50 protein-coding genes (1 of these 50 cut by a window edge) are annotated in these 57,671 nt (G+C 31.9%); 31 read left to right on the top strand and 19 right to left on the bottom strand.

All coding sequences use genetic code 11. The features are described 5' to 3' along the window. Positions 1–789, bottom strand: the 5' portion of a protein-coding gene (locus ABD816_RS13410) for a TonB-dependent receptor (RefSeq protein ID WP_344928146.1). It extends 1,830 nt beyond the left edge of the window; the window shows 789 of its 2,619 coding nt (coding positions 1–789); its start codon is at positions 787–789; its stop codon lies off the left edge, out of view. 495 nt (positions 790–1,284) lie between these two features. Between ABD816_RS13410 and ABD816_RS13405 the strand changes: the two genes are divergently transcribed. The 3 genes from ABD816_RS13405 (at position 1,285) to ABD816_RS13395 (ending at position 7,029) form a co-directional block, all read left to right on the top strand. Further along, positions 1,285–2,982: a polysaccharide lyase family 7 protein gene (locus tag ABD816_RS13405; protein WP_344928144.1), complete on the top strand. Its 1,698-nt coding sequence runs from the start codon at positions 1,285–1,287 to the stop codon at positions 2,980–2,982. A 350-nt stretch (positions 2,983–3,332) separates the two neighbouring features. Further along, positions 3,333–5,312: a polysaccharide lyase family 7 protein gene (locus tag ABD816_RS13400; protein WP_344928141.1), complete on the top strand. Its 1,980-nt coding sequence runs from the start codon at positions 3,333–3,335 to the stop codon at positions 5,310–5,312. Between the two features lie 373 nt (positions 5,313–5,685). After that, positions 5,686–7,029, top strand: a complete 1,344-nt coding sequence (locus ABD816_RS13395) for an RICIN domain-containing protein (protein WP_344928138.1) — start codon at positions 5,686–5,688, stop codon at positions 7,027–7,029. A gap of 117 nt (positions 7,030–7,146) precedes the next feature. Here the strand turns inward: ABD816_RS13395 and ABD816_RS13390 are convergent, their stop codons facing one another. Next, positions 7,147–7,680, bottom strand: coding sequence for a hypothetical protein (locus ABD816_RS13390; protein WP_344928136.1), 534 nt, complete (start codon positions 7,678–7,680; stop codon positions 7,147–7,149). Positions 7,681–8,005: 325 nt separating this feature from the next. Here ABD816_RS13390 and ychF point away from each other — a divergent pair, with 325 nt between their 5' ends. The 3 genes from ychF to ABD816_RS13375 all read left to right on the top strand — a co-directional run bounded on the left by ychF (position 8,006) and on the right by ABD816_RS13375 (position 12,402). Further along, positions 8,006–9,100: a redox-regulated ATPase YchF gene (gene ychF / locus ABD816_RS13385; RefSeq protein ID WP_344928134.1), complete on the top strand. Its 1,095-nt coding sequence runs from the start codon at positions 8,006–8,008 to the stop codon at positions 9,098–9,100. A 349-nt stretch (positions 9,101–9,449) separates the two neighbouring features. Then, the gene (locus ABD816_RS13380) at positions 9,450–10,355 is read left to right on the top strand and encodes a DMT family transporter (RefSeq protein ID WP_344928132.1); all 906 of its coding nucleotides are present in this window, start codon (positions 9,450–9,452) and stop codon (positions 10,353–10,355) included. A 169-nt stretch (positions 10,356–10,524) separates the two neighbouring features. After that, positions 10,525–12,402 (top strand): M61 family metallopeptidase, encoded by a 1,878-nt coding sequence (locus tag ABD816_RS13375; RefSeq protein WP_344928130.1) that lies wholly within the window; start codon positions 10,525–10,527, stop codon positions 12,400–12,402. A 90-nt stretch (positions 12,403–12,492) separates the two neighbouring features. Here the strand turns inward: ABD816_RS13375 and ABD816_RS13370 are convergent, their stop codons facing one another. The 3 genes from ABD816_RS13370 to ABD816_RS13360 are packed head-to-tail and all read right to left on the bottom strand — an operon-like array spanning position 12,493 to position 15,892. Beyond that, positions 12,493–13,761 carry a hypothetical protein gene (locus tag ABD816_RS13370; protein WP_344928127.1) on the bottom strand — a complete coding sequence of 423 codons (1,269 nt, stop codon included), beginning with the start codon at positions 13,759–13,761 and terminating at the stop codon, positions 12,493–12,495. Positions 13,762–13,797: 36 nt separating this feature from the next. Continuing rightward, a complete protein-coding gene (locus tag ABD816_RS13365; protein WP_344928125.1) occupies positions 13,798–14,646 on the bottom strand; it encodes a tetratricopeptide repeat protein in 849 nt (282 codons plus the stop codon). After that, complete coding sequence (locus ABD816_RS13360) at positions 14,636–15,892, bottom strand: ammonium transporter (protein WP_344928123.1); 1,257 nt, start codon at positions 15,890–15,892, stop codon at positions 14,636–14,638. Before ABD816_RS13360 ends, ABD816_RS13365 begins: the two co-directional genes overlap by 11 nt. Before the next feature lie 542 nt (positions 15,893–16,434). On the opposite strand from ABD816_RS13360, the gene bshA reads away from it, so the two are divergent. After that, positions 16,435–17,565 (top strand): N-acetyl-alpha-D-glucosaminyl L-malate synthase BshA, encoded by a 1,131-nt coding sequence (bshA, locus tag ABD816_RS13355; protein ID WP_344928121.1) that lies wholly within the window; start codon positions 16,435–16,437, stop codon positions 17,563–17,565. A 243-nt stretch (positions 17,566–17,808) separates the two neighbouring features. Here the strand turns inward: bshA and ABD816_RS13350 are convergent, their stop codons facing one another. Further along, complete coding sequence (locus ABD816_RS13350) at positions 17,809–18,291, bottom strand: hypothetical protein (RefSeq protein WP_344928119.1); 483 nt, start codon at positions 18,289–18,291, stop codon at positions 17,809–17,811. A 439-nt stretch (positions 18,292–18,730) separates the two neighbouring features. On the opposite strand from ABD816_RS13350, the gene ABD816_RS13345 reads away from it, so the two are divergent. Further along, positions 18,731–21,661, top strand: a complete 2,931-nt coding sequence (locus ABD816_RS13345; protein ID WP_344928117.1) for an FAD-binding and (Fe-S)-binding domain-containing protein — start codon at positions 18,731–18,733, stop codon at positions 21,659–21,661. A 2-nt stretch (positions 21,662–21,663) separates the two neighbouring features. Here ABD816_RS13345 and ABD816_RS13340 read toward each other — a convergent pair whose 3' ends face one another. Beyond that, a complete protein-coding gene (locus ABD816_RS13340; protein WP_344928115.1) occupies positions 21,664–21,999 on the bottom strand; it encodes a hypothetical protein in 336 nt (111 codons plus the stop codon). A gap of 574 nt (positions 22,000–22,573) precedes the next feature. On the opposite strand from ABD816_RS13340, the gene bglX reads away from it, so the two are divergent. From bglX to ABD816_RS13325, 3 genes are read left to right on the top strand one after another with little or no spacing between them, the layout of a single operon-like run. Next, complete coding sequence (bglX, locus tag ABD816_RS13335; protein ID WP_344928113.1) at positions 22,574–24,841, top strand: beta-glucosidase BglX; 2,268 nt, start codon at positions 22,574–22,576, stop codon at positions 24,839–24,841. A 7-nt stretch (positions 24,842–24,848) separates the two neighbouring features. Next, positions 24,849–26,807 carry an NADP-dependent phosphogluconate dehydrogenase gene (gndA, locus tag ABD816_RS13330; protein WP_344928111.1) on the top strand — a complete coding sequence of 653 codons (1,959 nt, stop codon included), beginning with the start codon at positions 24,849–24,851 and terminating at the stop codon, positions 26,805–26,807. 5 nt (positions 26,808–26,812) lie between these two features. After that, on the top strand, positions 26,813–28,156 hold the full coding sequence (locus ABD816_RS13325; RefSeq protein WP_344928109.1) for a GntP family permease: 1,344 nt from the start codon (positions 26,813–26,815) through the stop codon (positions 28,154–28,156). A 70-nt stretch (positions 28,157–28,226) separates the two neighbouring features. Here ABD816_RS13325 and ABD816_RS13320 read toward each other — a convergent pair whose 3' ends face one another. Then, positions 28,227–30,536, bottom strand: a complete 2,310-nt coding sequence (locus ABD816_RS13320) for a type IA DNA topoisomerase (RefSeq protein ID WP_344928107.1) — start codon at positions 30,534–30,536, stop codon at positions 28,227–28,229. A gap of 396 nt (positions 30,537–30,932) precedes the next feature. Here ABD816_RS13320 and aroC point away from each other — a divergent pair, with 396 nt between their 5' ends. The 5 genes from aroC (at position 30,933) to ABD816_RS13295 (ending at position 35,059) form a co-directional block, all read left to right on the top strand. Next, positions 30,933–31,997, top strand: a complete 1,065-nt coding sequence (gene aroC, locus ABD816_RS13315; RefSeq protein ID WP_344928104.1) for a chorismate synthase — start codon at positions 30,933–30,935, stop codon at positions 31,995–31,997. A gap of 167 nt (positions 31,998–32,164) precedes the next feature. Beyond that, a complete protein-coding gene (locus tag ABD816_RS13310; protein WP_344928101.1) occupies positions 32,165–33,610 on the top strand; it encodes a dicarboxylate/amino acid:cation symporter in 1,446 nt (481 codons plus the stop codon). Positions 33,611–33,686: 76 nt separating this feature from the next. Next, complete coding sequence (locus ABD816_RS13305) at positions 33,687–34,079, top strand: hypothetical protein (protein WP_344928099.1); 393 nt, start codon at positions 33,687–33,689, stop codon at positions 34,077–34,079. A gap of 379 nt (positions 34,080–34,458) precedes the next feature. Next, positions 34,459–34,617, top strand: a complete 159-nt coding sequence (locus ABD816_RS13300; protein ID WP_344928097.1) for a hypothetical protein — start codon at positions 34,459–34,461, stop codon at positions 34,615–34,617. A gap of 262 nt (positions 34,618–34,879) precedes the next feature. Further along, positions 34,880–35,059, top strand: a complete 180-nt coding sequence (locus ABD816_RS13295) for a hypothetical protein (RefSeq protein ID WP_344928095.1) — start codon at positions 34,880–34,882, stop codon at positions 35,057–35,059. 22 nt (positions 35,060–35,081) lie between these two features. On the opposite strand, the gene ABD816_RS13290 is transcribed toward ABD816_RS13295, so the two are convergent. The 4 genes from ABD816_RS13290 to ABD816_RS13275 form a co-directional block, all read right to left on the bottom strand. Further along, positions 35,082–35,492 (bottom strand): thiol-disulfide oxidoreductase DCC family protein, encoded by a 411-nt coding sequence (locus ABD816_RS13290; RefSeq protein WP_344928094.1) that lies wholly within the window; start codon positions 35,490–35,492, stop codon positions 35,082–35,084. Between the two features lie 46 nt (positions 35,493–35,538). Continuing rightward, positions 35,539–36,354 (bottom strand): sugar nucleotide-binding protein, encoded by an 816-nt coding sequence (locus ABD816_RS13285; protein ID WP_344928092.1) that lies wholly within the window; start codon positions 36,352–36,354, stop codon positions 35,539–35,541. Between the two features lie 142 nt (positions 36,355–36,496). Next, entirely contained in the window at positions 36,497–37,579 is a 1,083-nt protein-coding gene (gene gcvT, locus ABD816_RS13280; protein WP_344928089.1) for a glycine cleavage system aminomethyltransferase GcvT, read from the bottom strand. Positions 37,580–37,785: 206 nt separating this feature from the next. Further along, positions 37,786–38,487, bottom strand: coding sequence for a hypothetical protein (locus tag ABD816_RS13275; RefSeq protein ID WP_344928087.1), 702 nt, complete (start codon positions 38,485–38,487; stop codon positions 37,786–37,788). 510 nt (positions 38,488–38,997) lie between these two features. On the opposite strand from ABD816_RS13275, the gene ABD816_RS13270 reads away from it, so the two are divergent. From ABD816_RS13270 to ABD816_RS13250, 5 genes are all read left to right on the top strand, one after another. Next, positions 38,998–39,516 (top strand): Crp/Fnr family transcriptional regulator, encoded by a 519-nt coding sequence (locus ABD816_RS13270; RefSeq protein WP_344928085.1) that lies wholly within the window; start codon positions 38,998–39,000, stop codon positions 39,514–39,516. 62 nt (positions 39,517–39,578) lie between these two features. Next, positions 39,579–39,872, top strand: coding sequence for a putative quinol monooxygenase (locus ABD816_RS13265; protein ID WP_344928082.1), 294 nt, complete (start codon positions 39,579–39,581; stop codon positions 39,870–39,872). Between the two features lie 210 nt (positions 39,873–40,082). Beyond that, positions 40,083–40,484 carry a GlcG/HbpS family heme-binding protein gene (locus ABD816_RS13260; RefSeq protein WP_344928080.1) on the top strand — a complete coding sequence of 134 codons (402 nt, stop codon included), beginning with the start codon at positions 40,083–40,085 and terminating at the stop codon, positions 40,482–40,484. 43 nt (positions 40,485–40,527) lie between these two features. Then, positions 40,528–41,628 carry an alkene reductase gene (locus tag ABD816_RS13255; protein WP_344928078.1) on the top strand — a complete coding sequence of 367 codons (1,101 nt, stop codon included), beginning with the start codon at positions 40,528–40,530 and terminating at the stop codon, positions 41,626–41,628. 20 nt (positions 41,629–41,648) lie between these two features. Further along, entirely contained in the window at positions 41,649–42,701 is a 1,053-nt protein-coding gene (locus ABD816_RS13250; RefSeq protein ID WP_344928076.1) for an NAD(P)-dependent alcohol dehydrogenase, read from the top strand. 86 nt (positions 42,702–42,787) lie between these two features. On the opposite strand, the gene ABD816_RS13245 is transcribed toward ABD816_RS13250, so the two are convergent. Together ABD816_RS13245 and ABD816_RS13240 are read right to left on the bottom strand one after the other, a co-directional pair. Next, positions 42,788–43,534 (bottom strand): hypothetical protein, encoded by a 747-nt coding sequence (locus ABD816_RS13245; protein ID WP_344928074.1) that lies wholly within the window; start codon positions 43,532–43,534, stop codon positions 42,788–42,790. Between the two features lie 19 nt (positions 43,535–43,553). Beyond that, positions 43,554–45,077 (bottom strand): aminotransferase-like domain-containing protein, encoded by a 1,524-nt coding sequence (locus ABD816_RS13240; protein ID WP_344928072.1) that lies wholly within the window; start codon positions 45,075–45,077, stop codon positions 43,554–43,556. Positions 45,078–45,160: 83 nt separating this feature from the next. On the opposite strand from ABD816_RS13240, the gene ABD816_RS13235 reads away from it, so the two are divergent. Continuing rightward, a complete protein-coding gene (locus tag ABD816_RS13235; RefSeq protein WP_344928070.1) occupies positions 45,161–46,573 on the top strand; it encodes a pyridoxal phosphate-dependent decarboxylase family protein in 1,413 nt (470 codons plus the stop codon). Further along, the gene (locus ABD816_RS13230) at positions 46,573–47,088 is read left to right on the top strand and encodes a GNAT family N-acetyltransferase (protein WP_344928068.1); all 516 of its coding nucleotides are present in this window, start codon (positions 46,573–46,575) and stop codon (positions 47,086–47,088) included. The genes ABD816_RS13235 and ABD816_RS13230 overlap by 1 nt, the downstream gene beginning before the upstream one ends. A 57-nt stretch (positions 47,089–47,145) precedes the next feature. Here ABD816_RS13230 and ABD816_RS13225 read toward each other — a convergent pair whose 3' ends face one another. After that, on the bottom strand, positions 47,146–48,525 hold the full coding sequence (locus ABD816_RS13225; protein WP_344928066.1) for a 2OG-Fe(II) oxygenase: 1,380 nt from the start codon (positions 48,523–48,525) through the stop codon (positions 47,146–47,148). Positions 48,526–48,599: 74 nt separating this feature from the next. Continuing rightward, positions 48,600–49,196: a Crp/Fnr family transcriptional regulator gene (locus tag ABD816_RS13220; protein WP_344928065.1), complete on the bottom strand. Its 597-nt coding sequence runs from the start codon at positions 49,194–49,196 to the stop codon at positions 48,600–48,602. Positions 49,197–49,599: 403 nt separating this feature from the next. Here ABD816_RS13220 and ABD816_RS13215 point away from each other — a divergent pair, with 403 nt between their 5' ends. The 3 genes from ABD816_RS13215 (at position 49,600) to ABD816_RS13205 (ending at position 51,899) form a co-directional block, all read left to right on the top strand. Further along, positions 49,600–50,931, top strand: coding sequence for a D-arabinono-1,4-lactone oxidase (locus ABD816_RS13215; RefSeq protein ID WP_344928064.1), 1,332 nt, complete (start codon positions 49,600–49,602; stop codon positions 50,929–50,931). Continuing rightward, positions 50,900–51,568 (top strand): HAD family hydrolase, encoded by a 669-nt coding sequence (locus tag ABD816_RS13210; protein WP_344928062.1) that lies wholly within the window; start codon positions 50,900–50,902, stop codon positions 51,566–51,568. Before ABD816_RS13215 ends, ABD816_RS13210 begins: the two co-directional genes overlap by 32 nt. A gap of 139 nt (positions 51,569–51,707) precedes the next feature. Next, positions 51,708–51,899, top strand: a complete 192-nt coding sequence (locus tag ABD816_RS13205; protein ID WP_027412874.1) for a cold-shock protein — start codon at positions 51,708–51,710, stop codon at positions 51,897–51,899. Positions 51,900–51,986: 87 nt separating this feature from the next. Here the strand turns inward: ABD816_RS13205 and ABD816_RS13200 are convergent, their stop codons facing one another. Then, on the bottom strand, positions 51,987–52,238 hold the full coding sequence (locus ABD816_RS13200; RefSeq protein ID WP_344928061.1) for a hypothetical protein: 252 nt from the start codon (positions 52,236–52,238) through the stop codon (positions 51,987–51,989). Positions 52,239–52,490: 252 nt separating this feature from the next. On the opposite strand from ABD816_RS13200, the gene ABD816_RS13195 reads away from it, so the two are divergent. The 4 genes from ABD816_RS13195 (at position 52,491) to ABD816_RS13180 (ending at position 54,516) form a co-directional block, all read left to right on the top strand. Then, positions 52,491–53,159, top strand: coding sequence for a DUF2293 domain-containing protein (locus tag ABD816_RS13195; RefSeq protein WP_344928059.1), 669 nt, complete (start codon positions 52,491–52,493; stop codon positions 53,157–53,159). Between the two features lie 38 nt (positions 53,160–53,197). Further along, positions 53,198–53,356, top strand: coding sequence for a hypothetical protein (locus ABD816_RS13190; protein ID WP_344928058.1), 159 nt, complete (start codon positions 53,198–53,200; stop codon positions 53,354–53,356). Continuing rightward, entirely contained in the window at positions 53,356–53,739 is a 384-nt protein-coding gene (locus ABD816_RS13185; protein WP_344928057.1) for a YchJ family protein, read from the top strand. Before ABD816_RS13190 ends, ABD816_RS13185 begins: the two co-directional genes overlap by 1 nt. 198 nt (positions 53,740–53,937) lie before the next feature. Further along, the gene (locus ABD816_RS13180) at positions 53,938–54,516 is read left to right on the top strand and encodes a hypothetical protein (protein ID WP_344928055.1); all 579 of its coding nucleotides are present in this window, start codon (positions 53,938–53,940) and stop codon (positions 54,514–54,516) included. 4 nt (positions 54,517–54,520) lie between these two features. Here the strand turns inward: ABD816_RS13180 and ABD816_RS13175 are convergent, their stop codons facing one another. Together ABD816_RS13175 and ABD816_RS13170 are read right to left on the bottom strand one after the other, a co-directional pair. Beyond that, positions 54,521–55,393: a pirin family protein gene (locus ABD816_RS13175; protein WP_344928053.1), complete on the bottom strand. Its 873-nt coding sequence runs from the start codon at positions 55,391–55,393 to the stop codon at positions 54,521–54,523. A gap of 64 nt (positions 55,394–55,457) precedes the next feature. Further along, a complete protein-coding gene (locus tag ABD816_RS13170; RefSeq protein ID WP_344928052.1) occupies positions 55,458–55,934 on the bottom strand; it encodes a hypothetical protein in 477 nt (158 codons plus the stop codon). A 171-nt stretch (positions 55,935–56,105) separates the two neighbouring features. On the opposite strand from ABD816_RS13170, the gene ABD816_RS13165 reads away from it, so the two are divergent. Next, complete coding sequence (locus ABD816_RS13165; RefSeq protein ID WP_344928050.1) at positions 56,106–57,419, top strand: cation:proton antiporter domain-containing protein; 1,314 nt, start codon at positions 56,106–56,108, stop codon at positions 57,417–57,419. Positions 57,420–57,671 lie beyond the last annotated feature (252 nt).

The following is a 57,671-nucleotide window of genomic DNA, read 5'->3' as shown; positions in this document are numbered from 1 at the left end:
AGGGAAATCTCCTTTAGCATTAGTATTGTATGCTCCATAGCTAACGCTACCACTAAGTTTACCTGTGTTATCCTTTAAAACAATATTAATTACCCCTGAGATAGCATCAGAGCCATATTGTGCAGCTGCACCATCTCTCAATATTTCTATTCTTTTAATAGAAGAAGCTGGTATAGCGTTAAGATCAGTTCCAGAATTTCCTCTACCTCTGGTACCAAAAATATTAATTAAAGAAGAACCATGTCTTCTTTTTCCATTAATCAAAACTAAGGTCTGATCTGGGCCCAGACCTCGCAAAGAAGCTGGGTCGATATGATCCGCTCCATCAGAGCCTGATTGTTTATTAGCATTAAATGAAGGAGCGGTGTATTGTAATAATTCATTAATTTCAATCTTACCACTTTTAGTAATGATTTCCTCCATATCAATAATATCGATAGCAACGGGTGTATCCGTAGCTGTTCTTTTTGGACTTCTGGACCCTACCACCACGATAGTACTTAATTCCTGTCCTTCTGATAATGTAACATTAATAATAGTTTGCGTATTGACATCAACTTCTTGAGAGGTAAAACCAATAAAACTAAAAACAAGAGTTGCGTTTTCAGCTACAGTAATTGTATAATTTCCATCATCATCGGTGGCAGTACCATTATTGGTTCCTTTTTCCGAGATATTAGCAAAGGGTATAGGTGTTCCGGATGTATCGGTAACTACGCCAGTAATCGTTTGTTGAGCAAAGCTTAATGTTGTAAGTAAGCCAAATAAAATGAGTGTGATTTTTTTCATATATGTTAGTTTAATAATGTTAATAAACTAAAGGTATTCATTAAAAATGAAATTGGTTTCCCAGTAAGGCATTTATGAAAAAATTAACTAGTCATCACACACAATTTGACGTTTTTTCCTACGAAAATGGATTTTCAAAAGATAATTTTTATCATTTTTCCCCTATTTAAGGCGTAAAAAATATGTTTTTAACGATTTATTTTATTTGTTATTAACACCTTTTTTTCTGCTAAATCCTTACATATATTTTGAATTATATAATTCAGGAAACTCTGTGTTTGTAGGAATTTTCTATGATTTATCAGTTTAAATTTTCATTATCAATTCTACATTTTCAGGGACTTGTATTTATCGTTATTGCATTTTTTTTATAGATATTTTGATAAAATCCTTTTTTAGACGTTAATAAATTACTAATATTGAAGTATTGGTTGACCAATTTTTTTATTGGTATTCTGATAACACAAAAATTAACTTTTATAAATAACTAATACAATGAAAATGGTTTCTAGGATTAAGGGAAAGTTGTCTTTTTTATTGCTACCTAAACTTACGTTATCTCTAATGTTCTTGGTTGTAATAAGTTGTACTACAGAACAATTTGATGAAGATTTGTCAGGTGTACTAAAGGAAGATGCTACAAATAAAGCTTCTGTAAATATTCAAAACCCAGGTTTTGAGTCAGGAGAAGTGAGCTGGGGTGATGGATCAAACTATGCAATCTCAGGTGATTCTCATAGCGGTAGCAGGTCAGGTAAAATCACGAGTTCTTCTAATAAAATTGAACAAACTGTAAACGTGAGTTCTAATACCAATTATGTTTTGACTGCGTGGGTAGAAGGTAATGGAAAATTATCCATAGGAGGGCAAACTAATGACTTTAATACGAGTAGTTTTGAAGAAGTTTCTGTAACATTTAATAGTGGAAACGCTTCTTCGGTTACAATTTTAGGTACCCGAGATAGTGGCGATGTTCGATTTGATGATTTTGAATTGAATAGTACTGGCGGTGGCGGAGGTACAGCCGAAGGTAATTTGGCACTGGGCAAAGTGGCGGAGCAGTCGTCAACTGCTTATAGCGGTTCTCCTGAGCGTGCAGTAGATGGTAACACTTCTGGTAACTGGGGAGATGCTACGATTACTCATACAAGCAAAACGGCCTCACCCTGGTGGCAAGTTAGACTAGGAGAGGAATATGCGATTGGCGATATTGTTATTTGGAACAGAACTAACTGTTGTTCTGATAGATTAAGTAACTTTGATGTCTTTGTATATAATGATGCAGGTCAACAGGTCTACAAAACTACAGTTACAGATACTCCAAGCCCATACGTAACGATAGATGCTGATGGAGCTGTGGGGTCAAGAGTGAGAATAAAATTAAAAGGAACTAATTTTCTATCACTGGCAGAAGTGCAAGTATTTGGAAATGGGGATACACCTGTAACACCACCACCTCCGCCAACAACTGGAGGAGGAGATTACCCTTATGATTTCTTAGGACTAACCAATTGGAAAATTACTGTACCAAAAGATCAAAGTGGTAACGGAAAAGCAGATGAGATTTATGTAGATGAAGATGACAATAGCTATTCTGGTGACCCTAGCTTTACAGAATATGATGATCCTGACTATTTTTCTATTGAAGGAAACTGGGTTCGATTTACTTGCGAAGCCGGATCTTCTTCGACTATAGGATCAGATAATCCTAGATCTGAACTTAGAGAAATGACTAGTGATGGAAGTGATGAGATTGAGTGGGATATGAGATCTTCTACCTTAAGAAAATTAGAAGTTACTGTCCGAATTACAGAAACACCAAGTTCTGGTAAAGTGTGCTTTGCTCAGATTCACGGTCTTGAGGAGTATGGGTTTGATGATATTATTAGACTTCAGATTAGAAGTTCTGGAGCTCAAACTTCTGGGGCATCCAGTACCTTATATGTAATGGGTGACGTAGTTAATGATAATGCTGATGATATAGGGTCTTATACAATGGGAGATGAGATAACTATGAGAATAGAGGCACAAAATAGTACTGTAAGAGTATATTTGAATAACACCGAAGTTAAAGAATATAACAACATTAATTCTCCGGGTAATTATTTTAAAGCGGGTAATTATTTACAATCTAAACCTACAAGTGGAAAAGGCGTAACAGAATTTAAAGTTATAAAAACGACGCCAAATTAGGAAAATGGTTCAATAAATTAGTAAAAATAAAAGGTTCGAAAATTTATTTTTCGAACCTTTTTATTTAATTACAGTATTTAGAATTAGAAAAGCAAAAATTGCTCAGTACCAGAGTGGTATTCTAACTAATATTGAGTTAGTAAAAAAAAGGAGTGTCTCGTGGCGTTCCTTTTTTTTATCATCATTTTAAAATTGGTCAACCAGATTTAAATCGAATAATAGTTGGTTGTTTACGAATTCTATTTTTAGGGTTTCGAATTCTTGTTCTTTTAATTTTTCACAAATTACGTATACTACCTTTGATCTTCTAAAAATATAAAAAGTTAAACACACACAAACTCAGCGTATTTATGAAACATACTATGTTTTTTTCAAGAACAAAGTTGGCTTCCTTCTTTGTAATTTCATTTCTGTTTTTTTTCTATTCTTGTACCAAAGAAGAGTTTTCTGAAGAAATTTCATCTAAAGAAAATGATACTCTTAAAAGTTTTATTACTATACAAAACCCTGGTTTTGAATTAGGTAAAGTAGGCTGGGGAGATGAAAGTAATTATTCAATTTCAGGTGATGAATATTCGGGTTCCAGAGCTGGTAAGGTTACTAGTTCTACGGGTAAGATAGAACAGACTGTAGTTTTAGAGAGGAATACAGATTTTTCATTAAGTGCTTGGGTAGAAGGACAGGGTACACTATCAATTGGAGGAAAAACTGTTGATTTTGATACAACTGACGGTTATGAAAAGATTGTAATATCTTTTAATAGTAGTGATTCTTCTTCTGCTGTTATAGTTGGAACCAGAAGTAATGGTGACGTCCGTTTTGATGATTTTATTTTAGAAATTATTGATTCCTCTTCTTCAGCAGAGATAGGTGTTATAAAACCTATTAGTGCTTCTTCTAATGGGAATCAAAATGGATATGATCCCGAAAATACTATAGATCAAGATTTAGCTGAAGTATCCAGATGGTCATCTAATGGGGCAGAAGGTAAATACATAACATATGATTTAGGAGCTATAAAAACTTTAACAAGTCTTAAAATTGCTTGGCTTAAGGGTGATGAAAGAAAAGCATATTTTAAAATTAGAGTTAGTAATTTTCCGAATAAAGAGTTTAGGAATGTTTATAATGCAAAGACTACGGGTAGTAGTGGAACTACCGAAGGGTTCGAAACTTATGAATTTGAAGCAACTAAAGCACGATATGTAAGAATCTCTTGTTTTGGGAATTCATTAAATAGCTGGAATAGTATTATTGAAACAGAAATTTATGGACAGGTCGGTGATCCCGGAACAGTAGATACAACTCCGCCATCTCCTGTAAGAGAATTGATTGCTACTGCTGGTGATGCATCAGTTGCATTAAGTTGGAATAACCCTGATAATGAAGACTTTAAAAATGTACAAATCACCTATGATGATAAGCAATTGGAAATAGAAGGTAATAGTACAGTAATCAACGGTTTGACAAATGAAAAGCTTTATACTTTTACGATAGTAGCAATGGACACATCTGGAAATAGTTCTGATGTCAGAATCATAGAAGTAACACCAAAAGGCGATATCCCTCCAGTATCAGGTGGTGGAACACCAGCAAGTATATTATCAGGTTTAGAAAAATGGAAAATTACTTTTCCTTTAGATAAAGATGGTAACGATAGTATGGGAGCGCAAGATTGTGATGATAGAAATAGAAATGCATTTGAGATTAGAGATATTACAGGAAATATTCCAGAGCCATTTTCTAAATATTTCTATGTAGATGCAGATGAAGTAGTTTTTAAAGCTCATGTAGGAGGAGCTACTACTAGTGGATCCAGTTATACCAGATCAGAATTAAGACAAACTCCTGGAGGAGATGATAATTACTGGAGTATGCAGGATTATCAATATTTGGATGTTCGTGTTAGAGCTACTCATTTACCTGTAGAAAAACCAGAAGTTTCTATGGTACAAATCCATGGACCTGATGATGAGCCTTTACGTGTAGAATATAGAGCGGACAGACAAGGACTTCATGTGGTACAGAATGAAAATTCTACTGCTGAGAATGTATTACCTTATATGTTAGGAGAACAGTTAAGAGTAACAGTAACGGTAGATAAAGGGGTCATTACTTGTAGAATAATAAATGAAAGTAGACCAAATCTGGATCCATGGGAGGATGAGTGGATTGCCGATGATACTACAGGGTATTTTAAAGTGGGGTGCTATACACAGTCTTCAATGACACTTTCAACCTGCAAACCTAATGAAGGGTATAGTAATGAAGCTTATGGTGCTTATGGAGAAGTCAGAGTAAAAGATATGTCTCTTCAGGTAACTTATTAAGTATTAAAAATAATTTAACCACCTTAATATATTTTTAAAAAGAGGCTATTTGAAAAGGTAGTCTCTTTTTTTGTGAATAATCGAATAGATTATTAAAAAGGTTTTATGCCATTCAAATTAAATAAATAAAACAGATTATTGCTTTTTTAGGTTGGTTTAATTGATTTTTATTAAAGTTATTAAAAATGTTAAATTGATTATATGTTAATTTTTTAATAAAATAAAAATGTATTTAGCAATTTTTTAATTAAAAATTGCTCAAATATTTATTTTTTAGTTTTTTAAACATTATTTTTGTACTAATTGGTTGTCCAATTTTAAAATTGGTCGATCAATATAAGTCACACATTAATTAACACATAATCTTAATTTTATGAAAAATTATTTAACTAAAAAGCGGGGATTACTGCCATTATCGGTAGGTAAACTATTCTTAGCATCGGCTTTATTGATGTTTGTTTCTTGTGAAACCGAAGAATTCGACACAACAACAGAAAGTATTGAAAAAGAAGAAGCTTTGGAAAAAGCAACACCAGTTGCAGGTAAAACGTATTATCTAAGGAATAGAAAAAGTGGATTACACATGGATGTTACTAATAAAAGTAACTCTAATGGTGCTGTTGTACAACAATGGGGTAATGCAAGTGGAACTCACAGACAATGGCAAGTCATAAGTGTAGGTAATGGCTATTACAGATTAAAAGGAGTAGATAGTGGTAAGTCTCTTGAAATTTCGGGAGGAAATAATGCCAATGGTGGTAAGGTTCAGATATGGGCTTATCAAGGAACAAGTCATCAGGAATGGGAAATTCTAAGTACTGGAAATGGTTACTATAGATTAAAATCCCGTGACAGTGGTAAATCAGTGGGAGTAATTGGTGGCAGTACTGCTAATGGTGCTGATCTAGAATCGCGTTCCTGGGATGGAACTACAAAGTTTCAATGGTTTTTTACAGAAGTAGGTGGAACTACTAATCCGCCAACAGGTGGAGGAGGTACTGCATCAGCAATTATCGGAAATGGTTGGAAATTAAATGGTTACACTGGGTCTCTTAGTGTAGGAAGTAGTGATAACGGTTTGAATTATGCAGACAGTGCTAGTTTAAATGAAAGCCATTTCTTTTTTGAAAAAGATGGTTACGCTGCTTTCAGATGTTACCCGGGAAATCCAACTTCAGGAGGATCTTCAAACCCTAGAACAGAATTAAGAGAATTAATTAATGGAGGTAGTAATTATTGGAATGGTAATACCAGTACTACTCACTCTATGAAATGGCGTTTTAAAATTGAGGATTTACCACCTTCAGGAAAGTTGGCTTTTGGTCAAATTCATGAAAGAGATGACTCTTATGATGATGTAATTAGAGTACAAGTTCAAGGAAATTCTGGTCAAAACTCTGGAAGTATTGATCTTAGGATTTTAGGATATGTAACTGAAGAAATTGAAGGACAGGGAAGAACTATTGATTTCAATATGCAAATGGATACTGAATACTATTTTGAATTAGCCATGACTAATGGTGTAGTATCTTTATATAATTTGAATAGTAGTGGAAACAGAACTCAAACTTTGTTTAGATCTGTGGATATCGGAAATGCTAATGAAAACTACTTTAAGGCTGGTTGTTACTTACAATCAACTAGTAGCAGTCATTCAGGATCAAGTGTTTATGGACAAGTATTAATTAAAGATTTAACAGTAAGTCCGGATAATTAATAGTAGAGACAAAAACGAAAGTATCCAAAATTTGATTTACACAGTTTGTTGAATCACTATCCAAAAAAACCTGAACAATTTTTAAGTTGTTCAGGTTTTTTTAATTATTATAAATGGTTACTTAATTGGTTTGTATTCTTTATTTACAACACTATTTGTTTCTGAATCAAACATTTCAATAATCAATATTTTATTTTCACCAAAATGGCCTAAACAATTATCTTTATCTCCATTATGGATTAAATAATAATCATTGCTTAACAACACTGCTTTTGAAACTCTTTCTCCTTTTTCATCAACAAATTTTATTATATAATTTTTTCCATCTTCTGTTAAAGAATATAACTTCTCATTAGAAAAGGAATCAGAATTTTTTACAGATACTTCTTCTGGAGAATAGGTAGCAGTCTGATTTGTTTTGTCTTGATCATCAGGATTTAATTTTAGTTCACTTTCTTTTGTAATAACTTGCTCCTGAGTAATAATTTTTTCTTCTCCATTAGCTCCTTTTACTTTAATTGTTTTAGTAACAATTTCTTGAGATATATTTTTTTTCGGAATACTATCATTTATTTCTGTCTTTTCTGATTGTCCAAAACCAAGAAAGGAACAGATTAAGGCGGAGGTAACTACTAAATTTAGATTTTTCATTGATTAATTTGTTTGGTTGTATAAAATTACAAAAAATAAATAAATCAATAATGGTACCCATGTGTAATATGCAAACGTAACTTGATCCTTTAAAATCATTTTAAAACTGTTTTTTACAATTTTAACGCATTTATGATTAATAGAATCCTTTTGATTTATATAGAAAATAAGTGCTGTGTCATCAATAAAGACAGGCTAATTTTATAAGTAATTAGGACTCCAAATCTATTTCATTTAGTATTTGCTTACTAAGGTGTAAACGTGCTATCTTTGCACTCTTAAAATTTGGATAATTTTTGTTATTTGTCCTTATATAATATATACTATGAAAGCAGGAATCGTCGGATTACCCAATGTAGGAAAATCTACACTTTTTAATTGTTTGTCTAATGCAAAAGCGCAAAGTGCAAATTTTCCATTTTGTACTATTGAACCTAATATAGGTGTTGTTAATGTTCCTGATCCCAGATTAGAAAAACTGGAATCTTTAGTGAATCCAGAGCGTGTTATACCTGCTACAGTAGAGATTGTTGATATTGCTGGACTTGTAAAAGGAGCTAGTAAAGGAGAAGGTTTAGGGAATCAATTCTTAGGAAATATAAGAGAAACGGATGCTATAATACATGTATTGCGTTGTTTTGATAATGATAATATTGTTCATGTGGATGGATCTATTGATCCTATTAGAGATAAGGAAACGATTGATATAGAATTACAGTTAAAAGATTTAGAAACGCTAGAAAAGAAGTTAGATAAAATCAAAAGAGCTTCCAGAACTGGAAATAAAGAGGCACAGAAAGAAGAAACCATATTAATTAAGTTAAAAGAAGGTTTAGAAGCCGGTCTTTCTATAAGAGCTATTGAAGTTTCTGAGGACGATCGTGAAGTTTTTGTAAAACCGTTACAATTTATTACTGATAAGCCTGTATTGTATGTTTGTAATGTAAATGAAGATGCTGCAGTAGGTGGTAATGAACATGTAGATAGAGTTAAGGAGGCTGTTGCTTCAGAAAATGCTGAAGTAATTATACTTGCAGTAGGTACAGAAGCTGATATCACTGAGCTAGAAGATTACGAGGAAAGACAACTTTTTCTCCAAGATATGGGATTAGAAGAAGCGGGAGCGGCAGTACTTATTCGTGCAGCGTATAAATTGCTTAACCAACAAACTTATTTTACAGCAGGAGTAAAAGAAGTAAGAGCCTGGACGATACCTATAGGTTCTACTGCTCCACAAGCGGCTGGTGTAATTCATACAGATTTTGAAAAAGGTTTTATCAGAGCTGAAGTTATTAAATATGATGACTATATAGCTTATGGTAGTGAAGCAAAAGTTAAAGAAGCAGGAAAATTAGGAGTAGAAGGTAAAACTTATGTTGTTAGTGATGGAGATGTAATGCATTTCTTATTTAATGTTTAACAAATACCATTTTACTCAATAAACCTCATAAAGTTTTAATCTTCTTATGAGGTTTATTTTTTTATCAATATAATTTCTCGAAGCTTAGGCTCGACTGTAGTACATATAATCATGATAAAAGAATCTTGTTTCCTGATTTTTGTAGCGAAACGGTTTTGTCTTGATATATAGTACCCTTAGGTCAGAGGTCATTAAATTTATAAAACATTAATAACAATTTAATTTTCATTGTAATTGAAACCTTTTTTATGTATTTTATTTTTATAAAATTAGATAATAGAAGTGTTAGCCGTCGTAATTTTATACCAATTGCATACGAAGTAGAAACTATTAATTCTAGTTTTACTAAATGCAAAATTATAAGTTTACGTACTACGGAGTATCATTAGCTATTATTGGAATCGTACTATTTTCTGCGAAGGCAGTCATGGTCAAGATGGCATATACGTATAACATAAGTTCTGAGCATCTACTATTATTCAGAATGTCATTTTCTCTTCCTTTTTATGTACTGATTTCTTTTTTTAATAAACCATCAAAGCCAGCATCAATAAAAAAAACAGACTATCTATGGATTATTTTTTTTGGATTCATAGGATATTATTTGGCTAGTTATTTTGATTTTCTGGGATTACAATATATTAAAGCTGGATTAGAACGGATTATTTTATTTGTGTATCCAACCTTGGTTCTTATCATTTCCAGAATTTTTCTAAAAAAAATAATTACTAAAAAACAACTAATCGCAATTCTAATAACGTATATAGGTGTAGTGATTACATTTTGGGGAGAATTGCAAGTTAACGTTCCTAATGTAGAACTTGGAATTTTATTGATTTTTTTAAGTGCGTTGACCTATGCCACTTACCTTGTTGGGAGTGGATGGTTAATTCCAAAGTTTGGTGTGGTTACCTTCACATCTTATGCTATGATTGTCTCTTGTTTGTGTATTATCATTCAATATATTGTTTTTGATAGAGCTTCTCTCATTGGATATCCGATTGAGGTATATATCCTCGGAGCCATTATGGCAATCTTCTCGACAATTATACCTTCTTATCTAGTTTCTGCTGCGATTGCCAGATTAGGGGCCTCTAATTTTTCAATAATTGCAAGCTTGGGACCTATCTCTACAATATTATTAGCATATTTTATTTTAAATGAAAGCTTTTCAACCATTCAGGTCCTAGGAACGATGATTGTTTTGGTTGGAGTTTTCAGTGTAACCATACAGAAAAATAAAAATAAAGGATGAAAAGATCGCTGATATATTTAATGCTACTGTAAGTTTTTTTAGTTTTTTCTCACGATATTCTAAATAAAATCCCAAAACAGGTCAAAATATCCTTAAATTCTATATTTTGCGCCGCAAAAGTTGTAACACTATTTAATTTCTTGCGTTTAGCATAATAAATGTTTAATAAATGAAAAATATTATAAGTTTAGTATCTATTGGTTTATTACTGGTAGGGTGTGGATCAATTAATACTTCAAACGATATTGCCACAGCGGTTCCTATTGATACAAAGGTAGATTTAACAAAGACTAACGATGATAAAGTTCCTGTACTTATCAATCCGGGTCGTTTTGTAAAAGACACTATTACCTACTATCTTCCTAAAGTTGTACAAGGTACGTATGCGGTAAGTGATTTTGGCAAATATGTAGATGATTTTAAGGCGATAGATTATGCAGGGGCAGAATTGACAACAGAAAGAGTAGATGATAATACCTGGAGGATTATAAATGCAAAGCAATTAGATAAAATAACATATCTGGTTAATGATACCTTTGATGTAGAAAACGAAATAGAAGGAGCGCCGTTTTCACCATCGGGAACCAATATAGAAGAAGATAATTATGTATTAAATCTTCACGGATTTATTGGTTATTTTGATGTTCTTAAGAATAATCAATATGCTTTAGAAGTTACTGCACCAACTGCAATGAAAAGAACTTCTGCTTTGCAAAATATTGGTACTACCAAAAGCGAGGATGGAACTACCACAATAGATAAGTATTTTGCTGCAAGATATTTTGATATTACTGATAATCCTATGATGTATGGAGCATTAGATGTAGAAGAATTTGAAGTAGGAGGGATTAAAATTGTATTAAGTGTATATTCTCCTAACAAAGCATATACAGCAGCGGGGATTAAAGAGACCGTTTTTAAAATGATGAAAGCGCAAAAAGAGTATCTCGGAGCTATAAATAGTACACCCAGATATGATATTTATCTATATCTGGCTCCTCAGTCTCAGAATGCTCCTACAGGTTTTGGAGCTTTAGAACATCATACATCTACTGTGGTTGTATTGCCAGAAGCAATGCCAGCAGATGCTTTAGCGACAGCAATGATTGATGTAGTTTCTCACGAGTTTTTTCATATAGTTACTCCATTAAGTGTTCACTCAGAAGATGTTCATTATTTTGATTATAATGATCCTACATTTTCTAAACACTTATGGATGTATGAGGGGGTTACAGAATATTTTGCGAGCGTCTTTCAAATAAATCAAGGATTAGTCACTGAAGAAGAATTTTATACTAAAATGATGGGTAAAATAGAATCGTCTAAGCGATATGATGATACGATGAGTTTTACACTAATGAGTGAGAATATATTAGATGATCCTTATGCAAAAAACTATACCAATGTTTACGAAAAAGGGGCTTTGATCGGTATGTGTATTGACATATTAATGAGAGAGGAAAGTAAAGGTAGTCGCGGAATCTTATCTCTAATGAAGGAATTATCTCTAAAATATGGAAAGAATAAACCCTTCGAGGATGATTCGATTATAGAAGAGATTACTGCAATGACTTATCCTTCAATTGGAGAATTTTTGAAAACACATGTAGAAGGTACTACACCTATTGATTATAATGAGTTTTTTAAGAAAGTAGGGCTTACGGTCAAAAAAGAAAAAATAGAAACTAATTATATCATGAATGCTGGTGCATTGATCTTAGCCGGAGATCAGGAAAAAGGTAATATTTTCTTTACAGATTTAGTAACTGACAATAGTTTCTGGGCTGATAATGGAGTACAACCTAATGATATTATTAAAGAAATTAATGGTACATCACTAACATTAGAAAATGCCAATATGGTTATTGGGAGCGCTATGCAATGGAAAGTCGGAGATGATTTAGATGTAAAATTAGAAAGGGAAGGAGCAGAGGTTATCGTAAAAACTAAGCTGACTCAATCCTATACTCTGGGTGATACATTGAAAGAATTAGATGATATAACAAAAGAACAGTCTGAGCTTAAAGAAGCCTGGCTTAAAGGATAGTAAGTTTTACTAAAATTAAAAAAACCTTCTCTTAAGAAGGTTTTTTTATCCTTAAAAGAGAAATTTTTAAAATAATAGAGAAGTAAGCTTTTAAAAACTAGTATATTTAATAGAGTTGCTTAGCGTTTCGTTAAAACTTTTGTAATCATTTAATATTTTTCTGTTGGTGTATTTTTGAACCGGATATTTTTCTTTTTGATAAATTGAAGAAAACTTTTCAATTTCTTTATGTAAAGAAGTTGCTTCACTAAGATCTTTCTTCCACGCTGTACGTTGTGCCAAAGTCATCGTGCTATTTTTTCTTATTTTATTATGCTTCTTTAGCTTCGCCGTTAATTCCTTACATTTCATAATCATTGATTCATATTTTTTAATTGGATATGTAATCTCTCCGTTATTATCTATTTTGCTAACCTTTGATGAAACCTTATTTTGAGATGGAAGATATTCTTTTGATCTGTTTATAATATTAAAAAAATCGGCTTCAATAAGATACAACTTATCATTTTCTATATTATTAATCAAAGTGTTATGCTTAGATGCTAAAATATGATTCTTAAAGATTTTGGCTTTTATAATATTGTCTTTAGCAACCAATTGATTATTAAGTAAAGTGCCTGAGTTCTGAGACATTATATAATATAAATTACTATTTTTTTTAAAGTTTCCTGACAAGTTTGAAAGATCAGTAGGAATGCCAATAAACAATGCTGATTTTTTTATTTTTTTAGGAGTAGCTACGATTTCAAAAGGAGCTGTTAATGAAATTTGCTTTCTTAGATTCTTAATCTTGTTATCAAGTTTGACAAAATCTAATACAGGTTTTGGGTTCTTTTTTTCTAAAGACCAAATAATTTTTTTTAAATGAATTTTAAGATCCAGGGATTTTTTTTCAAGTATAAAAAATTGAGATTTTTTAGTTGGGTTTATTGCATCATCTGCATAAATCAATGTATTCAAGTGATATTTATCTGCAATTTTTTGAGCCTTGATCAAATGTTTCTTTTTCATTTGATGCGACTCTTTAGAACTCAAAAAATTATTGATATGAGTTGATATTTTTAAAATTTGTTGGTATTTTTTCTCTTGTTTATGATATAAATTGGTGTTACGAATACTATCATTCTCTAGTTTTTTAATTGCTTTTTCTAGTTCTGTATAGGCAGTTGTTTTCTTCTTTAATTCCTCATAAACGGTCGTAGTAATCTTTTTTTGAATTACTTCATAAACAATGGGCACTTCTTCTAATTTCTCTATAATTTCTATTGTATAATCTGAATCTATATGATACTTTTTCTCCTGAGTATACCCTGTAATAAAGTGTAAACAACATAAAAAACAAAGACTTACATTTCTCATCGCATAACTTTTAGATTAATAAAATGGTATAGTGAATCATTCAATTAATGGAGCATCATACAGATCACCTCCATAATACTCATATGCATCAAGTACATTTCTGATAGATAAAATTTGGGTTTTTGACAAGTCACGTTTTTTATAATCAGATGCGCCTACATAGACAGTTATTGCATCTTTACTATTTGCAGTAGCAACTAATATGTCTAATTTTTCTTTAGAATCGATTGGGATATTTAAGACCTCATGAAATAATTTTTTTTTGCCTTTTTTCTCTTCCTTTTTTACTGCTCCGGTAATAGTATAATCAATTTGATCAGCTGTAATGATACAATTCTCAATATCTAACCATTCTGTAGCAACATATCTGATCTTTAAATACAATTTTGGCTTCTGTCCGGCACGAAGAAAATATAGATAAAAACATTCCTTTGAATCAAATTCCGGGCTATCTTTATCCATATAATATGTAACATTATTATTAGTAGTGCTACGCATTTTTTTTGCTGATAAGGGTAGTCTTTTTTTTCTTTCTCTTTTTTCTTCTTCTATTTGCTGTTGTTCTTCTAGTTGTTTAATTTCATTTAATTTGATAGCTAAATCATCTGCAAATTCTCTTGCAGCTAATGCTTCACGGCTATCTGGATGTTTTTCTAATAGAGCTTTTAATTTAGCATTACATTTTTTAAATTCTTCCAGATCATAGTGAGCATACATTTGTTTTAGTAATACATCAGGCGATTTGTTAAGATCAGATGATATAACTACAGGTTCTTCTGTTGTAGTTGTTGTACTGGTAGAGTTTTTAGCTACTTTATCAGTACAACGATAGCTTATCATAAGAGCACTAAAGAAAATAATATATACTATTAATTTATTTTTCATAATTGCTTAATTCTAGATCACCGGATTTTATAATTGTTTCTTCTTGTTTAACTATATAATTCGGGTTATGTTCAGTTTCATCTAATCCTATAGTTTCTTCTTGTTGTGTCACTCTTATTCCTACAGTATATTTTAGTATTAATACTAAAATACTTGTTATTGTCATTGCCCATAATGCAACAGATATTGTCCCAATAGACTGTATTTTAAGTAGTTCAAAACCCCCTCCATATAATAGTCCATTTTCTGTAGCAAATACTCCTACTAAAATAGTACCTATTAATCCGACAATACCGTGAACCGATCCAACTGAAACAGGATCGTCAATTTTTAGTTTTTTATCAATAATATCAATAGAGAAGACGACCACAATCCCAGAAATGAGTCCGATACAGAGCCCGCCCAAGGGGTTTACTGCTGCACATCCAGCGGTAACACCTACAAGACCCGCAAGTGATCCATTGAGTGTCATGGATACATTTGCTTTTCCTTTTCTTATCCATGAAGTAAGGAGAGCGGCAAGACCACCACCAGCTGCTGCTAAATTAGTAGTGACAATAATCATAGCGACCTTATTTGCGCTAGCTCCGGTAATTGCTAATTCTGATCCTGCGTTAAATCCAAACCATCCTAACCATAAAATAAATACCCCGGTAACAGCTTGTAGAAGGTTATGCCCCGGAATATCATTTGATGAACCGTCACTATTATACTTACCAATTCTAGGTCCTAAAATGAATGCGAAAACTAATCCTGCAAATCCGCCCATTACATGAACCGCTGTAGATCCGGCAAAATCAATAAATCCCATATTAGTTAGCCACCCATCACCTTGCCATATCCAGTGCCCGGCAATGGGATAAATGAATGTGGTAAAGGCAAACGTAAATATAAAATAAGTACTAAATTTAGCACGCTCGGCAATGGCACCAGAAATAATGGTTGCTGCTGTGGCGCAAAAAACCGTTTGATAAAATAAGTTATGCATATCTGTAGGTTCCATATAGAAGAAACTAACACTACCGATAAATCCATTGATAGAATCACCGTACATTAAAGTATACCCGATTGCCCAAAAGGAGATAGCTCCAACAAAAAGGTCAACAATATTTTTCATAGCAATATTAGCCACATTTTTTGCTCTGGTAAATCCGGCTTCTAATAAAGTAAAACCTGCTTGCATAAAAAAAACAAGAATTCCGGCAATAATAACCCATAACAAATCAAGAGAAGTGCTTACATCCATAGTATTAAGTTTGATTAGTGATTTAAAAAATCTCAGCGTTATGGTAAAACTCTATTAATAAAAAAATAGAATACACTTCTAACTTAGCACATCGGAATCACCGAGGAAAGGTTGTTTTAAAATATCAAAAATGTAATTCTTTTATTAATAATTTGAGTTTATTATTAATTTTTAACGTACTGAAAACTAATAAACTAAAGTTACATAAAATTTTAACATTTTTTAAGAAATTATTAGTTTTCAATTATGTTTTCGATATAATATTGATTTTTCACGATAAAAAGTTATGCATGCACAATTAATAAATTGATTTAAATAGCTTAATATCATCAGTTTAATGTTATATGGAATGTTAAGTGATAGGTTATTATTTTAGTCATAAGTTACAAGCAGTTTAACTTTGTTTTGAATATTTTAGTTGACTCAATCTCTAAATTTTATTTGTAAGGTAGAGTTACTCACAAATAAATATTTAATTTAAAATTCCTTTAACAATACGCTATACTGATTTTCTTGTACCTTGTGCAAAAACAAATTTTTATATGAACATTGCTATTGTTTGTTATCCAACTTTTGGTGGTAGTGGAGTAGTTGCAACCGAATTAGGAATAGCACTTGCTAAGTTAAACCATAATGTCCATTTTATAACCTATAAACAACCGGTACGGTTGGGTTTGTTAAGTCCTAATATACACTTTCACGAGGTAAATGTCCCTGAATACCCGTTATTTCATTATCAACCTTATGAATTAGCTTTATCTAGTAAGTTGGTAGATACTATAAAAAAATATAAAATTGATATTTTGCACGTACATTATGCAATACCACATGCATATGCAGGATATATGGCAAAGGAAATGCTTGCGGAAGAGGGGATATATATTCCTATGGTAACGACACTTCATGGTACAGATATTACTCTTGTGGGTAATCATCCTTATTATAAACCTGCTGTAACTTTTAGTATTAATAATAGTGATATTGTAACTTCAGTTTCTGAAAGTTTAAAGGAAGATACCTTGCGCCTTTTTGATATCAAAAAGAATATAGAAGTAGTTCCTAATTTTATTGATGCAAATCAACGAAAAACAAACTTTACAGATTGTCAGAGGGAATTGATGGCTACAGAATCAGAACGAATAGTAACGCATATAAGTAATTTTAGACCAGTAAAAAGAATAACTGATATCGTGGATATATTTTATAATATACAGAAAAAAGTTCCTGCAAAACTTTTGATGGTAGGTGATGGTCCTGAGAGAAAACCTGCAGAACAAAAATGTAAAGATTTGGGTATTAAGGATAAAGTTATTTTCTTAGGTAATAGTAATGAGATCGATAAGATATTATGTTTTTCTGATCTTTTCTTACTACCATCAGAACGTGAAAGTTTTGGATTGGCAGCATTAGAAGCTATGGTCAACAGAGTTCCTGTTATTTCTAGTAACGCAGGAGGAATACCGGAGGTCAATATCCAGGGGGTTTCCGGATATTTAAGTGATGTGGGAAATGTATCAGAAATGTCAGAGAATTCAATACGTATATTGCAAGATCACAAGACGCTTGAAAAATTTAAACAAGGTGCTTTTGATAATGCTTTAAAATTTGATATCTCAGCAATAGTGCCCTTGTATATTGATTTATATGAAAGTGCATTAGAATCTGTTTCATAAAGAGTACGAGGCTCTTTTTTTAAATTAAATTGATTGAATTCACAACATACAATTATTTTATTAAAGTTTTCTTATGACAAAAGGTATAATTTATCATTTGGCTTGTATTAATACTTTTAATAATAAGGTTTAGAAGATACATATAGGTTTGGTAGATAGCTGTTTTTAAGGACTATATGTACCATTAAAAAAGCTGTTCATAATTAAAATCTGAACAGCTTTTTTGATTATTTATTTTAGATTCTAGAATTGATATCTGGCACTGACACCAACATTAAAATTAAGATCATCGTCACCAAAATCATCAAAGTATATTTCTGGTCTAAAATCCAGAGAGATTAATAACGGAAAATCAAAACTATACTCTATACCAACATCTCCTGCAATGAAACCAAAACTTTCTAAACCATCATCTCCATTATCATAATCGATTAAACCACCACCAATTCCAGGACCTACATACCAGTTTAAGCCTCCATCAATATTAAAGACCCATTGGTAAATACCAGTAAGTTTTACCGCGCTAAAGCTATTTCTACTGCGTATTCCCAGATCAATTTCAATTCGAGTGTCAGAGCTTAGGCCAGCCTGATAACTCACTTCTGCCCATACACCATCGCTATCACCTAATCTTAATCCTAATGCATGCGGTGCTATATCCTGAGCATTTATTGTAAAAGTAGAGACTAATAGAAATGCAGCTACTATAAAAATACGTTTTATCATTATAATTGTTTTTAATTGTTATTCAAATATAACGTTATAACTTTTTTTTTAATACGAAACTACGGCATAAGTTTTTGTTAATTTGAAAATATAGAGTTTACTAATTTGAATTAGAATGGATTAATAATAATACTTAACATCTCACTTGCTGTTTGATTCTAAGTCCATTTTTAGTTAGATAAATACGGGTTTATATCATTAATCATATTTTCATTCTTATTTTTGTGATGATAGTGACAAGACAGAATAAATTTAATTACTAGAATTCCCAGAGAATCTATTTAGAGTGTAGCGCGTAGAATCAGGAGGAAGGTGTCATGTTTTCTGGTTTCTGTAGCGAAGCTGTCTAGTTTGTGACACCTAGTACCTTGGGTCGAGCTTAGACCATTGCTATGTTAGCAAAAGTGTCTTATTTAATTAATGGTTTGATAAAAAATATATGATAAAGAGTTCTCATCTGGAAGTTTTAAGTAATGAATTAGAAGGAGAGGTTCAGTTTGATCCGTTAACGAAGTCATTATATGCAACAGACGCTTCTGTTTATAGAAGACTTCCGCTAGCTGTGGCTTTTCCAAAAAATGAGGAGGATATAAAAAAGATCATCAATTTTGCTACTAGCAATCAATGTGGTCTGATCCCCAGAACTGCAGGAACTTCTCTTGCCGGTCAATGTGTAGGTGATGGTATTGTAGTAGATGTTTCTAAACATTTTACAGAAATATGCTCTCTGGATGAATCTACCAAAACAGTAACAGTACAACCGGGTGTTATTCGTGATGATCTTAATCGATTTTTAGCTCCTTTTGGTCTTTTTTTTGGTCCTAATACGTCTACTTCTAATCGGTGTATGATTGGAGGAATGGTTGGTAATAATAGTAGTGGTACTACTTCTATTCAATATGGAGTAACCAGAGATAAGGTTGTTGCAATGAAAACTATACTTTCTGATGGTAGCGAAGTTGCTTTTGAGGAGATTTCTACAAAAGATTTTCACGAAAAAAGAAAGCATGCTACATTAGAAGGTTCAATTTATGAAATGTTATATCAAGAATTTTCTTCTGAAGGAGTACAACATCAAATTCTGACTAATTTTCCAAAACCAGAAATACATAGACGTAATACAGGATATGCAATTGATGAATTAATAAAAACAACAATTTTTGCTGATGGCAACAATGGGTTTAATATGTGCAAGTTATTAGCAGGTAGTGAAGGCACATTAGCATTTACAACAAAAATCACCTTACAACTGGATACGTTACCACCTGCAGAATCTATTATGATAGCGGCGCATTTTCATTCTATAGCGGATTGTATGAAAGCAGTAGAACCTGTGATGAAACATTCATTGTTCACTTGTGAGATGATGGATAAAACAATATTAGATTGTACTAAAAATAATATTGAACAACTCAAAAACCGATTTTTTATAGTTGACGATCCTGAAGCAATTTTGATGTTGGAATTACGAGCTGATACAATAGAAAACCTAAACAAACAGCAAAAAGAATTATTAGATGAATTAAATAGTTTAGGTTTATCTTATGCCAATCCAATGTTGTCTGGAACAGAGATAGCACAGGCATTAGAGTTACGTAAAGCAGGATTAGGGCTGTTGGGTAATATTGTAGGAGATAAGAAAGCGGTAGCTTGTATTGAGGATACGGCAGTAGCATTATCTGATTTATCACCATATATAGAAGAATTTTCAGAGTTAATGACAAAATATGGACAGAATGCGGTGTATTACGCGCACGCAGGAGCAGGAGAAATACATCTCCGTCCTATTTTGGATCTTAAAAAAAAGGAAGATGTGGTACTTTTTAAGCAAATCACAGATGACGTGGCTGTTTTAGTGAAAAAATATCAAGGTTCTATGAGTGGAGAGCATGGTGATGGTATTGTGCGAGCAGGATATATTCCCTTTATGATAGGGGATAAAAATTATCAATTACTGCAAAGAATAAAAGATGTTTTTGATCCACAACATATATTTAATCCAGGTAAGATAGTAGATGCTTATCCTATGGATGAGCAATTACGATATAAGATAGATAGAAAGGAACCAGAAATACAAACGATACTGGATTTTTCGGATTCATTAGGAATTCTGAGAGCTGCAGAAAAATGTAATGGAAGTGGAGATTGTAGAAAGTCTGTAGAGGCTGGTGGAACTATGTGTCCTAGTTATAGAGTAACCAAAAATGAGAAGGATACCACAAGAGGACGTGCCAATGCATTAAGAGAAGTTTTAACTAATAGTGATAAAAAAAATAAGTTTGCTCAGGAAGAGCTAAAAGAGGTTTTTGATTTATGCCTAAGTTGCAAGGGGTGTGCTAGTGAGTGTCCTTCTAATGTGGATGTAGCTGCATTAAAAGCAGAGTTTACCTATCAGTATCAAAAGCAGCATGGAACTTCTATTAGAACAAAGCTTTTTGCATATAATAACCAATTAAATAGATTGGGGAGTATCATTCCCGGAATGACTAATTTTATTTTTAATAACTCATTTACCTCTAAGGTGCTGAAATCTTCATTGGGTATTGCAAAACAACGAACATTACCATTGCTAGCAAAACAATCTCTAAAAAGTTGGTGTAAAAAATACTTAAAAGGGAAACAACCGAAAAATCCAATAAAAACAGTTTATTTTTTTATAGATGAGTTTACTAATCATCTGGATGCCACCATCGGTATCGATGCTATTGAATTATTAACACGTCTTAACTACGGTATTAAAGTAATTGATAATAAAGAGAGTGGTAGATCGTTTATTTCTAAGGGTTTATTAGAAAAAGCTAAGCGATTGGCAAATGAGAATATTTTATTATATAAATCAATTATTTCTGAAACTACTCCATTAATTGGTTTAGAGCCATCTGCTATATTGACATTTAGAGATGAGTATCTTAGATTAGCAAATGATCGTAAATCGGCAAAAGCTATTGCTCAACATACCTATATAATTGATGAATTTTTAAAATCTGAAATAGATCTTGGTAATATTACCACAGATCAATTTACAACAGAAAATAAGATCATAAAATTGCATATGCACTGTCATCAAAAAGCTTTATCAAATATGGAAGCTACATTTGCTTATCTAAATTTACCAGAGAAGTTTAAAGTAACTATTATTCCATCTGGTTGTTGTGGTATGGCTGGTTCTTTTGGATACGAAAAAGAACATTATGACATCAGTATGCGGGTTGGTGAGCAAACTTTATTTCCAGCGATCAGAAAATCCAATAGTAATACAGTAATTTCTGCAGTTGGTACCAGTTGCAGGCATCAGATTAAAGACGGTACTGGGAGACAGGCAGTACATCCTGTAACTATATTAAGAAATGCTTTAACACGAATAGTTTAACTTCATAAATTAGTGAGTACTACCGTAAATTTTCTTTTTTTACTATTAACGAGAACCTCTTGGACTTCATAAATGTTTCCTATAGTGTCAAAAACTAGATAGTACGCATTAGATATGCTGATACTTTCTAGAGAGTCATATAAGGTCATATGTAATTCTTGATAGGTTGCTAATTCGTTTTTCCAGGTTTCTAAAACAAAATCCTTTTCAGCAATGGATGCTAGCTGTGTACTTAGCTTCCAGGAGATAGATAGTTTCCACTTATTTTTTAATTTAATTCCGTCTTTATATAAGGTAAGAAGCTCTTGATGATCTTCTTGAATTTTATGTATATTCATTTTCTATTAAACTCGTTGAGTTTTTAATAATTATATAATCCAATTTATTTTAGAGGGCTTTATATATTTATACAATTATACTGCTGTATTTTTCATTCACTACGAACGAATAGATTAAGAAAATATTATGTTAAAGTTTATGAATTATAACTGTTCCTTATTTTAATCAAAAAATCACAAGAAATATTAAGGGAAAATTCATCATAAAAATTCTTTCTAAATGCTTTGTAACTTTAGTGTCTGGAAAAATATTTCATATTCTTTTTTTAATTTAATGTTAATTCTTGCTTTTTATTTTTATATTAATCGTGTGTTAATTTTTAACGACCCCAAGTTAAAATTAACTAATTTTTCATAATATATTGATTTATAGTTATTTACTTTCGGTTTAGGTAGTCTTACTACTTAAAATTTTATGTTGATTATAGATTTTTAAAAAAGATAATTTATTGTCATTTTAATGAAAAATTGGTACGTTATTAAGTATCCATATATTGACATCAATAATTGTATGTTTTTCTCAAAATAACAAAATAGAAATATACGTTTGATCAAACCTGTTATAACCTTATTAATGAAAAAGTTTACCCGTATTGTATGTATTGCATTCCTGATTATCTATGGACTTGCTTCTTGTGATTCTAATGTTCCTAAGACAATCTCAACGGCCAGTTCTAAAGAGTCAAAAATAGACAGTATACTTTCTAAAATGACTTTAGAAGAAAAGATTGGGCAAACAGCACAACGAGGAAAATCCAGTAGGGTTAAAGAACTACCAGAGGATTTGAAGGACGCAGTACGAAAGGGAAGCGTGGGTTCGTTTCTCAATATTACTAATAAAGATGATGTTAAGGAGTTGCAAAGAATTGCTATAGAAGAAAGCCCTAATCATATCCCATTGATTTTTGCCAGAGATGTAATTCACGGGTATAAAACCATTTTTCCAATACCATTAGGACAGGCAGCATCATTTAATCCGGAAATAGTAAAACAAGGATCAAGAATAGCTGCTATAGAAGCTAGTACTAACGGTATTCGCTGGACATTTGCTCCAATGCTTGATATTTCCAGAGATCCGAGATGGGGCAGAATTGCAGAGTCTGCAGGAGAAGATCCATACTTGACCAGTGTTATGGCAGAAGCATATATTAAAGGTTTTCAGGGAGAAGATTTAAGTAACCCTACTAGTATTGCAGCTTGTGCCAAACATTTTGTTGGATATGGTGCTGCAGAGGGTGGTAGAGATTATAATACTACAAATATTCATGACAATTTATTACATAATGTATATCTCAAACCTTTTAAAGCTGCTGTAGATGCTGGGGCTGCTACCTTTATGACTGGTTTTAATGAGCTTAATGGCATTCCTGCATCTGGTAATCAACATATATTAAAGGATATTCTACGTGATGAGTGGAATTTTGATGGTTTTGTGGTTAGTGACTGGAATTCGATTACGGAGATGATTCATCACGGATATGCTAAGGATGATAAAGAAGCAGCAGAAAAGGCTGCAAATGCTATGCTAGATATGGAAATGACTAGTACTTCTTATGAGGATCATATGAAGGAATTAATTGATGAAGGAAAATTTTCTGTAGCTCAACTGGATGAAATGGTTCGAAATATTTTACGAATTAAATTTAAATTAGATCTATTTGAGCATCCCGATTTTAATGATAATAAAGATTTCTTATATGCAGAAGATCATTTAGAGAAAGCAAAAAAGGCAGCGATAGAAAGTACGGTATTGTTAAAAAATAGGAATGCTCTATTGCCAATACCTGAAGGAAAGAAATTAGCCATTATAGGTCCCTTAGCAAATGCATCTCATGAGCAATTAGGCACTTGGAATTTTGATGGTGAAAGAGAACGAACTATTACACCGCTCCAGGCATTTAAAAAAGATAGTTTATCTAACTTCGAATTTAGTGAGGGATTGTCATATAGCAGAGATAGATCAGATAAAGGTTTTGTAGAAGCCATTAAAGTAGCAAAATCTTCTGATGTTATATTATTTTTTGCGGGAGAAGAAGCTATTCTTTCAGGAGAAGCACACAGCAGGGCAAATCTTAGTTTACCTGGAGCTCAAGAGGAACTTATTGATAAACTTCATAAAACAGGAAAACCAATTGTTTTAATTATTATGGCAGGCAGACCAATTACCCTTGGAAATATTTTACATAAAGTGGATGCTATTCTTATGTCCTGGCATCCAGGAACAATGGGAGGGCAGGCATTGCATGAAATAATTACTGGAAAAGTTTCACCATCCGGAAGACTACCTGTAACCTGGCCAAAAGAGGTAGGACAAGTTCCATTATATTATAATCATACCAATACAGGCAGACCCGTAGTACCTGAAGAATTTGTACAAATGGATTCTATACCAATTGATGCCTGGCAGAGTTCTCTGGGTAATACATCACACTATCTGGATGTTGGGTATTTGCCTCAATTTCCCTTTGGATATGGACTTACATATAGCGATTTTGAATATTCTGATGTAAGTATTTCATCTGAAAATATTAGAATAGGTGATACCATAAAAATTAAAGCTAAAATTACAAATACAGGAAAAGTATCAGCCAGTGAGGTCGTACAGTTATATTACAGAGATCTAGTGGGTAGTATAACAAGACCTGTAAAAGAATTAGTTCGTTTTAAAAAAATAACCTTAGAAGCAGGAGCATCAGAGAACATAGAATTTGAATGTACAACAGAAGATTTTCTATTTTATGGAACTGATAAAAAGTGGATAGTAGAGCCAGGTGATTTTACATTCTGGGTTGCAAAAAATGCGCATGATGAATTGAACTCATTGCATTTAACTTTAAAATAGGGGAGCTATGATGAATTCAAAAAAAGTTTATATTGTATTTGGTGTTTCTGGCTGTGGAAAAACTACAATAGGTAAAGCACTTGCCTTAGAATTAGGAATTCCTTTTTATGATGCAGATGACTTCCATCCAGAGTCTAATATCAATAAAATGAAAGCGGGTACCCCTTTAAACGATGATGATAGACAACCTTGGTTAGAAGCATTAGTTGATCATATTAGAAGTTGTTGTAGTAAGAAAGGAGCAGTGTTAGCTTGTTCTGCATTAAAACAATCCTACAGAGAAACCCTTCAATCAGATCTAAAAGAACATATAAAGTGGATTTTTTTAAATGGAAATTATAATTTAATTTTTAAAAGGTTAAATGAAAGAGAAGGTCATTTCTTTAGAAAGGAATTATTAGCTTCACAATTCGGAACATTAGAGAAGCCTAAAGCAGGGATCAGTATTTGTTTGACTAAAAATGTGGATATAGTCAAAAGTGTTGTTGAGATCATAGAAGAAATTAAATTAAAATTTATAGAAGAAGAATTAAGAGATAAAATTATAAAGTCTCAAATAGGAATTATAGGGCTTGGAGTCATGGGGGGGAACCTTGCATTAAATGTGTTGTCTAAAGGTTTTCATCTTTCCGTTTTTAATAGGCAGGTACTCGGTAAAGAAGAAAATGTAGCTAAAAACTTTGTAGAAACTCATGCGAATAAAAAAACAAGTTTATTAGGTTTTGATCACTTATCACCCTTTATTGACTCGTTAGAAACACCCCGTACTATATTGATTATGGTTAAGTCAGGTGAAGCTGTGGATGCTATTATTAATGAAATTACACCTTTATTAAATGCAAATGATTGTGTTATTGATGGAGGAAATTCACATTATAAGGATACAATTCGAAGAGAGCTATCCTTTGACACTATTAATATTAATTTTCTCGGAGTTGGAATTTCTGGAGGAGCAGAGGGAGCATTAAATGGACCTTCGATTATGCCGGGAGGATCAAAAAAAGGGTATAAACAAGCTAAAAAAATTTTAGATGCGATTGCAGCAAAGGATATAAATAATACACCTTGTTCTGCTTATATAGGACCGGGGGGATCAGGTCATTTTGTAAAGATGGTTCATAATAGTATTGAATATGGAGAAATGCAATTATTAGCTGAGATTTATCAGTTATTACGGTATGTTGCTAAAAAAAGTCCAGAAGATATTGCTACTATTTTTGAGAACTGGAGTACACGTAAAAAAAATAGCTACTTATTAGAAATTACAATTAAGATCTTGAGAAAAAAAGATAATGGAGCATATTTAATTGATAAAATTTTAGATAAAACCGGACAAAATGGTACAGGTAATTGGTCAGCTGTAGAAGGAATTCGTGCAGGGATCCCCATAGATACCATTATAGCATCCGTTATGGCTAGAAATATTTCCTCCAGGAAAGAACAACGTGTTTTAACCTCAGAAATATACAGACTGGATTATAAGATTCCAGAGGTAGAGGAGACTTTTATCAATCAATTAGAAGAAGCGTATTATGTGGTGAGTATTATAAATCACAGTATAGGTTTTGATCTTTTACAGAGAATATCTGAGCGCAATTCATGGGAGTTAAACTTATCAGAAATTGCGCAAATATGGACGAATGGTTGTATCATAAGAAGCGATTTGATGCAAACAATAGCACTATTATTCTCAGAAGGTACGTATCAGGATTTACTTCTTTTTCCTGAGATTGTTGCTTTAATGAAAACCAATATATCATCGCTACAAACCAGTTTGCAATCAGGGCTTTTATCAGGCTTTGCTTTACCAGTAATGTCGGGAGCGGCTAATTATTTTTTTGCTTACACTACAGCAAATTCATCTGCCAATTTGATTCAGGCACAAAGAGATTTTTTTGGGGCTCATACCTATCAACGTATTGATAAATCTTTAAATGATTTTTTTCATACAGATTGGAAAATTTAAAATGTATGGAATATAAGTTATTGATTGCTATTGGAGTCGGTATTACAGCTTTACTTGTGATGATTCTTAAATTGAGAATTCAGGCTTTCATTGCATTATTAATCGTTTGTATCCTGGTAGGGATAATTGCAGGACTACCTGCAGACGATGTTCTAAATAGTATTAAAAATGGAATGGGAGGAACTCTTGGTTTTGTGGCTACTGTTGTAGGTTTAGGAGCCTTGTTTGGCGGTTTGTTAGAAAATTCAGGGGGAGCGCAAGGCATTGCAAATTATATACTAAGAATTGCGGGAGAAAAAAATGCATCCTGGGCATTAATGATCACAGGTTTTATTATTGCTATTCCGGTATTTTTTGATGTAGCTTTTATTATTCTGGTTCCAATAGTATATGCAATTGCTAGAAAAACTAAAAAATCATTAATACTATATGCAATTCCGTTATTGGCAGGACTAGCTATAACACATAGTTTTATTCCGCCAACTCCAGGTCCTGTAGCGGTAGCTGATATTCTTGGAGCAAATCTAGGCTGGGTAATTGTTTTTGGATTTATTACCGGAGTTCCTACTGCTATTGTTAGTGGTCCCTTATTAGCTAAGTATCTTTCTAAAAGAATGACTGTTTCTATCCCAGAAACACTTGAGCAATCTACCACAACTGATGATCTCCCTAACCCTCTGGGCATTCTCGCTATTATCTCATTACCTATTTTACTAATTGTTTTAAAGACTGTGTTATTAGGTGATTGGTTTAAAGATGATTATTTCTCGGAGTGGTTTGTGTATGTTATTGAATTAGCTGGACATCCTTTTGTAGCGTTAATTTTGGCTAATCTCATTGCATGGTACTTTTTAGGAATTAGAAGAGGTGTTACCAGAGACGATTTATTAAAGTTATCTATGAACTCTTTCAAACCAGCAGGAGCTATTATATTATTGACAGGAGCAGGAGGAGCTTTTAAACAAATCTTAGTAGATACGAAAGCAGGTGAATTACTTGCATCTTCTTTACAGAGTTCTTATATACATCCTTTGCTGTTTGCATTTATTGTTGCAGGTTTGATTAGAGTACTTCAAGGATCTGCTACTACGGCAATGATTGCTGCTGCAGGGATTACTTCTCCCATTATTCTTGCAGGAGACTTTGATCCAGCACAGATTGCTCTTTTTGTAATTGCAATTGCTTCTGGTGCTACTTTGCTGTCTCACGTCAATGATAGTGGATTTTGGTTAGTTGGTCAATATCTGGGCTTGACAGAAAAGCAAACATTACAATCCTGGACAGTCATGACTACACTAATTGCAATTATAGGCGTGTTGATGTCATTGATTTTATGGTATTTAGTTTAATAAAAAATCAATTCAGTAATCTTGCTAATAATTGAAATTCACTTAAACAAAACTTTCCAAATTATAAAATTTATATACCCTCTTTTAGAATCTTATAAACTACTTCTTTAGACATTATTTTTCCTTTAGCCTTATCTCTGATCATTTCAAAAGAAAATCTAAAATTGCATCCATTTTTATAACCACTACATCCATAAGCCGTTTTACCTCTAAGTATACGCCCATTATTACATTTTGGGCATAGCATGATATTAGAGCTTTTTGAGGATGCAGATGTTGATATATTTTTCTTTTCTTCTAATACCAGATTAAAACGATCATCAAAACGTAGTAACCCTTCTGTTGTGCCGGTTTCCGTTTTAAATCCTTTTAGATTGACAGTACATCCTTTTTGTAGTAATCGAATCATTTGTTTTTCTGATATTTTTTTATTCATAAAACTAAAAGGAATTCGCAAATCGCATCCATTTTTATAACCACTACATCCATAAGCCGTTTTACCTTTAAGTAGATTTTCGGTTTTACATTTAGGACATTTCTCAGTAATAATGTTGCTCGTTTTCTTTGTCTTTTTTTGCTTGTTTTTTTGGGTTTCTACTATTTTAGTATAGGATATATTTGCTCTTTTTGTTTCTGCTCTTACTTCATAAACCAAATGATCCACCATGTGTTTCATATTTTTTATAAAAGTACCTGCATTATAACTTCCTTTTTCAATTTTTTTTAATTGTTGTTCCCATCTACCAGTTAACTCTGCAGAAGTAAGGAGTTTATTCTGGATGGTATCGATTAGTTGTATTCCGGTTAACGTAGGTAAAATCTGCTTTTTATTACGTTCTATATATTTGCGTTTAAATAAAGTTTCAATAATATTAGCGCGCGTAGAGGGTCTGCCAATACCATTCTCTTTCATCAACTCCCGCATTTCTTCATCATCTACTTGTTTTCCTGCTGTTTCCATAGCTCTTAATAAAGTAGCTTCTGTAAATTGCTTAGGTGGTGAGGTTTCTTTTTCCAAAAAAGAAGGTTCGTGCGGCCCTTTTTCTCCTTTTTCAAAGGTAGGAAGGATCCCGGTTTCTTTCTTTATTGGAGCATCCGGATTTTCAAAAACAACTCGCCATCCTTTTTGCAAAATTACCTTACCGTTGGTTTTGAATGAAACTGTATCTGCCTTACCGATTACCTTTGTATTAGCAACCTTACAGTCTTCATAGAAAACCGCAATAAAACGTCTGGTAATAATATCAAAAACACGTTGTTGATTATACTGTAGATTGATTTCTACTCCAGTAGGAATGATGGCATGATGATCGGTCACTTTTTTATCATTAAAAACGCGGGAAGATTTTTTAATCTTCTTATTTAAGAGAGGAGCAGTAAGGTTTTGATAATTCGTTAGGTTTTTTAGAATTCCAGTAACCTTCGGAAATACATCATTGGGCAAAAAGGTTGTATCTACTCTAGGATACGTAACTACTTTTGATTCATATAATTTCTGAGCTATTTTTAAAGTTTCATCAGCAGAAAAACCAAATTTGGTATTACAGTATACCTGTAAACCGGTTAAATCAAAAAGTTTAGGAGCGTATTCTTTACCATTTTTTTTGTTAATTGATATGATTTCAAAATCACTTTCCTTTACTTTATTGGCGAGTGTCTCTCCATCTTCTTTTTTTAAAAAACGACCCTCCTCACAATTAAAAAGTGTATCCCTATATAATGTTTGTAACTCCCAATAAGGTTGTGGTTTAAAATTAATTATTTCTTTAAACCGGTGTACTAACATCGCCAGCGTAGGTGTTTGTACCCTACCAACGGATAGTACTTGTTTATAACCACCATGCTTTAATGTATACAATCGAGTAGCATTCATCCCAAGCAACCAGTCACCAATAGCACGGGAAAATCCTGCATAATATAAATTATCATATTGCCCAGAAGGTTTTAGTGTACTAAATCCTTCTTTTATGGCTTCTGTGGTTAGTGAAGAAATCCATAATCGTTTGACCTCTCCATTATACCCAGCTTGATCAATGACCCATCGTTGAATTAATTCACCTTCCTGTCCCGCATCTCCACAATTAATAATTAAATGTGCCTTGCTAAATAGTCTTTTTATAATATCGAATTGCTTTTGTATTCCAGAATTACCTACCACTTTTGTCTTGAACTTATCAGGTAACATAGGGAGGTTATTCAGATCCCAACTTTTCCAATGTGGTTTATAATCATTGGGTTCAAATAAGGTACATAGATGCCCAAAAGTATAGGTAACCTGATATCCATTTCCTTCATAATATCCATCATGCTTTGTATTTGCTCCTAATACAGAAGCAATTTCTCTGGCGACACTGGGTTTCTCAGCAATACAAACTTTCATGAAATCATTATTCTATAATATAAGGATCGAAAAATACAAATTTAAAACTCAAAAACAGGAGCGGTTTTATGAATATATGAGCGTCATCTTAAATTTTTGATTACATATAATTTTGTTAGTATTACATTTTACTACCCTAGAAATTTTAAATAAATAGTATTGAAGAAGTTTGACAATAAGTTATAGTTTTACTTTTTATCAGAAAACATAATTTTATCATTAGTAAAATTGGAATACTCATAGTGATCCGCATTTTATATAAAATAAGCATTATTTAATGTTTGGGTTAAAAAAATGATAATTGATATGCTATATGGTATAGAAATCAAGTTTTTTCTATCAAATTACTATGCTATTTTTAAAGATTAACAAGTACATTTGCTAAAAATTTTTTTAATGGCAGGAAATACATTTGGTAACCTATTCAAGGTAACTACTTTTGGAGAATCTCATGGGGTTGCAATTGGTGGAATTATAGACGGTTGTCCAGCAGGAGTGATGTTGGATTTAGAAGCCATTCAGGCAGAACTGGATCGCAGAAAACCGGGTCAATCTGCAATTGTTACACAACGTAAAGAACCTGATATGGTAGAATTCTATTCGGGTATTTTTGAGAATGTAACTACAGGTACCCCCATAGGTTTTGTTATAAAAAATGCAAATCAAAAATCTCGTGATTACTCCCATATAAAAGATTCTTTTAGACCCTCTCATGCAGATTATACTTATAATCAAAAATATGGAGTAAGGGATTATAGAGGCGGTGGACGTTCTTCTGCCAGAGAAACAGCAAGCAGGGTAGTAGCTGGAGCAATTGCCAAACAAGTACTTTCTGATATTACCTTTAATTCTTATGTCAGCGCCGTAGGTACTATTAAACTAGACAGACCACATACTGAATTAGATTTTTCATTAATCGAAAGTAACATTGTTCGTTGCCCGGATACTGAAAAAGCTACAGAAATGGAAACGTATATCAAACAAATAAGAAAAGAAGGAGACACTGTGGGAGGTGTTGTCAGTTGTGTTATTTCTGGAGTACCTGTAGGATTAGGTGAACCCGTTTTTGATAAGTTACATGCTGAGTTAGGTAAAGCTATGTTATCCATTAATGCGGTTAAAGGATTCGAATATGGAAGTGGTTTTAATGGAGCAGCATTAAAAGGTAGTCAGCATAATGACCTTTTTAATTCAGACGGCACTACAAAAACAAATCTTTCAGGAGGAATACAAGGTGGAATCTCTAATGGGATGGATATCTACTTTAATGTGGCATTTAAACCTGTTGCTACTATTATGCAAGACCAGGAAACGATTGATAAAGATGGTAACATCGTGACCATGCAGGGTAAAGGAAGACACGATCCTTGTGTAGTACCTAGAGCAGTTCCTATTGTGGATGCCATGGCAGCACTTGTTTTAGTCGATTATTGGTTAATGAATAGAACTATTAAGAAATAGAAAGACAAAAGGTTAAACTATAATAAGAATATTGAGGTTTAACTTAATTTTAGTTTAGAAATCATAACTGAATTTTAGTAAGTTGTAACGGTAATCTTATCAAGGTTACCGTTTTTTTGTTTTTAATCTCTATCTTCGATTTCTGGATTAAAAAGTATCAAATTTATATGAAAAAAATACCATTATATCTCAAAATTATTATCGGTCTGTTATTAGGTATTGTATGGGCTATTATTTCAAGTTATTTAGGATGGAGTAGCTTTACGAATACCTATATAGATCCTTTTGGAACTATTTTTATTAACCTATTAAAGCTCATCGCAGTTCCTTTGGTGCTGTTTTCTATTATTAGTGGTGTTGCAGGGATAGGGGACTCATCTAGTTTGGGTAGAATGGGAGGAAAAACATTATTTGCCTATTTGATTACGACTGTATTAGCTGTAGGGATAGGTCTTGCTATTGTTAATATTATTAAGCCAGGAGCTTTAATTGATAATGAGACCCGCATCGATAATCGTATTTCGTATGAATTATGGGCTAAAAAAAATAAAATAGAAATTATAGATGGTGTCAGTTTTATAAATGATCCAGCAAATAAAAGCAGGGTAGATCGTATCGATTCTAAAACTCAATCAACTGATGCTGATATAGCTGCTAAAATGAAGGATGCTGAGAAGATGAAAAATTCTGGACCATTGCAGCCTTTAGTGGATTTAGTTCCACCCAATTTATTTAAGGCACTAACAGACAATGGGTTAATGCTTCAGATCATTTTCTTTGCATTATTTTTTGGGGTTAGTTTATTGTTAATTCCAGCAGAAAAAGCTGCACCTGTAAAAAAGTTGGTGGACGGTATTATGGAGATTTTTCTTAAAATGGTAGATTTAGTGATGCAAGCTGCTCCATTTTTTGTTTTTGCATTGTTGGCTGGTGTGATTAGTAAAATGGCAGGAAATGATTTAGGAAAAGCAATGGATATTTTTAAAGGACTTTCTTGGTATACCCTTACTGTTTTTTTAGGGTTGGTTTTTATGATTTTTGTTGTCTATCCACTGATTATGAAAATTTTTGTAAAAGTGGTCCCGTATAAAGGTTTTTTTAAGGCTATAGGATTAGCACAAACTACGGCTTTTTCTACATCTAGCAGTGCAGCTACACTACCGGTCACTTTAGAATGTGTAGAAGACAACCTAGGCGTAGATAAAAAAATAACAAGTTTTGTACTACCAATTGGCGCCACGGTGAATATGGATGGCACTTGCCTGTATCAAGCAGTAGCAGTTGTTTTTTTAGCACAATTACATATGATTGACTTAACTTTTGGTCAACAACTTACTATTGTTGTAACTGCAACATTAGCATCCATAGGCTCTGCTGCTGTGCCTAGTGCAGGATTGGTAATGCTAATTATTGTTTTAGGATCAGTGGGACTTAATCCAGCCTGGATTGCTATTATTTTTCCTGTTGATCGTATTTTGGATATGTGCAGAACTGTTGTAAATGTTACAGGAGATGCAACTGTGTCTTCAGTAATAGCAAAAGGAGAAGGGATGATTCATTATGATCCTAATAAAAACCCTGATGATGCTTTTGATCCAGACAAGAACAATTAATTTAACCATTATTTAAACGCAACTAAAACCTAGATTTTTCATCTATTGATTAGAAATCAACTAACTAATAGATGCTATGAAATATTTTATAATGCTTATCGCTATGGCTATAATAGGCTGTAGCAATGATGATGACACTTCTGGTACACCATCAGGATTAGAAGGCGAATGGAATTTGGTTACCATATCCGGAGGATTCATAGGAGTAGAAGAAAATTTTGAACAAGGAGAAGTAGTTTGGGATTTTGACGAATCTTCTAATATGGTTACAATTACTACCAATATTGAAGATACGAGTATATATTCATTAAAAGAATCAGGAACCTATCCCTATTATATTTCAGCTCCTGCTGATGCTGAAGAGCTCTTTATTGACGATAGAAGTTTAGGCATTTTTACATTAGGATCTTCATTTTTTACCTTAGATGAATCGGCTATTGATGGTTTTAAACATCGTTTTGAACGTTAGATGAATTTCTTAATTATTTTTGGTACTATTTATTTTTTCTTTTATGAACTTATAACTGTAGTAACTATATTCACATAAATTACTGACCCAAAAGCGTATTAAGTAATTTTATAAACATTTCATTCATATACCTTCTGATGTTATATAGAACTAAGGTTTCCAGAAATAAGTAGGGTAGTAATAAAACAGATTAAATTAAATAGTAAGAAAAAGTTGTATAATTTAAAAAATTTAATCATCTGTTTATTAGGTTTTTATAAATTGCCTGTATTAAAATAGGGGGTAAACACCTATTTTAATTGTAGCTAATCCACCCTTACTTTGTATAAAGGATATCGATACTTTTGAAAAAAATGATTCACTCTTTATACACAAAATTATGAAACGTCTTTTTGTACCCTTAGCACTCATATCATTTTCTGTGGCTTGTCTTGGTTTTATACATATAGATAATATGCGTAAAATCAAAGAAGCACCTTATTCCAAACTCAAAAAAATGGATAAGCAAGAATTTACTGATTTGTTAAGTACCAGATAGGATTTACTTGATATAGTGATGAATACAGGTTTTTTAATCTTCATTTAATCTAAATATGTTAAATTTATTAATATTTTTAACAAAATATAAGGAAGAAAAAACTTCATTTTGATGCGAAAATATATCTAAAACATACGAATCCTAATTTTCTATGTGCGGATTCTAGAATTAAATACACTACACTATTTATATATATTACTTTTATACCGTAAACATGTTATGGCATCAATGCGATTCGTGTTTATCCTCAAAATAAAATATGATGAAAAAAATATTACTTCCTCTAATACTGATTTCTTTTGCTATTATCACATTAGGCTTTATACATATAGACAATGTGAATAAATTAGATCAACAATACAACGATCTTAGAGATAAACAACAAAAGAATAATACAATAGATACTGAGAATTCTAAAATGTTTGTGTCTGACATTAAATAAGATAGTAAGATCACATTTATATTTAGTCAATAAAGAGTGCTTTTAATTCTGGAGTAGGTACTACACAATGACTTTTTTTACCAAACCATTTATATCGATTTTTAGCAACAATATCATAAACCCAATCTCTGAAGAACTTTGGAAGAATTAAAAAAACAGAAAGTAAAGGATATAGACCGGATAAGTCTTTTGTAATGTTTAGAGCAGCAGTAGATTTATGATAATAAGCTTTATGAGGTAATACAAGAAAAATAGAATCCGATTTTTTTATATCAATTCTTCGCTCTTCTGCTATCCTTATTCCTGTTTCACTTTGTAATGAGACATATCTAAAAATATCATTTTTATCACGTTTAATAATAAAATTAATAGCACCATTACACAGGTTACACACTCCATCAAAAACTATAATTTTTTTGTCAGCAGGTATCATATAGCAAAGATAAGATGATTTTGCGATCCGATATATAAATTAAGAATCATTTAAGCATTACAGATGCGATCACTTCTTTTGTGGTTGTTTGTAAATTTTTTGGTAAAACATTATCTCTGGGTAAGACGGCCAGATATCGATCATTATTAGAATCAAAAACTTTTTTGTATATAGTTTTTTTTAGTTGTAAAATATCGCATATTTCCTCAATAAGATCCTGATGATAAATTAAATCAGTACTGCCTAGATGAAAAACACCTTTTTTATTTCGATTTATGATATAATGGATCTGTTGAGTCAATTTTTGAATTGATGTGACATTAAGTATTACATTAGGAAATACTTCTATAGGAGCCTCCAGACTATGTAATGTTTTAAGCTCCTGAACGCGTGGTGTACCAGACCCAAAAATCATAGGGACTCTAGCTATAACGTATTTATTAGTTGGTATGCGCATCAGTGCATTTTCTATTTTTATTTTAAAACGCCCATATACACTTTCACTAAAGGTTTTATCATATTCGTAAGAAGGATAGTTACTAAAGGTATCAAAAACATTAGCGCTAGAGATAAATATTAATTTACATCTATGTGATTGAACCCATTGTATAACTCGTTGATGCATATCAACCTGAGCGTTAAAATTGCCACGAACTGCAGAAATAATTAATGTAGGCTTAAGACTCTCTAATAAGATAGTGATATCCTCTAGCTCCATATCATATTGATAAAATTTCTGATTTTTGTCATAAAAATCATTGTCTGTATGATATGTACCATAGGTATCAAAATAGGAGTTAAGTTCTTTGTAGAAAGCATTTCCTATAAATCCACTAGCTCCTATAATTAATATTTTCTTCAATAGTTTTACCTTAAAAAAAAGAGTAAGTTTCAAAGATTACATAGACATTGGTGTAAACTTTTTATACTTAATAAAGTGAAAGTAAACCCGGAAATTTTTGAAATTTTGAAACCTAAGAGTTCTTTTATTATTGTTTGTCGATTTATCCTTTGAAGAAAGGTAACTTTACTACCGTAGCAGGAACTGCTTTCTTCCTTATCTGAATGTTAATTTTACTACCGGGAGTAGCTAATCTAGTAGGGACATATCCTAATCCTATACCAATACCCATAGACGGAGACATCGTACCCGATGTGACACTACCAATAGTGTCACCATTGTCATCAACAATAGCATAATCCTGTCTAGGGATACCTCGTTCATCTAATTGAAAACCAATAAGTTTTCGTTTTGCTCCCAGCTCTTTTTCTTTCGCTAAAGCGTCAGAGTTGATAAAGTCTTTTGAGAATTTAGTAATCCAGCCTAATCCTGCTTCTATAGGAGAGGTTTGATCGTTAATGTCGTTACCATAAAGGCAATACCCCATTTCTAAGCGTAGAGTATCTCGTGCAGCTAAGCCAATTGGTTTAATATCAAAATCAGCTCCGGCCTCTAATACTTTATCCCAGATCTGCTGTACTTCAGAATTTTGGCAGTAGATTTCAAAACCGCCACTACCAGTATATCCTGTAGCAGAAATAATAACATTTTTAATACCTGCAAAATCGCTAACCTCAAAAGTATAAAATTTCATAGTTTTTAAATTAACAGAAGTTAATTTTTGCATTGCTTCCGCTGCCTTAGGTCCTTGTATTGCTAATAATGAATAATTGTCAGAGAGATTACGCATTTCTGCACTCATCGTATTGTGGGTACTGATCCAATCCCAATCTTTTTGAATATTAGATGCATTAACTACTAATAAATATTTTTCATCTGATAATTTATAAACAATAAGATCATCTACAATTCCTCCTTTATCATTCGGTAAACAACTATATTGTGCTTTTCCATCTTCTAGCTTCGAAGCATCATTAGAAGTTAATTTTTGAATTAAATTTAATGCATTAGGCCCTGTGATTAAAAATTCACCCATATGGGATACGTCAAAAACGCCAACTCCCTTACGAACTGTTTCGTGTTCGATATTAATACCTTCATAAGACACGGGCATATTGTAGCCTGCAAAAGGTACTATTTTAGCCCCCAATGCTTTATGAGTCTCAGTTAATGAAGTATTTTTCATGTGTATCCAATTTAATAACTAATAAGGGTCGAAAATAGAAAACTTTAAGAAGCTAAACAATCGTTTTAACTCATAAATTATTTGTTCAGATATACCGTTGAATTAAATTCAATTGTTAATAGATTTCTAAAAACGGTCTAAAAAAAATGCCCAACATCTATTTTGGATAGAAGCTAGGCATCACAATATGATAGATTATTTTTTTTCTAATTATTACTTAAGAGACTTTTGGATCCTCCATTAGAATTAATGTTTTTTAATGCATTATATTTAGCAACAAGTCTTTTAAGGTCTTCTTCTTTTCTGGGACGAATTTTTTCAATTTTCATATAATCCTTTAATTCATCTTGCAGATCACTAAAAGTGGCCACTAAGTTTTTCTTATCAGTAGGAAGTTCTTTGATAATACCTCTTTCTTCTAAATAGTATGTAGTAATTAATCGTATTCTGCCAGGTTCTTTTTCGCCATTAGTAACTACACTTGTACTTGTTGGAGCATGAATAATATCTAGCGTGTACTTTTTATAGATACTATAATTATCACTGAGCTCTACTAACACATAATATCCGTCTTTCTTCTGATGACGTTGATTTTTGAAGTTACAGTAATAGTAGTACTCTTCATTAATTCTAGCGTGAATAGTAGTTGTTTTTAAAATTTTATATAGCTCATCTCCCTTATCAAATTCTAAAGCATCAGTATGGATATTATACCTTAATTTAGCATCAAATGTTCCCGATTTCTCATCAATTACATTCGCGCTCTTAAAGGTTTGATTTTTATAGATTGATCCACTAAATTCATCAAAGTTATCAATATTATCTACAGGCTCAATTAGTGAGGTAGGGATTTGGGCAAATAAGGAGCAACTTGTAAATAAAAATATAAAGTGTAGTTTTTTAACCATATCATTTGTTTTAATTATAATTATATTCCTAAATGTACAGAAATATTCATTATAATTTAGTTAAATGTCTTTTTTTGAGTAAGTTTTTGCGAATTTCGTATTAATAAGAATTGTTTTACTAAGTAAAAAGACCTTTATTTCAATTTTTGTTAAATAATTCATAATTAAATTATGGTAAAACAGTAGTAAAAAAACGTTTCCAACTTGTTTTTGGAGGCTAAAATACTGAAAATTAGTTAAGAATGTGCTTAGTTATCAGGGGTTGTCCAATTATAATTGCACTAAACATTGTATAAACTTTTAATTTTTTAACAAAAATATGATGTTATATCTTTTATCGGAATCATTGCATATTTGTACCTTGTTGATTAATCTTTTTAGATGCTCGGTTACAACATTTATCTGAAATTCTGAAATTAAAAATTGTTGTTTTATTTTAATATGTACCAACCCATTATAAGACACATTCGTCAATACGTTCACCCTTCTGAAGGTGAAATACATTTATTTGTGTCAAAGCTTTCCAAAATAAGTTTAGCAAGAAAAAAATTTCTTTTACAACCGGGTGCTCATATTAAACATGAATATTTTGTGATTAAAGGTTGTTTAAAGGCTTATTATCTGGATGCTAAGGGAAACCGACACATCATACAGTTTGCTATCGAGAATTGGTGGGTAGGTGATTTTGATGCTTTTTATAATGATGTTCCCTCAAAATTACATATTGAGTCTATTGAGAGTTCTACTTTATTCTCTATAAGTTATGATGATCTTCAGGAGCTTTTTATTACAGCACCAATTTTTGAACGTTATTTTAGAATTTTAGTAACCAGTGCTTTTATAGCACAACGAAAACGGATTTTATCATCTCTAGAAAAAGATACAAAACAACGATATTTAGAATTTTGTAAAACATATCCTAATATAGAAGATCGAGTTCCTAATTATGATATCGCAAATTATCTTGGTGTTTCTGCAGAAAGTATAAGTAGAATTAGACGCAAAATGAAGAGTAATCCTGTTTATTGATGTAGGTCAATAGAATTCATGTAATGTTCTTATAGTTTTACAAAAAATTAAAAAATAAATTCATGAAAAAGATTGGACTAAAGGCTACATTGATAGCAAAAAAAGAGACTGCTGATGAAGTTGCCAGCTTTATTAAAGAGGCGGTAGTTTTAGCAAAGCAAGAAGAAAAAACGTTAACTTGGTATAGCTTTAGGGTAGACGAAGTTACCTTTGGAATTTTTGACACTTTTGAAACTGAGGATGGTAGAGAAGCACACTTAAATGGTGAGATAGCAAAAGCATTAATGAAACATGCAGATCGCTTATTAGCTGAGCCACCAAGTATCGAAAAAATAGAAATTCTTTCTGCAAAATAAAAACTTTCAAGTACTATCGGGTAAACTATATAACTACAAAACTTACATAAGTTATTAATAATTTAGAAGGAGTGGGAATTCCTTCTAAATGATCTTTTTTATGAATTATATAGTTCTTAACCACGTTACTTTTGATATTACATACAATTTTATTTTCCTTAATATTTAAAAAATAACAATTCAATTTTAAATTGATTAAACAATAAACAAATGAATATTACATTAAAACAAGCACAAAACGTAATCGAAAAAGCTGTAGCAAAAGCAGTAGCTATAGAAACAAAAATGAATATTTCTGTTGTAGATTCCGGAGCTAACCCTGTAGCTTTTGTCCGTATGGATGGAGCATGGCTAGGTAGTGCAGATATAGCATTGAAAAAAGCAAAAACTGCACGTTTTTTTGATATGCCTACAGGTGAGATAGGTAAATTGTCTCAACCAGGAAATCCATTATTTAATATAGAACATTCTAATGAAGGTCTTATTTCTTTTCCAGGAGGTATTCCTATCAAAGACAATACAGGTACAATCATTGGAGCGATTGGAGTAAGTGGAAGTTCTGTAGAGAATGATCATATTGTTGCAGAGGCGGGACTGGAAGCTATTTCTTAATATTAGTAATCTAAGTAAATTTTCATAGTAAATCAATACATTAATGAAAGAACAACCTGTATTAAAATCATATAAAAGTGATAATCTAAATCTCAAAAACAGAGTCGTGATGGCACCTATGACAAGAAATAGGGCTGATAATGAAGATCATAAACCAGTCGATGAGTTGCAAGGGGTTTATTATCAACAACGTGCTTCTGCTGGATTAATTATTACTGAAGGATCACAAATATCCAAACGAGCCGTAGGATATATTAACACACCAGGAATCTATTCTAAAGTCCAGGTAGAAGGATGGAAAAAAGTTACAAAACGAGTACACGAAGCCGGTGGCAAAATTTTTATACAATTATGGCACGTAGGAAGAATGTCTCATCCTGAATTTCATGAAGGTGAACTACCATTAGCACCATCCGCTATAAATCCTAATGCTCAAGCTTATACTTCTGATGGTTTCAAAGATACGGTGACTCCAAAAGAAATGACAAGTTCTGATATTGAAGAAACTATTCTTGATTTTCAGAACGCTGCTAAAAATGCTGTTGAAGCTGGATTTGATGGTGTAGAGATTCATTCTTCTAATGGATATTTATTTCATCAATTTTTTAATGGAACCTCTAATATTAGAAACGATGTATACGGTGGGAGTATAGAAAATAGAGCACGCTTCTTTTTTGAAGTTTTAGAAGCCGTAAAGCAAGTAATTCCAGAGCAAAAAATAGGAGTACGCTTCAATCCATCGTTACATGGCATATTTGGAATGACCATGGATGAAGAAACGATCCCAACTTTTGAATACATCATAAAAAAGCTTAACGCATATGATCTCGCATATGTACATTTATCAGAACCTTTTAATGATGTGTCAAAAATACCTTTTGCAGTTACTGAGATTGCAAAACATTTCAGACCTATTTATCAGGGAACTTTAATGATCAATGCAGGTTTTACGCAAGAAACTGCAAATAAGGTAATTGCAGAAGGAGATGCAGATTTAGTTGCTTTTGGTAAACCTTATATATCTAATCCAGATCTTGTCGAACGTTTTAAAGATAATTTGGACTTAACGGATTGGGATGAAAATACTTTTTATACACCAGGTAAGAAAGGATATACCGATTATAAAAAAGTATCGAATAAATAAAAATATATAATCATAAAATTATGACAACTATAAAAGCATATGGTGCTACAGAAGCTAGTGCTGATTTGAAACCGCTGGATATTGAACGAAGAACTGTAGGACAAAAAGATATTAAAATAGATATTACATATTGTGGTGTATGTCACAGTGATATACACACCGTAAGAAATGATTGGGGTGGTTCTCAATATCCTGTAGTGCCAGGACATGAGATTATTGGTCTTGTTACAGAATTGGGTACAGAGGTTAGTAATTTTAATGTTGGGGATTTAGTTGGCGTAGGTTGTTTAGTTGATTCTTGTCATAACTGTTCTGCTTGTGATCAGGATTTAGAACAATTTTGTGAAAAAGGAGCAACTTTTACTTATAACAGTCCTGATAAACATATAAAAGGTAAACAAACCTACGGCGGGTACGCCACCTCTGTTGTAGTAGATGAGCAATTCGTATTAAAAGTACCAGAAAATATTGATCATGCAGCTGCTGCACCACTTCTTTGTGCAGGAATTACGACCTGGTCTCCATTAAGACATTGGAATGTAAAAAAAGGGGATAAGGTAGGTATTGTAGGTCTTGGAGGTTTAGGACATATGGGGGTGAAATTTGCGCACGCGCTTGGCGCTCATGTGGTTATGATTACCACGTCTTCAGATAAAGGGAAAGATGCGAAAGCACTAGGAGCAGATGAAGTTTTATTATCCAAAAATCAGGAAGAAATGAATTCTCATCAAGGCACTTTTGATTTCATTCTAAATACAATTCCTGTGGGTCATGAGATGGACCCGTATATTGCATTACTGAAATTAGATGCTACTATGGTATTAGTAGGAGCAGTCGAACCATTAAAACCTTTTCACGGAGGAGGAATTATTATGGGACGTAAGCGTATTGCTGGTTCTTTGATCGGAGGTATTAAAGAAACACAGGAAATGCTTGATTTCTGTGGAGAACACGATATTGTCTCTGATATAGAACTAATCAATATGCAAGATATCAATAACGCTTACGATCGAATTACTAAATCAGATGTAAAATATCGTTTTGTCATTGATATGAAATCATTAAAGAATTAAGGTTCTTATATGCTTATTTTAGTATGAGGCTGAGTTTTTTATTAAAACTCAGCCTATACTTTTATATCGTATAGCTTTTACAAATACTATTCTAATTTTACCATTTTAGTTTCACTTTTTAATGTGATATTATATCCTTCATCTATTTCAATCACTTCGAATTTTTCTGATTCTAAGGTTAATATTTCAAAAATAGTACGCTTTGTGGATACATCGTTATTTTTTCCATAGGGAAATATAATTCGATGTCCGTCTAATTTCCAGCTTCTTTGTATAACCTTGTTAGATTTTCTTCTTCGGAACGAATCATCGTTTAGATCATCCATAATTTGACAGGTTCCATCTTCATTAAAAATATACCAAGTTACTTTTGGATCCACATCAAAAGCGGTATTCGCTAATTTTTTAGCAGATTCAGAAAGGTCAGGATTTACTTCTAAATATCTGGGTTTTGTATAATAAACACCCCATTTTCCTGAACAAATCAGTTGCATCTTTTCTTTTTCCCTGGCAATTTCTTCTTCATCTTCTTCCTTTTGTTTCTGTTCTAGTGCCAGCTTTTCATTTTTAACCTTTTCTTGATGCTGTTTTTCTAAACTATTAATTTCTTCTTTATGCATCTTTTGGGCTTCTGTCAAAATACTGGAGTAGCTTCTTTCATGAAGAGATTGTCCTTCTAGTTTTAAATCTGATAAATGATTTATAAATAATTTGAAATCATTTTTATTGATTTCATTTTTAATAGAAAACACATCATTTCTCTCTGTTTCCTGATTGTAGATCTTATCTAGAGGAGAGGAACATGCACTAATTATAAGTGTACAAAGGATCAATAAAAATAATACTTACTTGTCATGGATTATTTGATTTTTTAACAAATGTAATATTTTGCCTCTTATTAATACTGCTAAAAACATTTTCTAAAATAGTGATCACCTGTCTTATTTCAGTTTCGTTTAATGAAGAGAAACCCATTCTAATCGCACGATCATTCATAATTCCTGTATGATATCTACGTGGGTTATGAAGGTATAAATTATGATCTAAGGCAACATTTCGGCCTTGATCCCAATCGTATTTTTTATCTAATGTAACCCAGATAGCCATACCTCCATTAGGTATTTCAAAATCGAAATATTCACCTAATCTTTCTTTTAACAGATAACAGAATAGATCTCTTCTTTGTTTGTAAATTTTTAATGTTTTTTTACTATGTCTCTGCAAGTTTCCTTCTTTGATCATATAAGACATAGTGATCTCCATGAGATGATCGCCTTGTTTATCAATTGCTTTTCTACTTTCTGCTGCTTCTGTTATGAAATCTTTAGATGCTATGAGATATCCTATTCTGAGTCCCGGGGCTAAAATTTTACTGATCGATCCAATATAAACTACACTTCCATTAATATCAATACTTGCTAAAGGCATTATAGGAGCGTTATTATAATTAAAGTCATAATCATAGTCATCTTCTATAATAGCGAATTTATATTTCTTTGCTAATGCTAATAAATGAACTCTTCTCTCTGCAGAAAGTGTTACGGTTGTAGGGTAGTGGTGATGAGAAGTAACGTATACTATAGCAATCTTTTTATGCTTGCATAGATCTGCTATTTCTTCTATTATCAAACCATTATTATCTACACTAACATTGTTTATACGACCGTTAGCTTCAATAAATGTATCATTTGCTGTTCTGTAATTAGAATTACCAACAACAATTTCTTTTTTCTCTCCTATAATTAATTTACTTGCTAAATAAAGCCCCATCTGACTTCCGCGAGTGATAAGAATTTGATCAATATCAATAGAAAGTCCTCTCGTTTCATTAAGATACTTAACTAATGATTTCCTTAGTTCCAGATTGCCATATGCAGATCCATATCCAAAATGTTTAATATGTTGTTTTCGTTTAACGACACTTCTGTATAAAGTAGCTATCTCATCAATAGGTATGAGTCTATTATCTGGTATGCCATCTCCCACAAATAACATGTCTTCTTTTATAGGAAAAGAAAGTCTATGCTTATATTTATTTTTCGTAAAAGAAAACCCAGCTGTTCCTTTACCAGACATTTTAGAATTCTCAGGGATTGGGATTTCTATTTTTTTAAGTATTGGTAACTGACTATTAACAAAGGTTCCTTTATATGGTATTATTTGTATCCACCCTTGAAATTTTAATTCATCATAGGTGGCAATAATTGTTTTTCTATGGACCTCTAATATTTCGGCTAAAATTCTACTTCCAGGTAATTTAGTATTTGGCATCAAAGCTCCTCTAAGAATTAACTGAATGATTTGATTAGAAATTTGAACATATACGGGAGTACTCGTGTTTTTAGAAAATTCAATACTACTTTTAAATGGAAACACGTCTGGACTATTTAAAGATTTAAAACTGGATCATTATAAGGATCCAATTTACAAATATATTTGTAATTCTAACAATCTAAAAAATGAGTTTACAAAAGCGAATATATCGAGAGATACAAGACAAAACTATTTTTACTAATGCTCAACAATATGCTTTTGAATATATGGATACTGTATTTGATAGAAATATATATCCCACAAAAAAAGCACTCCAGAGTTTGTCTAATTTTGAAGAACAATTACCCGCAGATTCTACAGAAGCCAAAGCAGTCTTAACTTTTTTAAATACATATGGTGCTCCAGCGACATTACCAACCACAGGTGGTAGGTATTTCGGGTTTGTTTCTGGCGGTGCTTTGCCAATAGGAATAGCAGCCAAAAGTTTAGCAACGTTCTGGGATCAGGCACCGGCGATGCATGTGTTATCTCCAATAGGATCCCAATTAGAGGCTGTAGTAGAAAATTGGTTACAAGAACTTTTTTGTTTACCTACATCAACAGTAGCTGGTTTTGTTAGCGGAACATCTACTGCAAACTTGTGTGGTTTATCCGCTGCAAGATTTAGAATATTAGAAAAGCTGGATTGGAATGTTAATAAAAAAGGATTATTTAATGCACCAAAAATACGAATAGTAACTGGTCGGCATGCTCATGCTACCATCCTTAAAGCAATAGGTATTTTAGGATTTGGTATAGAAAATATAGAATGGGTGGATGTAGATGATCAGGGAAGAATTATTGCAGATTCAATACCAATATTAGACGATAAAACGATTCTTATTTTGCAAGCAGGAAATGTTAACAGTGGTGCATTTGATGATTTTGAAAATATATGTGCTAAAGCAAGAGAGGCTAATGCATGGGTTCATATAGATGGAGCTTTTGGATTGTGGGCAGGAGCTGTTGCTAAACTAAAACATCTTACTAAAGGAATGGAACAAGCATCCTCCTGGGCTGTTGATGGACATAAAACATTAAATACACCTTATGATTGTGGTATTGTATTGTGTACTGATAAAGAAGCACTTAAGTCTTCATTACACATGTCAGGTAGTTATATTGTAGAAAGTAAAGAAAGAGATGGAATGTTTTATACTCCAGAAATGTCCAGAAGAGCTAGAATTATTGAATTATGGGCTGTTATGAAATACTTAGGTAGAGAAGGGATCGATGAAATGATCTATACTATGCACCTTAGGGCACAACAATTCTCTTCTGAAATCCAACGAATTAAAGGATTTAAAGTGCTAAATGAAGTTGTGTTTAATCAAGTTATTGTACAATGTGAATCTGATAAAACCACTACTGAAGTGCTATCTAAAATTCAGGAATTAAGAGAATGTTGGGTTGGTGGATCGACTTGGTTTGAGAAAAAAATAATCCGTGTTAGTGTATGTTCGTGGGCGACAACGGAGGATGATATTACCCGATCCACCATATCTTTTAAGAAAGCATTAGCACAAGTTAAATTATCTTTTAAAAATAATAAGAATTGATGAAAATAATAAAAAGTACACTTGCCGATATTGAAAGTATAGTCCAATTATATGATATGGCGATTGCTTTTCAAAATCAGAAGAAGGGGACTCCATGGCCAAAAAATTCCAAAGAATTGATTGAAACAGAAATACGAGAAGAAAGACAATATAAGTTGATCATAAATAATGAAATTGCTTGTATCTGGGTGTATACGTTTAATGATCCTGAGATTTGGGGCATTAAAAATCAAGATTCTTCGATATACATACATAGAATAGCTGCACATCCAAAATATAGAGGACAAGACTTGATTAGTAACGTTTTTGAATGGACTAAAATATATGCACTTAAAAATAATTTAAACTATATACGATTGGATATTGCTGGTGTCAATTTAGGGCTCATTAATTTATATAAAAAGAATGGATTTACTTATTTAGGTACAACAATTATAGAGGATCCTAAAAACTTACCTACCCATTATCATAATATAGAAGTTTGTCTTCTCGAAATGTGTCTGAATGTTGATTAATTGTTTTATTAAAATAGAAAAAAGCTAAAGTATTCATTAATAGAAATATCGTATTCTCTATACTTTCGTACTAGTAATCTCTCCATCATATCCCGCCATAAATACTTTTTTTCTTAATACAATAATATCCTGTATAAAGTTTTGTGCTTTGAATAGAAGTTTGGTTTTAGATAAACCATTATCTGTAACTATTACTTGATTGTCTTCTCCACAAGTAATAATCTTATTTTTTGTAAGCTTAATTGAGCGTATAATATTAGTATGAAGTTTTGTTTTACTAATTTTATTAGTCTGTAGACAAAGCTGAATAAGCACTCCACCCTTTGAGCCAATAAAAATAGTATCTTTTTTTTCTACATTTAGACAAAATAATGGTGTATCGTGTTGATAAATACATTTTGTAATTCCTGATAACAAATTGGTCAAATGTAGGGAGCCGTCTTCACTGCAAGTAATAATACGATAATCATTTGTTATAGATAGACCCCATATCCAATGTTGATGAATTTTAATTTTTTTTATCATAGTCAAATCGGTATTTAATAAATATAATGTTCCACTCGTTCCAACGGCAATAATTTTATTATTTTTATATACCTTTAAATTAATAATCATTTCTGGCATTGAAACTTCAGATAACACCGTACCGGATATATTCCATTTTTTAATAGTAAAATCTCTGGAGCATGAAACAAAATGAGTAGTATCAAAATGAACCATTTTAAGTACTGACTTAGTATGTACCTGAATAGTCTTTTGTAATTCTAAGTCTGCGTTCCACAGTTTAATTTTTGTATCTCTGCCACAGCTTAAAAAACTGTTTTCATTCAATCTCAATAAATTCCATATATAACCATCGTGATGTTTTTTATTACTGATACGTTTGACAATAATATCAGATCTTAAGATATACTTGTCACCTTTAGTTACAATGGCACCTTTATGCCATATTTTATGATCAAAAATGACAAGTTTACCCTTGGCAGGAATTATGCTTTTAATGACTTCCTTATCTTCACCTGATTTGTAAAAATCAGTCATACCTCCTTCAAAACATTCGGTACCATTGAGGTATAGTAAAAATGTAAATTTAGATTCAGAATTAGCATCTGGATAATAAATTCCGTCTTGATGTTTAGAAAATAATTGATCTTTTTGATATTTGCAGAATCTAATCCGTTCGTTTATTTTTATAGGATTAATATCAGTTTCCTTTTGCAGAATATTTAAAGTTGTAAGCTTATTAAATAATAAAGAAGAGATCTCTTTAGTATCCTCTACAAGACGTTCGTTATTTCTATAATATTCTGGATAATGACTAATAGCAGTTTCAAATTTGTTTTTTCTGGGTGCTATCAATGCATTTATTTCTTCATTGGTCAAAAAGTCTTCTATTTCAATAATAGATAGGCCATTAATTTTAGTATGAGTATACATAACAAAAAGGATTTAATTTCTGGAGATCAAAGTTCTTATGAAAAAAAACCTTCTACATTGATGTATGGTAAGATTTACTTTTTAAATGATGTTTTTCTAATTCTACTTAGGGATTCGGGAGTTATTCCTAGATAAGAAGCGATATAATGATGTGGGATTAAGTTAAAAAGATTAGGGTATTGATTCATAAAAATAAAATACCTGTCGGATGCACTTTGATATTGTAATGATTCGATTCTCTCCATCGCTAATACATAATTAAATTCAGCCAGTAAACGACCAAAAGTATTTAAAGATGTACTTATACGATAAAAATGCTGCCAATCGGAATATGGAATAGATATGAGTTGTCCGGGCAATATACATTCAATAATTTCAGTACTGGGTTGCTGTTTTAAAAGGCTAATAAATGAAGCAACTAGAGGATTTCTGGTGGTATAATTGAAATAACTGGTAATTTCTTTTCCATTTTTTAATTGATATACTCTGTAAATTCCTGAGACAACAAATTTTAAAGAAGTACAGAATTGTTCTTGTTTAATAATTGTATCTCCTTTATTATAATCCTCCAATGAAATTTGTGATGAGATTAATAGAATTTCTTCTTCAGAAAGTACTACCCAATTAGCAATAAAATTGATTAGTTGTCGATGTTCTTTTGGTATATTCATTAGTGATACTATTCCGATTATTATAGTAAATTTACAAACTTTATAAGATTCAACAGTTTGCTTTTTATATTGATATTGTATCTAATACCATAGGATATGGACTTTTGGTAAATTTTATAAAATTTAGAGGGAGATTCTCAAAGATGTTATGATATGATAGAATAAATATAACATTTAATAAAATAAGCATATTGTAATCAAAACAACATACAAAACATACAAATTATTAATTATGTTTATTTATATACAATGATGATTTAATAATTAGAAATAACAAAATATCAGTAATCTATTTTGTTATTTAGATTCTTTAAAATTAATGGCGAAGTGAGTTCATTAGTGCTATGAATAAAATTAAAATTGTTAATCTTACGCCTTATAAAATCTCATATTTGTAAGAAAAATGAAGGAAGAAAAGATTTGGAAAAGTTGGAACGAAAATATCAGTCATTCTTATAAAGAGTTACACGAAGTAACTACTGAAAAAGAGTTGCAAGATATTGTAGGATCTGCTCATAAAATTAAAGCTTTTGGGAATAAACAATCCTCTGCTGATATTAGTGCAGGAGTTGATACTTTAATTGACATTCGTTCTTATAACAGCCTTATAGATGTTGATATAGCTCATAAGCAAATAACTGTGCAATCTGGTATGCGCCTTAGTACTTTGTTAGAGGAAGTTGAAAAAAGGGGGTGGTGTATACCTTGTTTACCCGATATTAATACAATAACAATTGGTGGTGCACTGGCAACAGGTACTCATGGAACCAGTGGATATATTCTGGCAAATTATGTAAAGGCTTGTCGTTTAGTATTGGCAAATGGTTCTATAAGAATAGTTAGAGAAGGAGAGGAGCTTATGGATGCTTTACGGGTTTCTTTAGGGGTTTTAGGCATTTTTTCTGAAGTTACATTTCAATGTGAGGATATATATACATTACACGTTAAAGAAGAACCGCAAAAAGATGAGAAGTGGTTACCTGAAATTAAAAAGAATCTGGAACAACATGATTTTTTACGTATTTTATGGTTACCTCATACAGGTAATGGGTATGTAATCAAAGGAGATAAGATACATCCAGATACTGAAATCAAAGAAAAACAAGGTCCTTCATATCTTAAACACAGAAGAAGTGTTTCTAAATTATTATACAAATATTCTCATCGTTTTCCTTGGAGTACCGCTATTGCTAATAAAATTTTATACCGCTTATTTTTTAGCGCGAAGAAAGAACATAAAGGATCCTTATATCAGGCTACTGTAACAAAATCAAGAGGATCTACTCTAGAACTAGCTGAATGGACAGTAGCGTTAGATAAATTCCCTCAGGTTTTTGCAGAATTAAAAAAAGAACTTAATAATTGGAATAATGATGCCTTTGTACATATACCTATGGATGTTCGATTTATATCCAAAGATAATTCCTGGCTTAGCTATGCCTATAAACAAGACACGGTAACTATGGGGTGTGTTTCTCGTAATGCCGCTACTGCTGATACTTATCAAGCTTTTAAAAGTATTGAGAGAGTTTTTCTTAAGTATGGAGGAAGACCTCACTGGGGAAAACGATTTGAAGCTAAGGATCAGGAATTAAACAAGTTATATCCTAAATGGGACGAGTTTAAATCAATAAGAAAGCAATTAGATCCTACAAATAAATTTTTGAATGCCTATAAAACCGAACTTTTTAATATAACTACCTATGCTAAAGAAACCGAAAGCGTTATTATTTGATTTTGATGGAGTTGTGGTTGATAGCTTCGAAGTACATTATAATGCATGGTCCTCAGCTTTTAAAACATTGTTCGGAACCAAAATTCCTGAATTTCCACACGATACATACGCAGGTAAATCCCCATTATTAATTGCCGAATTCTTTTCTGATACCATTGGTAGAAAATCACAAGCTAAAGAATTATACGCATTAAAGGATAAACATCTTAAAGAAAGCTTATTATCTCCAAAATTATTACCTGGAGTACACGAGATACAAGAGTTTGCAGCACAATTTGATATACCTCATGGTATCGCTAGTAATGCAACCAGACAATTTCTTAAGAAAAGTATAACCCAGTTATCCCTAAATTTTAAAGTATTTTATGGTTTTGAAGATTATACCTATCCTAAACCACATCCCGAGGCATATATCACTTTAGCAAAACATATTGGTGTCCCACAGAAAGATTTTAAACAATGTTGGGTGTTTGAAGATAGTCTGGTAGGGCTCTCAGCAGCCAAAGAAGCAGGAATGCTACCAGTAGGAATTAAAACACAATACAATGATATACAACTTAGAGATGCGGGTGCATTACTTATATATCCAACATTAAAAGAAGCATACCAAGAATTAAGAATACTTTTTAAGACTTAATAAAATAAATAGTACAATTCATAAGCATTTATATGTATATTATAAATTATTTTAAAATAACTCAAATAATTTACTATAAATCAAAATAATGGCATCATCTTTGCCTAGAATATTATATAATAATTTTAATTACATTACAATGAATAAAGGAACAGTAAAATTCTTCAATGACGCTAAAGGTTTTGGTTTTATCACTGAAGAAGGTGCTAACAAAGATCACTTTGTACACATTTCTGGATTAGTAGACGAAATTCGTGAAGGCGATGAAGTTGAATTTGATCTACAAGAAGGTAACAAAGGACTAAATGCAGTGAACGTAAAAGTTATTTAATACATATACTTTTTAAAATTGTAAAAGGCTCATCATTTTGATGAGCCTTTTTTATTAAATCGAATGTGTTGTTAATTCGCTATGTATCTAGTTAAAATCTTCTCTTAAATAAAACATTAATTTTGCTTTATCAGTAAAACTTTTAATAGTAATAATTTCGTCATTGAGCTTGTTATAAATTACTTCAACAAAAAGAAAATTGAAGAAAAAGACACTATATCTGAAATCTCGATTGGCATCATTTATAGTAAAAAGATGAACTCCATGATTCCAAACATCATTATATTTTAAAGTGAGATCCTTAGCATTAAATTGCTTTTCAAGAGTAGTTTGCTGCATTGGTAGATTTATTTAAAAATGTTAGGGGCTTTCAATATAGCTAAAAATTGCAAATAAACAAGTTAAAAAACACTTATATTTGTTAAATTTAAAATTTAAGTAATCTTTTTCTTACATTTTTAAAGAATCTAAGTCAGTTTTCTAATTTTTTGTTGTGAATGTATAAACTTCATTAAAGATTTTCTAACCTTTTAAACTATAAAATCGTAAAAATCCTATTTTTGTGTTTTACTAAAAAGATCGTTTATTTAAGTGGCTACAATTTCTCAAAACATATTCCTGACTAAAAAAGAAAAGTTAAAATGTTTTTCCTGTGGAAAAAGTATAGCTCCAGGAAAATCTTTTGTTGCAAAAAGTGAAAATCATAAAGGTACTTGTTTTAATTGTTCGCCTTTTGAGGGGTATGTGATGTTACCATCTGGTGACGCCGCTATGACACGCAGATCAAAAAAATATTCTACACTATGTGGTGTAGTTTTGGCTTGGAATCAACGAAGAAAAAGGTACGAGCGCAGAGGACAACTAGTAGAAGAAGAGGCTATAAAAAAAGCAAGATTAGAATGTATCGCTGATCAGGCAAATCGCGATGTAAAAAATAAAAAAGCAGCTATAGTTAGGGATAAAAAAGATCGTGAGTATATTATTGCTTTTGCAAATGCCATACGGTTTCGTTACAGCAATTGTCCTAAAGACAGAGAATATGAAATAGCAAAGCATGCTTGTCAAAAATATAGCGGTAGAGTAGGGAGAACAGCAGATGCAAAAAAAATTGATACTAAAATGATTGATCTGGCGGTAGAAGCACATATCAGGCATGCAGAAACTACTTATGACCATCAATTTGGTAAAGGAAAACTTAAAAAAGAAATAAGAGCTGATATTAGATCTGATATTGATTACATTCTAAATACTTGGAGATAATTATATGTTTTGTAGTAGTAACCATCAATAAAAATGCTGTGGCAAAAAAAGGAAGAGAAAAAAATACACTAAATAAAGAAAAACATACAAAATTAATGAATCGCAAAAAGAATAAGTTAAAGAAAGAAAAAGCCCTTCGTGCTAGTCGGCTAAAAGCGATTATAACTAAAGCAAATGATCAAAAAGAAAAAGAATAATGAGTAACTGTTACTGTGGTCGTGAATCATCGTATACAGCTTGTTGTAAGATCATCCATTTAAACATACAAGAAGCAATAACAGCCGAAGACCTGATGCGTTCTCGCTATTCAGCTTTTGTTTTAGGCAAAGGCGATTATTTAATGAAAAGTCATCATAGTACAACACGTCCGTTAAAAGAGAAAGATGAAATAGTTGCGTGGGCAAAGTCTGTAAAATGGATCAGATTAGAGATCTTACATACTACAAAAGGTACTAATACAGATATAGAAGGAACTGTAGAATTTTCTGCTTTTTTTTATGAAAACGGAGAAGTACGTGTGATTCATGAAAAATCAAAATTTGTTAGAGAACATGATTGTTGGGTATACCTAGGTTCCTAAAAGTTATAGTAGCTTACAATCCTTTTGGTATATGAATAATTTTAAATCTCTGTTTTATTAAAAAAACTGATTCACACTTAATTTTGAAGATATCATCACAGTGATGATATTTATTTTTTTACACAACAACCTGTTAAAAACTTGTTTTCTTTTTTTAAGTAAAAAACTGGTTATTTGTAATCGGAAAAAATAAAGTCATTGGAAAATCAAATAGTAAAAAAGGCAAAAGTATATTCACGTACTAATTTTTTTAATAAAACATATTGCGTATTCAAAGGAGTCCCGTTAAGAGCTATATCCAGAAGAAAACCTCATTATAGAAGTGAATCAGGGAGTACATATTATTATACAACAAAAGGCGTATTCAGATTATCTAATCATTGGGGGAGAGCTGCAAAATGTAATTGGCGGTTAGCCTCAGAGATTCCTGTAGAAATTGACGATTTACGACTAGGATATGCAGATTGGGTGGATTTTAGAGAAAATCTTGGGGAGGACATTGATGCATATTATATCCGTGTAGATTTTGAAACCAAAAATGTTAGTTACGTTCATCGTGAGAATCCAGAATATGATAATATTGCTGTATTAAGAACAGTCGATGCAACCAGAAAATTAATAAAACAAATCAAAAACCTTCTTGATACTCATAAATGGGCAAAATATTATGAATATGATGATCTGGAAACATTCAGAAAAGAGGTGATTTTAAAACTTATCAATACTAATATGACATTAAATGAATTAAGAAGAGAATTAGCTTCTCAACAATACTAAACCATTATTCTGGCATGGGAACATAAGTATGATCTCCAGGGATGTCAGGGAATTTTTTGTTTCGCCATTGGTCTTTTGCATTTTTTATTTTATCCTGACTGGAAGACACAAAATTCCAATAAATATGTCGCTCTTCAGGGAATGGTGTTCCTCCAAATAATAAAAGATGCGTATTGGGTTCTAAAATAATAGAACAGCTATCATTCACTTTAGAAACTAACATATTTCCTTTAGTGATTGTTTGATTACAAGCTTGTATCTCTCCACTAACAATACATATCCCTATTTCTCCTTTTAATTCGCCTTTAATATGTAACTCGTACCGTTCTTTATTTTTTACTTCGACCATAAAAAGTTCTGAGTGTACAGGTAATGGAGAGGTTCTGCCATATCCTTTACCGGCAATTAACCTAAATTCTGCTTCCTCATCTTTCCAATGAGGAACTTCATTTTTTTCAATATGATAGAATTCTGGATCCATATCTTCCAGATGTTGAGGCAAAGCTACCCATATTTGATATCCATGTGCAATAAATTCTGAACCGTTTCTTAAGTCATCAGGTGTTCTTTCAGTATGAGTCACTCCCTTTCCTGCAACCATCCAATTAACAGAACCTGGGGATATCCTTTGATGTGTACCTGTACTATCTGTATGCATAATTTCACCTTCCAGCATATATGTGAGGGTAGATAAGCCTATATGAGGATGTTGATCAACATCCATGTAATTTCCTTTTTTGATCAGCGCAGGTCCCATATGGTCAATAAAAATAAAAGGACCAACCATTCTTTTTTTTCTAAACGGAATTAATCTTCCTACTAAAAAGTTGCCAATATCACGACTTCTTTCTTCAATAATTAATCCGGTATTCGACATAGTAAAGTATATATGGAAATTAAAGACTCTTGTTTTATGTTTTATGTAAACCTATTAAAAAAAGTTACTGTAGATTATGAATTAACTTTTTGAAGTGAGGATAATAAATGCGTCCCCATAAAGGATTTTTTTGGAAACTAAATAATTCATTAGTTTCAGAATTATAAACTACAGGGATCGTAAAACCAGCCCATTTTTTTCCAGATTTTAATTGTAAGCAATACTCTTTTGATGAAGCATCAATTTTACTTGAAATAAGAATTGAAATTACTCCAAGACCAGACTGCAATCCCCTTGGCCATCCATTATAATGTTTGCTAGCATATGCAAAAGATGCTGTAAGATGTTGTTCAATGATACCAGTAGTTATTTCTTCATCTCCAAAATCAGTGACAACGATAAAAGTGTTTAGTTGTGTAGCCATCCAACTCCATTTAAACTTTTTTTCATAGCCAATAACAGCATGTTTTCCCATTATTTCTGCTTCCGAATGAAAAATGGAATTATTGGTCAATTTAGCCTTTATAGTTTCGATATTCATGTTATCCGCTTTAATTTATAGTTTGAAGTTGTATTTTTTTAAGTATTGCTACCCACAATATAATAACAATTGTTATTATGCACGATTTTCTAGGTAGAAATTTAATTTTACTTAACTATAACAATTATTTTATTATCTTTTCGCAATGAATAGCTACTAACCAATCTACCTATGGAAATTTTCTCATCGTACAATGTGATCATTGGTATTTCGCTTACCATTATTTTATCCTTTATTTTTAATGGAATAGCAAAAAAAACAAATATTCCAGCTGTATTGATGCTCATCGTCTTAGGAATCGTATTTCAATATGGCATCAAAGCTTTTGGAGGTGCAGAGGTTGATTTTTTTCCGATGCTAGAGGTTTTAGGTATTGTTGGTTTGATTATGATTGTATTAGAAGCTGCTTTAGAGCTAGAACTCAAACGTGAAAAATTAATTCCTATATTAAAGTCGTTTGCCATTGCTTTGATTGGGCTCGTAGCATCGGCTTATGTTGCTGCAATTATTTTAAAAGCATTAATTGACGGTATGACGATGCAATCTGCATTACTATATGCAACACCACTATCTATTTTATCAAGTGCTATTATTATTCCCAGTGTCGCAGGACTATCAGATTATAAAAAAGAATTCCATATCTATGAGAGTACGTTTTCTGATATTCTGGGAATCATGATGTTTTATTTTCTTACGGGTAGATTAAATCCAGCAGAGGATGGTGGGATAACGGGTTTTACTTTGAATTTGATTTTAACTATTGTAATTTCTTTAATTGCCAGTTACGGAATCATTCTTATTTTTCAAAAAATTAAAAGTCCCGTAAAACTGTTTCTGCTAATTGCTGTTTTATTATTACTGTATGGATTAGGAAAAAAAATGCATTTATCCTCATTAATTATCATTCTTATTTTTGGATTGGTCATCGCTAATATGAAGTTATTTTTTCAGTGGAAACTGGAACGTCTGTTGGATCTTGAGAAAGCAAAAACTATATATCACGAGTTACATGTGATTACAGCAGAAACCGCATTTGTAGTACGAACGTTATTTTTTGTTATTTTCGGAATTACCATTGTACTAAGTTCTTTGTTAAGTTTTAAAGTTGCTTTAATTAGTATTTTGATTATTATTTCTATTTATGTAATACGATTTGGTCTTTTAAGACTTTTTTTGGGAAAAGATATTTCACCACAAGTATTCATTGCTCCAAGAGGATTGATTACAGTTCTTTTATTTTATGCGATACCAGCAGAAGCTATAATCCCCGGTTTTGAACCTGGCATTTTACTATTCGTGATTATAGGTACGAGTTTAATTATGACAGGAGGAATGATCAGAGATAAAAAAGGACAAGATGACGAGCTGACATCTGCACAGGTAGAAGCGGCAGCAACAGCAGAGGTCGCCCATATTATGGGTGCTACTACTGATCTAAGTACTATAGAAAACTCTCTGAATGAGGATGGAGAGATATATGAATAATATAAAAAATTCTCTAAAACACCTCTTTGATGAAAAGAATACTCATCAGGATCTACATTATAAGTAGTCCATTAGAAAATACATTTTATTAGTATTGATAGTCATAATTATGTATTTACTCTTTTGAAATCAAAAAATCATTAATATAACTGCTAAATTATTATGAAATAATCATTAATTCTTGCAGTTTTTAAAATATTTTTAACCAAATTTAATAGGCTTTTAAGTAGCTTTAAACTTTCATTAATGCAG

The organism is Aquimarina addita, from assembly GCF_039539305.1.
Classification (GTDB): Bacteria; Bacteroidota; Bacteroidia; order Flavobacteriales; family Flavobacteriaceae; genus Aquimarina; species Aquimarina addita.
The sequence above is the reverse complement of the archived record's forward strand: the minus strand, read 5'-3'. Positions and strand labels throughout refer to the sequence as shown.

Coding starts and splice junctions, on each gene's coding strand:
- ABD816_RS13375 (WP_344928130.1), top strand. CDS start 10,525: ATGAAAAATATTATAAGTTTAGTATCTATTGGTTTATTACTGGTAGGG.
- ABD816_RS13395 (WP_344928138.1), top strand. CDS start 5,686: ATGAAAAATTATTTAACTAAAAAGCGGGGATTACTGCCATTATCGGTA.
- ABD816_RS13295 (WP_344928095.1), top strand. CDS start 34,880: ATGAAAAAAATATTACTTCCTCTAATACTGATTTCTTTTGCTATTATC.
- ABD816_RS13205 (WP_027412874.1), top strand. CDS start 51,708: ATGAATAAAGGAACAGTAAAATTCTTCAATGACGCTAAAGGTTTTGGT.
- ABD816_RS13390 (WP_344928136.1), bottom strand. CDS start 7,680: ATGAAAAATCTAAATTTAGTAGTTACCTCCGCCTTAATCTGTTCCTTT.
- ABD816_RS13290 (WP_344928094.1), bottom strand. CDS start 35,492: ATGATACCTGCTGACAAAAAAATTATAGTTTTTGATGGAGTGTGTAAC.
- gndA (WP_344928111.1), top strand. CDS start 24,849: ATGATGAATTCAAAAAAAGTTTATATTGTATTTGGTGTTTCTGGCTGT.
- bglX (WP_344928113.1), top strand. CDS start 22,574: ATGAAAAAGTTTACCCGTATTGTATGTATTGCATTCCTGATTATCTAT.
- ABD816_RS13260 (WP_344928080.1), top strand. CDS start 40,083: ATGAATATTACATTAAAACAAGCACAAAACGTAATCGAAAAAGCTGTA.
- ABD816_RS13400 (WP_344928141.1), top strand. CDS start 3,333: ATGAAACATACTATGTTTTTTTCAAGAACAAAGTTGGCTTCCTTCTTT.
- ABD816_RS13380 (WP_344928132.1), top strand. CDS start 9,450: ATGCAAAATTATAAGTTTACGTACTACGGAGTATCATTAGCTATTATT.
- ABD816_RS13220 (WP_344928065.1), bottom strand. CDS start 49,196: ATGAATATACCAAAAGAACATCGACAACTAATCAATTTTATTGCTAAT.
- ABD816_RS13405 (WP_344928144.1), top strand. CDS start 1,285: ATGAAAATGGTTTCTAGGATTAAGGGAAAGTTGTCTTTTTTATTGCTA.
- ABD816_RS13235 (WP_344928070.1), top strand. CDS start 45,161: ATGAGTTTACAAAAGCGAATATATCGAGAGATACAAGACAAAACTATT.
- ABD816_RS13325 (WP_344928109.1), top strand. CDS start 26,813: ATGGAATATAAGTTATTGATTGCTATTGGAGTCGGTATTACAGCTTTA.
- ABD816_RS13215 (WP_344928064.1), top strand. CDS start 49,600: ATGAAGGAAGAAAAGATTTGGAAAAGTTGGAACGAAAATATCAGTCAT.
- ABD816_RS13250 (WP_344928076.1), top strand. CDS start 41,649: ATGACAACTATAAAAGCATATGGTGCTACAGAAGCTAGTGCTGATTTG.
- ABD816_RS13305 (WP_344928099.1), top strand. CDS start 33,687: ATGAAATATTTTATAATGCTTATCGCTATGGCTATAATAGGCTGTAGC.
- ABD816_RS13275 (WP_344928087.1), bottom strand. CDS start 38,487: ATGGTTAAAAAACTACACTTTATATTTTTATTTACAAGTTGCTCCTTA.
- ABD816_RS13255 (WP_344928078.1), top strand. CDS start 40,528: ATGAAAGAACAACCTGTATTAAAATCATATAAAAGTGATAATCTAAAT.
- ABD816_RS13225 (WP_344928066.1), bottom strand. CDS start 48,525: ATGTATACTCATACTAAAATTAATGGCCTATCTATTATTGAAATAGAA.
- ABD816_RS13350 (WP_344928119.1), bottom strand. CDS start 18,291: ATGATAAAACGTATTTTTATAGTAGCTGCATTTCTATTAGTCTCTACT.
- aroC (WP_344928104.1), top strand. CDS start 30,933: ATGGCAGGAAATACATTTGGTAACCTATTCAAGGTAACTACTTTTGGA.
- ABD816_RS13230 (WP_344928068.1), top strand. CDS start 46,573: ATGAAAATAATAAAAAGTACACTTGCCGATATTGAAAGTATAGTCCAA.
- ABD816_RS13370 (WP_344928127.1), bottom strand. CDS start 13,761: ATGAGAAATGTAAGTCTTTGTTTTTTATGTTGTTTACACTTTATTACA.
- ABD816_RS13300 (WP_344928097.1), top strand. CDS start 34,459: ATGAAACGTCTTTTTGTACCCTTAGCACTCATATCATTTTCTGTGGCT.
- ABD816_RS13170 (WP_344928052.1), bottom strand. CDS start 55,934: ATGAATATCGAAACTATAAAGGCTAAATTGACCAATAATTCCATTTTT.
- ABD816_RS13265 (WP_344928082.1), top strand. CDS start 39,579: ATGAAAAAGATTGGACTAAAGGCTACATTGATAGCAAAAAAAGAGACT.
- ABD816_RS13345 (WP_344928117.1), top strand. CDS start 18,731: ATGATAAAGAGTTCTCATCTGGAAGTTTTAAGTAATGAATTAGAAGGA.
- ychF (WP_344928134.1), top strand. CDS start 8,006: ATGAAAGCAGGAATCGTCGGATTACCCAATGTAGGAAAATCTACACTT.
- ABD816_RS13310 (WP_344928101.1), top strand. CDS start 32,165: ATGAAAAAAATACCATTATATCTCAAAATTATTATCGGTCTGTTATTA.
- ABD816_RS13175 (WP_344928053.1), bottom strand. CDS start 55,393: ATGTCGAATACCGGATTAATTATTGAAGAAAGAAGTCGTGATATTGGC.
- ABD816_RS13360 (WP_344928123.1), bottom strand. CDS start 15,892: ATGGATGTAAGCACTTCTCTTGATTTGTTATGGGTTATTATTGCCGGA.
- ABD816_RS13185 (WP_344928057.1), top strand. CDS start 53,356: ATGAGTAACTGTTACTGTGGTCGTGAATCATCGTATACAGCTTGTTGT.
- ABD816_RS13165 (WP_344928050.1), top strand. CDS start 56,106: ATGGAAATTTTCTCATCGTACAATGTGATCATTGGTATTTCGCTTACC.
- gcvT (WP_344928089.1), bottom strand. CDS start 37,579: ATGAAAAATACTTCATTAACTGAGACTCATAAAGCATTGGGGGCTAAA.
- ABD816_RS13210 (WP_344928062.1), top strand. CDS start 50,900: ATGCTAAAGAAACCGAAAGCGTTATTATTTGATTTTGATGGAGTTGTG.
- ABD816_RS13365 (WP_344928125.1), bottom strand. CDS start 14,646: ATGAAAAATAAATTAATAGTATATATTATTTTCTTTAGTGCTCTTATG.
- bshA (WP_344928121.1), top strand. CDS start 16,435: ATGAACATTGCTATTGTTTGTTATCCAACTTTTGGTGGTAGTGGAGTA.
- ABD816_RS13320 (WP_344928107.1), bottom strand. CDS start 30,536: ATGAAAGTTTGTATTGCTGAGAAACCCAGTGTCGCCAGAGAAATTGCT.
- ABD816_RS13200 (WP_344928061.1), bottom strand. CDS start 52,238: ATGCAGCAAACTACTCTTGAAAAGCAATTTAATGCTAAGGATCTCACT.
- ABD816_RS13340 (WP_344928115.1), bottom strand. CDS start 21,999: ATGAATATACATAAAATTCAAGAAGATCATCAAGAGCTTCTTACCTTA.